The sequence below is a fragment of the Sphaerisporangium sp. NPDC051017 genome (genome assembly GCF_040683095.1).
GTDB lineage: Bacteria > Actinomycetota > Actinomycetes > Streptosporangiales > Streptosporangiaceae > Sphaerisporangium.
In genome coordinates this window covers 1-57,671 of record NZ_JBFBCI010000036.1, presented here as the reverse complement: position 1 = coordinate 57,671, position 57,671 = coordinate 1, and the positions used below count along the sequence as shown (strand labels likewise).

Annotated in this window: 46 protein-coding genes (1 of these 46 running past the window's edge); 23 read left to right on the top strand and 23 right to left on the bottom strand. The window is 72.8% G+C overall.

The window, feature by feature from the left end; translation table 11 throughout:
• Together AB0M95_RS25735 and AB0M95_RS25730 are read left to right on the top strand one after the other, a co-directional pair.
• Positions 1–161, top strand: partial view of a cytochrome c oxidase assembly protein gene (locus AB0M95_RS25735; protein ID WP_363769400.1) — the 3' end only. It extends 1,837 nt beyond the left edge of the window; only the last 161 of its 1,998 coding nucleotides appear in the window; its start codon lies beyond the left edge, outside the window; it ends in the stop codon at positions 159–161.
• Between the two features lie 310 nt (positions 162–471).
• Complete coding sequence (locus AB0M95_RS25730; RefSeq protein ID WP_363769397.1) at positions 472–849, top strand: ATP-binding protein; 378 nt, start codon at positions 472–474, stop codon at positions 847–849.
• A 37-nt stretch (positions 850–886) separates the two neighbouring features.
• Here AB0M95_RS25730 and AB0M95_RS25725 read toward each other — a convergent pair whose 3' ends face one another.
• Both AB0M95_RS25725 and AB0M95_RS25720 read right to left on the bottom strand, forming a co-directional pair.
• Positions 887–3,739, bottom strand: coding sequence for a hypothetical protein (locus AB0M95_RS25725; RefSeq protein WP_363769395.1), 2,853 nt, complete (start codon positions 3,737–3,739; stop codon positions 887–889).
• A gap of 287 nt (positions 3,740–4,026) precedes the next feature.
• Positions 4,027–4,569, bottom strand: a complete 543-nt coding sequence (locus AB0M95_RS25720) for a GNAT family N-acetyltransferase (protein WP_363769470.1) — start codon at positions 4,567–4,569, stop codon at positions 4,027–4,029.
• A gap of 434 nt (positions 4,570–5,003) precedes the next feature.
• On the opposite strand from AB0M95_RS25720, the gene AB0M95_RS25715 reads away from it, so the two are divergent.
• Together AB0M95_RS25715 and AB0M95_RS25710 are read left to right on the top strand one after the other, a co-directional pair.
• Complete coding sequence (locus AB0M95_RS25715) at positions 5,004–6,005, top strand: LuxR C-terminal-related transcriptional regulator (protein WP_363769392.1); 1,002 nt, start codon at positions 5,004–5,006, stop codon at positions 6,003–6,005.
• A gap of 275 nt (positions 6,006–6,280) precedes the next feature.
• Positions 6,281–6,814 carry a hypothetical protein gene (locus tag AB0M95_RS25710; protein ID WP_363769389.1) on the top strand — a complete coding sequence of 178 codons (534 nt, stop codon included), beginning with the start codon at positions 6,281–6,283 and terminating at the stop codon, positions 6,812–6,814.
• A gap of 87 nt (positions 6,815–6,901) precedes the next feature.
• Here AB0M95_RS25710 and map read toward each other — a convergent pair whose 3' ends face one another.
• Positions 6,902–7,750: a type I methionyl aminopeptidase gene (gene map, locus AB0M95_RS25705; protein ID WP_363769386.1), complete on the bottom strand. Its 849-nt coding sequence runs from the start codon at positions 7,748–7,750 to the stop codon at positions 6,902–6,904.
• A gap of 100 nt (positions 7,751–7,850) precedes the next feature.
• Between map and AB0M95_RS25700 the strand changes: the two genes are divergently transcribed.
• Positions 7,851–8,033 carry a hypothetical protein gene (locus AB0M95_RS25700; RefSeq protein WP_358513144.1) on the top strand — a complete coding sequence of 61 codons (183 nt, stop codon included), beginning with the start codon at positions 7,851–7,853 and terminating at the stop codon, positions 8,031–8,033.
• 21 nt (positions 8,034–8,054) lie between these two features.
• Here the strand turns inward: AB0M95_RS25700 and AB0M95_RS25695 are convergent, their stop codons facing one another.
• Both AB0M95_RS25695 and AB0M95_RS25690 read right to left on the bottom strand, forming a co-directional pair.
• Positions 8,055–8,345: a hypothetical protein gene (locus AB0M95_RS25695; RefSeq protein WP_358513146.1), complete on the bottom strand. Its 291-nt coding sequence runs from the start codon at positions 8,343–8,345 to the stop codon at positions 8,055–8,057.
• A gap of 423 nt (positions 8,346–8,768) precedes the next feature.
• Positions 8,769–9,353 (bottom strand): hypothetical protein, encoded by a 585-nt coding sequence (locus tag AB0M95_RS25690; protein WP_363769382.1) that lies wholly within the window; start codon positions 9,351–9,353, stop codon positions 8,769–8,771.
• A 99-nt stretch (positions 9,354–9,452) separates the two neighbouring features.
• On the opposite strand from AB0M95_RS25690, the gene npdG reads away from it, so the two are divergent.
• Together npdG and AB0M95_RS25680 are read left to right on the top strand one after the other, a co-directional pair.
• Positions 9,453–10,124, top strand: coding sequence for an NADPH-dependent F420 reductase (gene npdG, locus AB0M95_RS25685; protein ID WP_363769379.1), 672 nt, complete (start codon positions 9,453–9,455; stop codon positions 10,122–10,124).
• A 101-nt stretch (positions 10,125–10,225) separates the two neighbouring features.
• Complete coding sequence (locus tag AB0M95_RS25680; RefSeq protein WP_363769376.1) at positions 10,226–11,410, top strand: aminotransferase class I/II-fold pyridoxal phosphate-dependent enzyme; 1,185 nt, start codon at positions 10,226–10,228, stop codon at positions 11,408–11,410.
• A gap of 47 nt (positions 11,411–11,457) precedes the next feature.
• On the opposite strand, the gene panB is transcribed toward AB0M95_RS25680, so the two are convergent.
• Entirely contained in the window at positions 11,458–12,309 is an 852-nt protein-coding gene (gene panB / locus AB0M95_RS25675) for a 3-methyl-2-oxobutanoate hydroxymethyltransferase (RefSeq protein ID WP_363769467.1), read from the bottom strand.
• Between the two features lie 340 nt (positions 12,310–12,649).
• Between panB and AB0M95_RS25670 the strand changes: the two genes are divergently transcribed.
• The gene (locus AB0M95_RS25670) at positions 12,650–14,209 is read left to right on the top strand and encodes a DHA2 family efflux MFS transporter permease subunit (RefSeq protein WP_363769373.1); all 1,560 of its coding nucleotides are present in this window, start codon (positions 12,650–12,652) and stop codon (positions 14,207–14,209) included.
• A gap of 7 nt (positions 14,210–14,216) precedes the next feature.
• On the top strand, positions 14,217–14,822 hold the full coding sequence (locus AB0M95_RS25665) for a TetR/AcrR family transcriptional regulator (RefSeq protein WP_363769370.1): 606 nt from the start codon (positions 14,217–14,219) through the stop codon (positions 14,820–14,822).
• Between the two features lie 64 nt (positions 14,823–14,886).
• Here the strand turns inward: AB0M95_RS25665 and AB0M95_RS25660 are convergent, their stop codons facing one another.
• From AB0M95_RS25660 to AB0M95_RS25635, 6 genes are all read right to left on the bottom strand, one after another.
• Positions 14,887–16,677: an NAD+ synthase gene (locus AB0M95_RS25660; RefSeq protein ID WP_363769367.1), complete on the bottom strand. Its 1,791-nt coding sequence runs from the start codon at positions 16,675–16,677 to the stop codon at positions 14,887–14,889.
• A 44-nt stretch (positions 16,678–16,721) separates the two neighbouring features.
• Positions 16,722–17,018 carry a hypothetical protein gene (locus AB0M95_RS25655; RefSeq protein ID WP_363769364.1) on the bottom strand — a complete coding sequence of 99 codons (297 nt, stop codon included), beginning with the start codon at positions 17,016–17,018 and terminating at the stop codon, positions 16,722–16,724.
• A 140-nt stretch (positions 17,019–17,158) separates the two neighbouring features.
• A complete protein-coding gene (locus AB0M95_RS25650; protein WP_363769361.1) occupies positions 17,159–18,628 on the bottom strand; it encodes a BTAD domain-containing putative transcriptional regulator in 1,470 nt (489 codons plus the stop codon).
• Between the two features lie 185 nt (positions 18,629–18,813).
• A complete protein-coding gene (locus AB0M95_RS25645) occupies positions 18,814–20,781 on the bottom strand; it encodes a sensor histidine kinase (RefSeq protein ID WP_363769358.1) in 1,968 nt (655 codons plus the stop codon).
• A gap of 203 nt (positions 20,782–20,984) precedes the next feature.
• A complete protein-coding gene (locus tag AB0M95_RS25640; RefSeq protein WP_363769355.1) occupies positions 20,985–21,353 on the bottom strand; it encodes a hypothetical protein in 369 nt (122 codons plus the stop codon).
• 84 nt (positions 21,354–21,437) lie between these two features.
• Positions 21,438–22,802 carry an expansin EXLX1 family cellulose-binding protein gene (locus AB0M95_RS25635; protein WP_363769352.1) on the bottom strand — a complete coding sequence of 455 codons (1,365 nt, stop codon included), beginning with the start codon at positions 22,800–22,802 and terminating at the stop codon, positions 21,438–21,440.
• Positions 22,803–23,113: 311 nt separating this feature from the next.
• On the opposite strand from AB0M95_RS25635, the gene glnA reads away from it, so the two are divergent.
• The 3 genes from glnA to AB0M95_RS25620 all read left to right on the top strand — a co-directional run bounded on the left by glnA (position 23,114) and on the right by AB0M95_RS25620 (position 28,195).
• Complete coding sequence (gene glnA / locus AB0M95_RS25630; protein WP_358513171.1) at positions 23,114–24,475, top strand: type I glutamate--ammonia ligase; 1,362 nt, start codon at positions 23,114–23,116, stop codon at positions 24,473–24,475.
• A gap of 605 nt (positions 24,476–25,080) precedes the next feature.
• Positions 25,081–26,823, top strand: a complete 1,743-nt coding sequence (locus tag AB0M95_RS25625) for an IPT/TIG domain-containing protein (protein WP_363769349.1) — start codon at positions 25,081–25,083, stop codon at positions 26,821–26,823.
• A 634-nt stretch (positions 26,824–27,457) separates the two neighbouring features.
• Positions 27,458–28,195, top strand: coding sequence for a hypothetical protein (locus tag AB0M95_RS25620; protein WP_363769346.1), 738 nt, complete (start codon positions 27,458–27,460; stop codon positions 28,193–28,195).
• A gap of 36 nt (positions 28,196–28,231) precedes the next feature.
• Here the strand turns inward: AB0M95_RS25620 and AB0M95_RS25615 are convergent, their stop codons facing one another.
• From AB0M95_RS25615 to grpE, 6 genes are all read right to left on the bottom strand, one after another.
• Complete coding sequence (locus AB0M95_RS25615; RefSeq protein WP_363769344.1) at positions 28,232–30,058, bottom strand: hypothetical protein; 1,827 nt, start codon at positions 30,056–30,058, stop codon at positions 28,232–28,234.
• On the bottom strand, positions 30,058–32,583 hold the full coding sequence (locus AB0M95_RS25610) for a hypothetical protein (RefSeq protein ID WP_363769342.1): 2,526 nt from the start codon (positions 32,581–32,583) through the stop codon (positions 30,058–30,060). The genes AB0M95_RS25615 and AB0M95_RS25610 overlap by 1 nt, the downstream gene beginning before the upstream one ends.
• 123 nt (positions 32,584–32,706) lie before the next feature.
• Positions 32,707–33,879 (bottom strand): hypothetical protein, encoded by a 1,173-nt coding sequence (locus AB0M95_RS25605; RefSeq protein WP_358513181.1) that lies wholly within the window; start codon positions 33,877–33,879, stop codon positions 32,707–32,709.
• Positions 33,880–33,883: 4 nt separating this feature from the next.
• On the bottom strand, positions 33,884–36,490 hold the full coding sequence (locus AB0M95_RS25600) for a hypothetical protein (RefSeq protein ID WP_363769339.1): 2,607 nt from the start codon (positions 36,488–36,490) through the stop codon (positions 33,884–33,886).
• A gap of 10 nt (positions 36,491–36,500) precedes the next feature.
• Positions 36,501–38,084, bottom strand: coding sequence for an Hsp70 family protein (locus AB0M95_RS25595; RefSeq protein WP_363769337.1), 1,584 nt, complete (start codon positions 38,082–38,084; stop codon positions 36,501–36,503).
• A gap of 3 nt (positions 38,085–38,087) precedes the next feature.
• Positions 38,088–39,005 carry a nucleotide exchange factor GrpE gene (gene grpE, locus AB0M95_RS25590; RefSeq protein WP_363769335.1) on the bottom strand — a complete coding sequence of 306 codons (918 nt, stop codon included), beginning with the start codon at positions 39,003–39,005 and terminating at the stop codon, positions 38,088–38,090.
• Positions 39,006–39,434: 429 nt separating this feature from the next.
• Between grpE and AB0M95_RS25585 the strand changes: the two genes are divergently transcribed.
• From AB0M95_RS25585 to AB0M95_RS25550, 8 genes are all read left to right on the top strand, one after another.
• Complete coding sequence (locus AB0M95_RS25585) at positions 39,435–40,187, top strand: type 1 glutamine amidotransferase (protein ID WP_363769333.1); 753 nt, start codon at positions 39,435–39,437, stop codon at positions 40,185–40,187.
• Between the two features lie 64 nt (positions 40,188–40,251).
• Positions 40,252–43,248: a bifunctional [glutamine synthetase] adenylyltransferase/[glutamine synthetase]-adenylyl-L-tyrosine phosphorylase gene (locus tag AB0M95_RS25580; RefSeq protein ID WP_363769330.1), complete on the top strand. Its 2,997-nt coding sequence runs from the start codon at positions 40,252–40,254 to the stop codon at positions 43,246–43,248.
• 66 nt (positions 43,249–43,314) lie between these two features.
• Complete coding sequence (locus tag AB0M95_RS25575; protein ID WP_363769327.1) at positions 43,315–43,812, top strand: NUDIX domain-containing protein; 498 nt, start codon at positions 43,315–43,317, stop codon at positions 43,810–43,812.
• A 63-nt stretch (positions 43,813–43,875) separates the two neighbouring features.
• Entirely contained in the window at positions 43,876–44,340 is a 465-nt protein-coding gene (locus tag AB0M95_RS25570; RefSeq protein WP_363769324.1) for a helix-turn-helix domain-containing protein, read from the top strand.
• A gap of 185 nt (positions 44,341–44,525) precedes the next feature.
• Positions 44,526–46,310, top strand: coding sequence for a BTAD domain-containing putative transcriptional regulator (locus AB0M95_RS25565; protein WP_363769321.1), 1,785 nt, complete (start codon positions 44,526–44,528; stop codon positions 46,308–46,310).
• Between the two features lie 212 nt (positions 46,311–46,522).
• On the top strand, positions 46,523–47,095 hold the full coding sequence (locus tag AB0M95_RS25560; RefSeq protein WP_363769318.1) for a hypothetical protein: 573 nt from the start codon (positions 46,523–46,525) through the stop codon (positions 47,093–47,095).
• A gap of 507 nt (positions 47,096–47,602) precedes the next feature.
• Positions 47,603–48,634: a hypothetical protein gene (locus tag AB0M95_RS25555; RefSeq protein WP_363769315.1), complete on the top strand. Its 1,032-nt coding sequence runs from the start codon at positions 47,603–47,605 to the stop codon at positions 48,632–48,634.
• Between the two features lie 168 nt (positions 48,635–48,802).
• Positions 48,803–49,855 (top strand): polysaccharide deacetylase family protein, encoded by a 1,053-nt coding sequence (locus AB0M95_RS25550; protein WP_363769312.1) that lies wholly within the window; start codon positions 48,803–48,805, stop codon positions 49,853–49,855.
• Between the two features lie 200 nt (positions 49,856–50,055).
• Here AB0M95_RS25550 and AB0M95_RS25545 read toward each other — a convergent pair whose 3' ends face one another.
• The 4 genes from AB0M95_RS25545 to AB0M95_RS25530 form a co-directional block, all read right to left on the bottom strand.
• Positions 50,056–52,323 (bottom strand): heavy metal translocating P-type ATPase, encoded by a 2,268-nt coding sequence (locus AB0M95_RS25545; protein ID WP_363769309.1) that lies wholly within the window; start codon positions 52,321–52,323, stop codon positions 50,056–50,058.
• Between the two features lie 21 nt (positions 52,324–52,344).
• Complete coding sequence (locus AB0M95_RS25540; protein ID WP_363769306.1) at positions 52,345–53,370, bottom strand: hypothetical protein; 1,026 nt, start codon at positions 53,368–53,370, stop codon at positions 52,345–52,347.
• Complete coding sequence (locus tag AB0M95_RS25535; RefSeq protein ID WP_363769303.1) at positions 53,367–53,579, bottom strand: heavy-metal-associated domain-containing protein; 213 nt, start codon at positions 53,577–53,579, stop codon at positions 53,367–53,369. The genes AB0M95_RS25540 and AB0M95_RS25535 overlap by 4 nt, the downstream gene beginning before the upstream one ends.
• Positions 53,580–53,782: 203 nt before the next feature.
• Entirely contained in the window at positions 53,783–53,965 is a 183-nt protein-coding gene (locus AB0M95_RS25530; protein WP_358513215.1) for a hypothetical protein, read from the bottom strand.
• A gap of 201 nt (positions 53,966–54,166) precedes the next feature.
• On the opposite strand from AB0M95_RS25530, the gene AB0M95_RS25525 reads away from it, so the two are divergent.
• The 3 genes from AB0M95_RS25525 (at position 54,167) to AB0M95_RS25515 (ending at position 56,333) form a co-directional block, all read left to right on the top strand.
• The gene (locus AB0M95_RS25525; RefSeq protein WP_358513217.1) at positions 54,167–54,337 is read left to right on the top strand and encodes a hypothetical protein; all 171 of its coding nucleotides are present in this window, start codon (positions 54,167–54,169) and stop codon (positions 54,335–54,337) included.
• Between the two features lie 299 nt (positions 54,338–54,636).
• The gene (locus tag AB0M95_RS25520) at positions 54,637–55,884 is read left to right on the top strand and encodes a glycosyltransferase (RefSeq protein WP_363769299.1); all 1,248 of its coding nucleotides are present in this window, start codon (positions 54,637–54,639) and stop codon (positions 55,882–55,884) included.
• Between the two features lie 269 nt (positions 55,885–56,153).
• On the top strand, positions 56,154–56,333 hold the full coding sequence (locus tag AB0M95_RS25515) for a hypothetical protein (protein WP_363769296.1): 180 nt from the start codon (positions 56,154–56,156) through the stop codon (positions 56,331–56,333).
• A gap of 418 nt (positions 56,334–56,751) precedes the next feature.
• On the opposite strand, the gene AB0M95_RS25510 is transcribed toward AB0M95_RS25515, so the two are convergent.
• Entirely contained in the window at positions 56,752–57,420 is a 669-nt protein-coding gene (locus AB0M95_RS25510) for a Uma2 family endonuclease (RefSeq protein ID WP_363769293.1), read from the bottom strand.
• Positions 57,421–57,671: the final 251 nt, after the last annotated feature.

The following is a 57,671-nucleotide window of genomic DNA, read 5'->3' as shown; positions in this document are numbered from 1 at the left end:
CCTTCCAGTGGTACCGCGCCGACGACCGCTCGGCCAGGCGCGCCGACCGCCGCGCCGACGCGCGCGCGCGGAAGGTCGGCGGCAGCGGCGACGTCGCGCTGGACGCCTACAACGACTACCTGGCCAGGCTCAGCAAGATGGACGAGAGCCGCCAGGACTAACGCCCCTCCGCGCTACATTTCCGGCCGTATCACCGTGAATGCGGTCATCCCCGCGGTTGCCCGGCGCGTTACGGCCTACCTGCGGGTAGCGTGGCAGCGAGGGTTTCGGGCATAGAGACAGTGGGTGGGCTTCGGCCGGACGCCTCGCCCGGGGATGTCCCGTCTCGATCTCACTCAGGTACATCCGCTCTTCAAGTACGCGTCGGTAGCGTCGCCCGCCGCAGGCGGACAGGGCAGCGCGGTGGGGACCGTGATCACGTTCGCCGGAGCGGTGCGCCAGAAGGGTGGGGCTTTGTACGAAGAGTTGCGCATGCGCGGAAAGCGAAGTCTGGCGCGGGCGATCGAGGACTACTTGACGGAGTGGTCGGAACGCACCGGCATCACCGTCGAGGTCTGGGCGATGCCCAAGGGCCGCGTCACGGGCCCGGTGGCCGACGCCGTCTACGCCGTCGTGACCGAGGCCCTGACCAACGTCGAGCGGCACAGCGGCGCGCACACCGTCTCCATCGCCCTGACCGTCAGCCGGAACGGGCTCAGGCTCACCGTCAGCGACAACGGCATCGGCTTCCACCCGGGGCGCACGGGCCGCGGCATGGACATGATGAAGCTGCGCTTCAGCCAGGTGGGGGGCGTGCTGACGATCAACAGTGTCGTCGGCGAGGGCACGACCGTCAGCGGCCGGATCTGATCCCGGACGCGGGGCCGCGCCCAGGGCGAGCCCTCCTTCACGGCTCCAGGCAGCCGGGGTTGGACACCTGCTTCGCGTACAGCTTGCCGCACTGGCGCACCACGACCTGGCGGCCGTCGGGGTCGATGGCGACCAGCAGGATCGGGCGGTCCTTGGCGTGCCGGCGGTCGGGGGCGCCGTGCAGCTTGACCAGCCCGCTGTCCCCGTCGATCTCATCGAGGTTCTCCAGCGCGAGCAGCACCCCGCCCCGGTCGACCCTCCCCGGCCCGCCGTCCTCGGCGGAGGGGGCGCCCTGCCCGGAGTACGCCTCCTGGGCGGCCCGCATGAGCGCCACCGCCGCGTCCTGCGCCTGCACGGCGTACTCGGGCGAGGGGCGCCGCGTCCTGTCCAGCTTCGCCATGCCGAGATCCTGGATCAGGCCGTCGAGCCGCTTGTAGAAGTCCGTCCCGTAGTTCGGAGGGAAGACGGCCCGCTCGTCCTTCTTCGTGCTCGGCGGCGCCAGCGCGACGTACATGACCCGCACGCGGTCGTTGCCGCCCAGTTCGGGCGCGTGGTCGTTGACGTACTGCGTGACGTCGTCGTTGGCCAGGATCGTGAGCTGGTGGCACTGCGACTTGGCGATGGCGTCGACGAAGGCCCCGAACTGCGCCGTCCGGCCCGCGTAGTAGACGAGGTCCGGCTGCGCCACGCCCTGGCACACCTCGGTGATCCCCTTCTCCAGGTCGGCGGCCCTGGCGTACCGGACCGGCGTGGCGCCCTTCCCGAACGCGGCGATGAACTTGTCGCCGAGGTCCTTGCCGAGCAGGTCGCTGGGCGTCGCGTCGATGAAGACCTTCGCCGTCCTCGCCGGGGGCGCCTTCCGCTCGGGCACCCCCGAGCGGGCCCACCCGGCGGCCACGGAGGCCAGCCGAATGTTGGGCGGCGCCAGCGGGAAGAACGACGGGACGTACCTGCCCTCCGCCTGACGCATGCCGAGATCGTCGAAGGTGGCGGTGGTGCTGATCACGGGCAGCGCCTGCCTGCCCAGCTCCTGGATCGCCGCGTGGACCTGCTTCCTGCTCTCGCCGAGCCCGATCACGCCGATGACCGTGGGGTCGTCGCGGACGCGGCGCAGGATCTCCCGGGCGACGTCCTCGGCGTACCGGAAGTCGGCGCCCGCGTTCGCCGGCAGCACCCGCATCTGGAGCAGGCTGCCGTCGGCGTTGTTCTCGATCAGCCGCCCCTGGGCCAGCGCGATGCCGGCCAGCTCGCCGTTGATGTCGGTCAGCGGGTCGTAGGCCCCGGCCTGCGACTGCCCCGAGGTGGTGAGCTTGCCGAGGTAGACCACGGTGGCGTACGGGTGGCCGGAGGCCAGGATCGCGTGGTTCTGCCGGTCGATGAGCCCGAGCACGGGCGCGAGGTGGGGCGCGAAGACGAAGCCGCCGTCGTCCACCCCCACGCACTCGCCCGAGGGCGCGCGCCAGATGCCCGGGCCGCAGGTGGCCGTCGCGGTCGCGAGGACGCGCACCAGCGACACGGTGACCAGTGCCGCCACCACCAGCCACGGGATCGCCGGATGCGCGAGCAGGGGCCTCGGCCGCCCCTCCGGCGGGACCGAGTTGGCCTTGGCCATGGCCTGCTCGTCCTCCGCCTCCAGGTCGATCCGCAGGACGCGGTGCGACCCGAGGGCGCGGTCGCGGGCCAGCTCGGCCTCCCACTGCGCCCACAGCTCCTCGGCGCGGTCGGGCCGCCCGGCCAGGACGCTCACGCGGCGGGCGGGGACCGAGGGGGGCGCGCCCGCCGCGTCGCCGGGGCCGGTGACGACGACCAGCAGCGGGTCCGCCAGGCGCGTGGCCGCGCGGACCTCCTCGACGCGCGCCACCAGGCGGCCGTCGCCGCCGATCACCAGCATCACCGGGTAGGACGTGCGCGCCCAGGCGACCCGCCGCCAGACCTTCCACAGCCGCCGCTCGTAGCCCTGGCGCAGGTCCTCGAGGAACGCGTTGACCAGCAGGCGCTCGATCTCGTCGTTCGCCTGCGCGGACTCCCTCGGCCGGCGCGCATCGGCCGGCGCGGCGTCGTCGCGGGCGGACAGCAGGCGCACGGCGAAGCCGGTCAGGTCGCGCGGCTGGTTGCGCCGGTTGTCGGGCATGAGGTACGGCTGCCGCAGGAACCACATGTACCGTCGGCGACCGGCCCAGTTGCGCGACAGCAGCAGGACGTGGAAGGAGCCGATGACCGGGCCGGCGAGGATCGCGCACAGCCCGAACAGGGTGGTGAGCTGGTCGGCCCACCCGGCGCTGAGGATCGCCGTGGCGGCGGCCCACGCGGGCAGCGGCCCCTCGGCGTAGGCCCGGACGTTCTTCCAGAAACCCCTGCGCTCCTGCTCGGTGCCCGCGCCGATCTGCCGGCGCCGCTGGTTCATCGCCCGCCTGACGCCGTCGCGCAGCTCGTGGCCCTCTTCGGTGACGTGCAGGCCGAGCAGCCACTGGACCTGCGCGAACAACGGGAAGCGCAGGTGCGCCTCCCCGCGCGAGGCGTGCTCGGCGAGGTTCTTCGCGGCCTCGGAGAGCGCCGCCGCCAGCGCCGAGTACGGGGGCGCGGGCGCGGGCGGGCCCTCGGCGGGTTCCTGGGGCGGGCTGAGGACGGCGCAGGGCGTGCCGGCGCACCGCTCTTCGAGGGTGTCGGCGATCGCCGAGGTCGCCTCCCACGGACCGGTCACCTGGAGAACGGGCAGGGGGATGTCGCCGCTGCGCCGGGTGGGGCGCACGCGGATCCGGTCGAAGACGCGCAGGAGTTCCTGGAGGCCCTCGCGCCGTGACTGGGACGTGTGGGCGGGGTCCGCCTGCGCGGGGCGGGCGGTCACGGGGGAGCGCGGTCCTTCCGGGACGGAGAGGGGGGCTGAGGTCACGGATCTCCTCGATGGTCCCCTGAAAGGATCGGGATTCTCGGGGTGTCGGAAAATGGCCGTGAACGGCTTCTTACGCTCCCCAGCATAAGTCGCGCGGGCGTCCGGCGCGTGGCCGATCGGCGGATCATCCGGGTTCGAAGCGGCCGGGAATCGGACTTCTCTGAAGAAGGGAGTGGCCGGATAGGCGTTGCGGCTTATCCGGCCCGGGTGTGTGTCGTGTTAAATCAGCGTAAATCCTGAAATCACCAAAAGTACGGGTTATTGGTGGCTGAAAAGTGTGTACGCCGTCAAAGGTCCCGGCGCATGCACACCCGCGGCCACCGGTCGAGCCCGCGCGCGGCCTCGTCGCGGCGCAGCGCCCGCAGGCCCGGGGTGAGCTCGGCGTCGTCCAGGGACCAGAAGCCGCAGCGCTCGTAGTAGGGGGCGTTCCACGGGACCCGGGCGAAGGTGATCAGCGTGAGCGCGGGCAGGCCCGCGTCCTTGGCGTGGGCGCCGGCGTGGTCGATGAGCGCCCGCCCGAGGCCGCGGCGCGCCGCGGCCGGGTGCACCGAGACCTGTGCCAGGTGGAGGTTGCCGTCGACCTGCTTCGCGATGAGGTAGGCGACCGGACGGCCGGCGTCGTCGGCCGTCACCCACGCCCGCCCGGCCCGCTGGTACCCGGCGAGCACGTCCAGGGACAGCGGCTCGTCGTCGGCCACCGACGGCATGCCGATCTCGCGGAAGAGTCGCCCGGCGGCGCGTTCGACGTCCTGCAGGAGGGGAAGCTCGTCCGCGGTGGCCATGCGAATGCTCATCGGATCATTGTGGCGGGCGCGGCGGCGTCCGAACAGCCGCCCGCGTGCGGGCCCGATGCCCGCCGGCCGCCCGGTGCGGGGGACGCGCGCCCGTGCGGGGAGCGTTCACCTCCAGGCCACCCGTGCCGTGGGGCGTCCTTCGGACGCCGAAGTCATAAACGCGCGCGGTCTTGACTCCTCCTATGATTTCGCGAGTAAGCGCGTGCGGAGCGTAGCGTTTCGAGTCCGGAGCGAAATGGCGCGTTCTAATCGATGCCGGAACCGCATACTTCGAGGTCGGAGGCTCGCTATGGCATGGGCGCGCAGGTCTGTCCGGCCATGCCGAACTTGTTAGATCTCTTAATGGCAACCAAATTCAGTGAAATGCTGACATGGCAGGTGCCAGTCAGGAAAGCTCATCCCGGCGCCGGATCTTCGCCGGGCGCCGGGCTTTGCCGTCGCCGAGGTCAGTCATGGGAGGACGAGTGTCCGTGCCTCGTTCGCGTTCCGGGTTCTCGCCGGAGGTCGCCGCGGCCCTCAGCCAGGCGGACCGCGGACTCCGCGCGCGCATGGGCGACCACTACGCCCTGTTCGACTACTGGCGCTTCGCCATGAACACGATCTGTGCCGTGGACGCCTTCTACGTCGGTTTCTACCGCGAGGACCGGAAGATCGTCTACCCGTACACCTTCGACGACGCGCTGCAGCGCAAGCGCTACGTCCCGCCGGAGGTCTACGGCTACGGGCCGAACGGGCAGGCCGCGTGGATCCTGCGGCACCGGCGCGCGTACACCTTCGCCGGTGACGACGGCCGGCTGCTGCACCACGGCATCGCGTTCGGCGACGAGCGGCGGGCCTCGGCGGACGCGATCACGGTGCCCATCTTCGAGCGGCGCGACGCCGGGCAGACGATCATCGGGCTGGCGTCGGTGCAGTCGTACAGGCGCGAGAGCTACACCGCCGAGCACGTGCGCGCGTTCGAGTGGACGGCCAGGTCGGTGGCGACCGTGCTGGCGCGCGAGCGGGAGGACGCCCGTGCCCGCGAGGAGCTCGCCGCCCCCGGGTCGGGCTCGGAGACCGATCCGCCCACGCTCATGGAGGTCGTCCAGGACGTCTCGGCCATCCTCGCCGCCCTGCACGCCGGCATCTGCGAGCTGGAGGAGGCGGTGGCGATGGCGGACTCTCCGCTGCTCCCGCAGGTCAGGCGGCTCAGGCGGCAGTGCGAGCAGTCTCAGACCGAGACGATGGACATCATCGCCCGGCCCTCGCTGCACGCGGAGGACCTCCTCAACTCGCTGTCCTCCAAGGAGCGCGAGGTCGCGTTCCTGATCGCCAGGGGCGGCATGACGAACAAGGAGATCGCCGCCCGGGTTTTCGTCACGGAATCGACGATCAAAGGGCATGTCTCGCGCATATTGCGGAAACTCGGCGTCGAACAGCGGTCGGGCATCGCGGCGAAGCTCGGCGATTTCGTGGACGAGCTCCACCGATAAAAGCTGGACGCGGCCCTGGGCCGCCCGGCCCGGTGTTCCGTACGCGGGTTTCCTCACTCGGCGTTCACGGCCGTTCACGCGGCGGGCATCGGCAGTACTAAGTACTGAGGGCCGCCCGGAGAAAACCCGCCGCGGACGGTGACATCGATGATGATCGGTGGGGATATGGTCTTTATGTCTAATGGGAGGATTTGTCCGAGCCTGACGGTTTTCTCGGCACCCCGTCACGCGGTGTGCGGCGAGCCGGCCGGCCCGGACACGGGCAAGGAGCCGGCATGGAGTGGTTGACCATCGCCATCCTCCTGATCACGCTCATCTTCGGAGTTCTCGTCTCCTGGCTGAACCGCCAGGGGATCGCGGCGCGCCAGAGCGTCGCCGGCGCGTTCCCGCTGACTCCGGACCGGGCGATGAGGATCACGATGGAGGCGGGTCTCACGCCACGGGAACGGCTGCTGGGGGCGGCCGTGCCCGTGCTCTGCACAGGAAAGGGGATGAAACTCGCGTTCACCTGCCGGGCGGGGGTGATGAGCTTCGAGATCAGCGGGCTGGGGGAGCTCGCCGGCACCCGGGTGCTCGCGTACGCGGAGCACCTCGCGGTGATCCGGCTTCCGGAGCTCGGGAGCCCCGGCGCGCCCGCGACGAACGCGGTGTACCTGAGGGGGACCCTGGCCAGGAACCCGGCCAAGCTGCTCCGCCGGCGCGAGCGCGTCTTCCGCGCGCTCGACCGGGCGGCGCGGCGGCAGGACCGGCCCGCGGACGGCGAGCGCGTCCGGAGATGCGCCCGCGCGGTCCGCACGGGACGCGCCTAGTCCCGCCTAGGGACCCGGCGGCCCGGCGGCGCAGCGCCCGAAAACCCACCCCGGCCCGCCGGCGGGGACACGCGGGCGGCGCGCGGGTCAGGGCAGGGTGAGGATCTCGCTGCCGGAGTCGGTCACGAGGATGGTGTGCTCGAACTGGGCGGTCCGCATGCGGTCCTTGGTGACGGCCGTCCAGCCGTCGGGCCACACGTCGTACTCGATCGTGCCGAGCGTCAGCATCGGCTCGATCGTGAACGTCATGCCCGGCACCAGCGTCACCGACAGGGACGGGTCGTCGTAGTGCGGCACGATCAGGCCGGAGTGGAACGAGGTCGAGATGCCGTGCCCGGTGAAGTCGCGCACGACGCCGTAGCCGAACCGCTTGGCGTAGGCGGAGATGACCCGGCCGACGATGTTGAGCCGGCGGCCGGGCGCCACGGCCTTGATCGCGCGCATCATGGCCTCGCGGGTGCGCTCGACCAGCAGCCGCGACTCCTCGTCCACCTCGCCGACGAGGTAGGTGGCGTCGGTGTCGCCGTGCACGCCGCCGATGTAGGCGGTGATGTCGATGTTGACGATGTCGCCGTCCCGCAGGACGGTGTCGTCGGGGATGCCGTGGCAGATGACCTCGTTGATCGAGGTGCACAGCGACTTAGGGTACCCGCGGTAGCCCAGCGTGGAGGGGTAGGCGTCGTGGTCGCAGAGGAACTCGTGCCCGATGCGGTCGAGCTCGTCGGTGGTCACGCCGGGGGCGACGTGCCGGCCGACCTCCTCCAGGGCCTGGGCGGCGATGCGCCCGGCGACGCGCATGCGCTCGATCGTCTCGGGCGTCTGGACGTCGGTCTCGCCCCTGCGGGGCTCCTTGCGGCCGACATACTCCGGGCGTTCGATGTGGGCGGGAACCTTGCGGGTGGGCGAGAGCCGCCCGGGCCGGAGCAATGTCGTCATGGGGCAAGTCTAGTTCGGTGCCGATAGGGCAGGATCTGACTGGACGGCGAGCGCCGCGGGCGTCCGGGACCCTGCCCGAACCCGCGGGTGAGGAGGGCACATGAGCGGTGAGCAGTGGTGGTTCTGTCTCAAGCACATGCAGGTCGAGCCGGACAAGGGCTGCCCGGACAAGCACCGCCTGGGGCCGTACGCCGGCCGCGAGGAGGCGGCCGGGGCGCTGGAGACGGCCGCCGCCCGCAACCGGGACTGGCACGAGGGCGACAAGGACTGGGACGACAACTGACGCGTCCTCCGGCTCTCCCCCTCAGCCCGGTGGGCCGCCGGAGGTCTGCCGCCGTTTCCAGGGCCGGGCCACGGCGATCCGCGTGAGGGCCAGGACGCCGACCCCGCACCAGATCAGGTTCAGCACGGCCGACGGCCAGGCGAAGTGGTAGGCGGAGTTGACCATGAGGGCGGCGGCGCCCCCGAGGTTGATGAGCTGGTAGGCCAGGCCGGTGCCGGACATCTTCGCCATGGACAGCATGGCGTAGGAGTACAGCAGCGAGGCGGCGCCGAGGATGCCGAAACCGTCGATGAGGATGGGCAGCAAGGACACCGTGTCAGTCCCCGGTGAGACGTGCGGCCGCCCGCGGCGCGCGATGGACGCCGCCACGACCGCGGTTCGGGACTCTGGAGTACAACGAACTCACCCCAATCAATGCGATCAATGCGATCAATGCGGGACGCGGGTCCACGCGAGGGGTCCGACGGGCGGCACCGCGACGGCGCGGGGCATGGGCGGTGACAGGACGTACGGTGGCCGGCGGAAGCGGGACGGGGGGCTTTCCAGGCGGGTCGGCGGGACGACAGGCCGTCCGGGCGTCTTCGGCCCTTACCGGTGGTGCCGCGACGCCGTGACCGGCTCGTTTCCCAAGGCTACGCCTCGCGGGGACCGGCGGCGGGGGGCCGGCGGGGCAGGGATGCGACGCGGGCGGAACGCCTTGCCATCGCGATGAAAGGATTTGCCTCCGATTTCCCCTTAGTCGGGGACGCGGGGGCCCGTGACGCGGTCGGCCAGCCGGGCGAGCCGGTCCATGAGCCGGCCGCGCTGCCGGGGCGTCTCGCCGGCCGCCATGCTCACCATGTGCTGGGCCGCGTCGAACGTGAACAGCCCGTCCTGCGCGGGCACGGCCAGGGCGTCGTGGGCCAGTCCTTCCAGCTCGGGGTCGCCGCCGTCGAGGGCGAGGATGGTCGCGCCCGTGCGCCGGGCGTCGTTCACGCGTTCGAGCAGCGGCACGGGCGCCTTCCGCTCGGCGACCACGAACAGCGTCTCGCCGCGTCTCGCCGCCTCGATGCGCTCGATGCCCACGGCGAGGTGGGGAGGGGCGCCCGGGGGCGGCGACCAGCGGACGAGCGTGGGGGCGAGCTGGGCGAGCCCGGAGACGCGCGCCTCGTCGTCGAGGTGCGCCGCCAGGTGCCACGGCTCGTCGTCCGGGGTGCCGACGACGAGCAGCCCGCCGGGCGAGCGCGTGGCGCGCAGCGGGAGCGCGAACTCGCGGGTGCGTTCCACCCAGCCGGTCGTGGCGAGCACCTCGCGCAGGAAGGTCACCGACGCAGCGTCCATGGCCTCCATGGTGCATCACGGCCCCCGGCGCCGTCCCGGTAAGAAACACCTGGCATGATCGGGAGAATTGCGACCGCTGTCGAGGGGACGATCTGGATCATGAGCGATGAGCTGCGGGACGTGGGCGGGCTGTCGATCGGCATTCTCGGCGGCACGGGGGACCAGGGCAAGGGCCTCGCGCGCCGGTTCGCGGCGGCGGGCCACCAGGTTCTGATCGGGTCGCGCAGCGCCTCCCGGGCGCAGGAGGCGGCCGCGAGCCTCGGCGAGGGTCTGCCCGCGCGCGGGGACGAGAACGCCGCGGTGGCCGCCGAGGCCGATGTCGTGATCGTCGCGGTGCCCTGGGACGGGCACAAGGCCCTGCTGGAGTCGCTGCGCTCCGAGCTGGCGGGCAAGATCGTCGTCGACTGCGTGAACCCCCTGGGCTTCGACAAGCAGGGCGCGTTCGCGCTGGACGTCGAGGAGGGCAGCGCGGCCCAGCAGGCGGCGGCCGTCCTGCCGGACAGCCGCGTCGTGGCGGCGTTCCACCACGTCTCCGCGGTGCTGCTGCTCGACCCCGAGGTCGCCGAGATCGACCTGGACGTGCTGGTGCTCGGCGACGACCGCGAGGCCACCGACACCGTGCAGGCGCTGGCGGCCCGCATCCCGGGCGTGCGCGGGATCTACGGCGGGAGGCTGCGCAACGCCCACCAGATCGAGGCGTTCACCGCGAACCTGATCTCGATCAACCGCCGTTACAAGGCCCATGCCGGGATCCGCGTCACCGATGTGTGAGCCTGTGTGAGCCGCCTGCGCGGGGGCCGGGAGCGCGGCCGTTCGCCCGTCCGGTGAGATGAATCTGACAAAACGGGTATTTTCCCGCCATTCTTGACGTCATGAGCGATCTGCACCCGGATACCCGTGCCGTCCACGTGCCGCAGCCGCCGCTGAACGGCAGCGTCCCCATCGCGACCCCCCTCTACCAGACCTCCGGATTCGCCTTCGAGGACCCCGCCGTCTTCGCCGACGGGATGGGCCGCCCCGACGGCGCCTTCGTCTACGGACGGCTGTCCAACCCGACCGTCCGCGCGCTGGAGGACGCGGTCGCCGGTCTGGAGGGCGGCGTGGCCGCCGTCGCCGCCGGGTCGGGCATGGGCGCGATCAACTGCGTCCTGTTCGGGCTGCTCTCTCCCGGCGACCACCTGATCGCCCAGAAGCCGCTGTACGGCGGGACGGCCACGGTCATCGCGGACCTCGCCCGCCGGTTCGGGGTCGCGGTGACCTACGTGCCGGAGGACGACCCCGCGGCGGTGCGCGAGGCCGTGCGCCCCGAGACGCGGCTGCTGTACCTGGAGACGATCGCCAACCCGATGACCCAGGTCGCCGACCTGCCCGGCATGTGCGCCGCCGCGCGCGAGGCGGGCCTGATCTCCGTGGTGGACAACACCTTCGCCTCGCCGGTGCTGTGCCGCCCGCTGGAGCACGGCGCCGACGTCGTCGTCCACTCGGTGACCAAGTACCTCAGCGGGCACAGCGACGTCCTCGGCGGGGTCGCGGTCTTCGCCGACGAGGCGCTGCACCGCAAGGTCTGGACGTTCTCCACCGAACTCGGCGCCACGCTCGACCCGTTCGCCGCCTGGCTGACGCTGCGCGGCATCCAGACTCTGCCCCTGCGCATGGCCCGCCACTGCGAGAACACCCGCGTGCTCGCCACCCGCCTGGCCGAGCACCCCGCCGTCGCGGCCGTCCACTGGCCGGGACTGCCCGGGCACCCCTCCCACCGGCTCGCCGCCAAGCTCCTGCCGGACTTCGGGGCCGTCTTCTCCTTCGACCTGACCGGTGGGCGCGCGGCGGGGGAGAGGTTCATGAGCTCGGTACGGCTGGCGCTGCTCGCTCCCTCGCTGGGCGGGGTCGAGACGCTGATCCTGCACCCGGCCACGACCTCCCACCGCTCGCAGACCGCCGAGGAACTCGCCGCGTCGGGGATCGGCGAAGGGACCGTGCGCGTGGCGGTCGGCATCGAGCACGCCGAGGATCTATGGTCCGACTTCACCCAGGCCCTCGACGTTCGGGGCGCCTAAGGGGCGCCCCGAACACGCCGTGCCGGAGGCGCGGCCATAGGCACAGCTCAGCGGTAGCTGTGCTCCGGGGCGGGGAAGGCGCCGGAGACGACCTCGTCGGCGAAGGCGCGGACCGCGTGGTCCATTTCGCCGGCCAGGTCGAAGTACTTCTTCACGAACTTCGCGGGATGTTGGGTGAGGCCCATGAGGTCCTGCCAGACCAGGACCTGAGCGTCGCAGGACGGCCCCGCGCCGATGCCGATCGTCGGGATGGACAGCGCGGCCGTGATCCGGGCGGCGAGGTCGGCGGGCACGCACTCGAGCACGACGGCGAACGCCCCGGCGTGCTCAAGGGCCTTGGCGTCGGCCATCAGCTCGTCGCCCGACTGGCCCCGGCCCTGCACGCGGTAGCCGCCGAACGCGTTCACCGACTGCGGGGTCAGCCCGAGGTGGCCCATGACCGGGATGCCGGCCGAGACCAGCAGGTCGATCTGCGGGAGCACGCGGCGCCCGCCCTCCAGCTTGACCGCGTGGGCGCCGGCCTCCTTCATGAACCGCGCGGCCGAGGTCAGCGCGTCCTTCGGGGAGGCCTGGTAGGAGCCGAACGGCAGGTCGGCCACGACCAGCGCGCGGGAGGAGCCGCGGACGACGGCGGCGGTGAGCGGGATCAGGTCGTCGACGGAGACCGGCAGCGTGGAGTCGTAGCCGTACACGACCATCGCTGCCGAGTCGCCTACCAGCATGACCGGAATGCCGGCCTCGTCGAACACCTTGGCGGTCATCGCGTCGTAGGCGGTGACCATCGGCCACTTCTCGCCGCGGTCCTTGGCGGCGGTGAGGTCGCGGACGGTCACCCTTCGCCCAGCTTGGCCGCCGTAGAGCGCGGTCGGCGAGCTGGTGTTTCTCGACGTAGAGGACATCATGGATACCTCCAGGTCTCGAGGCGCCCCTGTGGCGTCCCCGGACGGTCAGATCATCGCACGGCTGACCGTTATGACAACACCCCGGATGCCCTCTGCTCATCCCTCCACGCACCCCGGCCGGCGCTTTACCGGGCGGACGCCGCCACGACCGTCCTGCCGGACGCCGCCACGACCGCCCTGAGGTGCGGCGACGCCGGAGATCTCGCCCCGATGGGCTCGCGCGGGCAGGAGATCATAACGAAACGGGACGGTTGCGTATCGAATCATTGCGCGCTACGGTAACGGTGCGAAACGCACTCGTATCGAAATTTCGCTCTTACTCGTACTTGGGGGGTTCGTGGACAAGACGACAGGTCACCCACGCCGATGGCAGGTCCTCGGTGTGATGGTGTTCAGCCTGCTCGCCGTCGTTCTCGACAACACGATTCTCAACGTGGCCCTGAAGGTCATCTCCGATCCCGAGGCTGGGCTCGGGGCGTCGCAGAGCCAGCTCGAATGGGCCATCAACTCCTACACGCTCGTCTTCGCCGGCCTGCTGTTCACCTTCGGCGTGCTCGGCGACCGGTTCGGGCGCAAGCGCATGCTGCAGATCGGCATGGTGCTGTTCGGCCTGGCGTCCCTGGCCAGCGCCTACGCGCAGGACCCCGGGCAGCTCATCGCCGCGCGGGCCGCCATGGGCCTCGGCGGCGCGGCCGTCATGCCCGCCACCCTCGCGATCATCTCCAACGTCTTCGCGCCGCAGGAGCGCGGCAAGGCCATCGGCATCTGGTCCGGAGGGGTGGGCCTCGCGGTCGCCATCGGCCCCATCACCGGCGGCATCCTGCTCGAGCACTTCTGGTGGGGCTCGGTCTTCCTGGTGAACGTGCCCATCGTCCTCATCAGCTCCGTGCTGATCGCGGTGCTGGTGCCCGAGTCGCGCAACCCCGACAAGGCCCGGCTCGACCCCTTCGGCGTGCTGCTGTCCATCGTCGGCCTGGTCGGCGTCGTCTACGGCATCATCAAGATCGGCGAACGCGGCACGGTCACCGACCCGCAGGTCCTGGTGCCCACGCTCGTCGGCCTGGCCGTGCTCGCGGGGTTCGTCCTGCACGAGCGCAGGGCGGCCCACCCGGCCTTCGACGTACGCTACTTCGCCATCCCGCGGTTCTCCACGGCCGTCGCCAGCGTAGGCCTGGTGTTCTTCGCCATGATGGGCGTGATGTTCTTCATGGCGTTCTACCTGCAGATCGTCAAGGGGTACTCGCCGCTCGCCGCGGGCGCGCTCGTGCTGCCGTTCGCGGCGGCCCAGCTCATCTTCTCGCCGCTCAGTGCCCAGATGGTCCGCCGCTTCGGCGGCAAGGTGCTCGCCACCGCCAGCATGCTGCTGGTCGCGGCGTCCCTCGCGAGCTACACGATCCTCCAGGTGGACACGCCGATCTGGGTGTTCGAGATCATCGGCTTCGTCCAGGGCGCGGCGCTCGCCAACATCGGCCCGCCGGCCACCGAGGCCGTGATGTCCTCGGTGCCCCGCGAGAAGGCGGGCGTCGGCTCGGCCATGACCAACACCATCCGGCAGGTCGGCGGCGCGCTCGGCGTGGCGCTGCTCGGCTCGGTGCTGTCCGCGACCTACCGCGACAACGTGGCCGGCGCGCTCACGGTCCTCCCGGAGGGCCTGCGGCACGCAGCGGGCGAGTCGATCACGGCCACCATGGGCGTCGCTCAGTCCCTCGGCGCCCAGGGTGCCGCGATCGTCGCCCCCGCCAAGCAGGCGTTCGTGGACGGCATGCACGTGACCGCCCTCTGCGCCGCCGTGATCGCGCTGGTCGGCGCGGCCGTGGTGGCGAGGTGGCTCCCTGGGAAGGAAACGGTCGTGCCGCCGGTGGCGGCACCGGAAAGCACGGAACCGGCAGTAGTGTGAACGGACCATGGTGACTGAGCGCATGGGGGTGGCCCGCGCGCCGGGCCGCCCTCGCAGCGAGAGGGCGGAGCGCGCGATCGTCGACGCGACGATCGACATGCTGGCGGAGGGTACGAGCGTGGCCGAGCTCTCCATCGAAGCCATCGCCACGCGGGCGGGTGTGGGCAAGACCACCATCTACCGGCGCTGGTCCAACAAGGAGGACCTGGTCGTCGACGCGCTGGCCACGCTCAAGCCTCCCATGCCCGAGCCGCTCGGCAGATCCGCCCGCGAGGACATCGTCCGGCACCTCGGCGCGATGCAGCAGGAGACGCACGATCGGCGCCTGCGCTGCATCATGACCATCGCGCTGAGCGAGTCCGACCGCTACCCGCACCTGGCCCAGCGCTTCCGCGAGATCGCGATCAAGCCCCGGCGCGAGGCGCTGCGGTCGATCATCCGGCGGGGCGTCGACACGGGCGAGTTCCGCGCCGACACCGACGTCGAGATGGCGATGGCCGCGCTCAGCGGCGCGATGCTGGTCTTCACCAAATGGCATGACCCCAAGGAGGAGCTTCCCGCCGACCTTGCCGAGCGCATCACCGACCAGGTGCTGGCGGGCCTGCAAGCGTGAGCTGTGCCTATGCCGCGCCTCCGGCGCGGCGGTTCGGCACGCCTCTTCAGGCGCCCTGAACGGGTCAGGTGGCGGGGGTCTCGCGCCAGCGGTTGGTGATGGGCAGCCTCCGGTCGCGCCCGAAGTTCTTCGGGGTGATCTTCGGGCCGGGCGGGTACTGCCGCCGCTTGTACTCGGCGAGGTCCACCAGCCGGATCACCCGGGCCACCAGCTCCGGGTCGTGTCCCGCCGTGACCAGGTCGTTCTTGCCCATGTCGTGCTCGACGTAGTCGGCCAGCAGCCGGTCCAGGACGTCGTACGGCGGGAGCGAGTCGGTGTCGCGCTGGCCGGGGCGCAGCTCGGCGCTCGGCTCCTTGGTGATGGAGTTCTCCGGGATGGGCGGGACGGCGAACGGGTGCAGCAGGTCGCCCTCGCGCCCCGCCTGGGCGTTGCGCCACCGGGACAGGTCCCACACCGTCGTCTTCAGCACATCCTTGATCGGCGCGAACCCGCCCGCCGAGTCGCCGTACAGCGTGGAGTAGCCGGTGGCCAGCTCGCTCTTGTTGCCCGTGGTCAGCACCAGGTGGCCGTGCTCGTTGGACAGGCCCATCAGCAGCATGCCGCGCACCCGCGCCTGAAGGTTCTCAGCGGCCAGGCCGTGCAGGTCGACCTCCTTCTCGAACGCGTCCACGATGCCCTCGATGGGCACCAGCCGCGCGTGCGAGCCCTGTCGTTCGACCAGGTCGCGGGCGTCGCCCACCGAGTGGTCGGAGGAGTGGCGGGACGGCATGAGCACGACGTGCACGCGGTCGGGGCCCACGGCGTCGGCGGCGATGGTGGCGGTCAGCGCCGAGTCGATGCCGCCGGACAGGCCGAGGATCACCGAGCGGAAGCCGTTCTTGGTGAAGTAGTCGCGCGTGCCGAGCACGAGCGCCGAGTACACCTCTTCCAGGTCGTCCAGGCGTGGGGCCACCACGGGCGGCTCCGGGGTGTAGGTGGGGAGGGGCTCGGCGGAGAGCTCCAGCCGCTCGACAGTGATCGTCGTGCCGTCCTGGGCGTCGACCGGGAAGGTCCCGGGACGCGCGGCGGGGTCGGCCGCGGGCAGTTCCAGGTCGGTGACCAGCAGCTCCTCCCGGAACTGGCCCGCGCGGGCGATGAGCTCGCCGTCGGCGCCGACCACGATCGAGTCGCCGTCGAAGATCAGCTCGTCCTGGCCGCCGACCTGGTTGGCGTAGGCGAGCGCGCACCCGGCCTCGCGCGCCCGGTTCGCGCACAGCTCCAGCCGCACATCGTCCTTCTCGCGCTCGTACGGCGAGGCGTTCGGCACGACCAGCAGGCCCGCACCTGCCTGCGCGACGGCCGCGACCGGGCCGCCGTCCTGCCACAGGTCCTCGCAGACGGCGATCGCGACGTCCACGCCGTGCAGGCGGAAGATCGGCAGCCGGTCGCCGCGCACGAAGTAGCGGTACTCGTCGAAGACGCCGTAGTTGGGCAGGTGGTGCTTGGCCGTGCGGGTGACGACGCGGCCGCGGTGCAGCAGGGCGGCGGCGTCCAGCGGCGCGCCCTTCGGCTGCCCGGCCCGGGGCGCGAGGCCGGAACGGTCGACGTAGCCGGCCACCACGGGCACCTCGCCGAGCCCCTCCTCGGCCAGCCGCGCGGCGACGGCCTCCAGTGTCGCGATCGAGGCGTCCACGAAGGATGTGCGGAGCACCAGGTCCTCGACCGGATAGCCGGTCAGGAACATCTCGGTGAAGACCACCAGGTGCGCGCCGCGGTCGGCGGCGCGGCGCGTCCACGCGACGAGCGCGTCGGCGTTGGCGGAAAGGTCGCCCACCACCGGGTTGGTCTGGGCGAGGGCTATACGCAGTTGAGGCACGATCTCCACCTTACGTGTGGCGCCGGCCCGGCCCTCGGGGCGGTTCAGCTCTGAGGGCGCAGGCCGTCCATCATGATCGTGAGCAGCAGTTCGCCGCTCTCTTCCGAGCGCTCCGTCGCCACCGCGACGGCGTGGGCGATGCGCAGCAGCTCCAGGCCGGTGAGGCCGTCCCGCCCGACCCCCGCCTCCTGGGCCCGGGCGAGCAGCGCGCCGGCGGCGGCGCGCATATGGAAGTGGCAGGCGGCGTACGGCTCGGAGTCGGCCTCCATCGTCGACTTCAGCGCCTCCACCAGCCCGCGCTTGGACCGTCGGTCGGGCTCCGCGCGGGCGCGCGATACCACGACTGTAACCGACCGCCAACCGAAGACAGCCTCGCAGCGTTGGAGCCCCAGGATGTATCAAATCCATCCTCTAATGGGGTGGTGTGGGTAGGGTTCGACACGATCACGGATCCGCCGCGAGCCGCCGTTCACGGGCGCGGTCAGCGGGCCGTGCCCGGGCTGATCAGGCCGGACTCGTAGGCCAGGACGACGAGCTGGGCGCGGTCGAGCAGGGCCAGGCGGTCCAGGAGCGAGGCGATCGCCGCCCCGACGGAGTCCTCGGGGACGGACAGCGTCGTGGCGATCTCCTGGTTGGTCTGTCCCCGGGCCACCAGCTTGATCACGTCGAGGTCGGCGTCGGTCAGGCCCTTCAGGGCGGGGGGCACGTCCGGGTCGCCGCGGCCGGCGAAGGCCGCGATGAGCCGGGTCGTCAGGGCGGGGTCGATCAGCGCGTCGCCGTCCGCCGCCGCGCGGAGCGCGGCCAGCAGCTGCTCGGGCGGGGAGGTCTTGAGGACGAACCCGCTGACCCCGGCGCGCAGGGCCGCGTACAGGTTGTCGTCCGTCCCGAAGGTGGTCATCATGACGACCTTCGGCGGGGCGGCGTCGGCCAGGACCCGGCGCGCCGCGGCCAGGCCGTCCAGGCGCGGCATGGAGATGTCCATCAGCACCAGGTCGGGCCGGGTGCGCCGGATCAGCGCGATGGCCTGCTCGCCGTCCTGGGCCTCGCCCACCAGCTCCACGCCCGGCTCGTTCTCCATGATCACCCGGAGCCCGGCACGGACGAGGGCCTGGTCGTCGGCGACGACCACCCGCAGCGCAGACGCCTCCCGCGCGGCCACCCCGGCGGGCGCCGCGTCGGGGGCGTCCGGGGCAGGGCCGTCCAGGTGCGCGGCGTGGGCGAGGATGTCACGTTCCAGCCGATGTAGCGTCGGGCCGAGGTCCAGGCCCAGCTCCTCGCGCAGCAGCGTGCGCGCCCGGCGCAGCGCCCCGAGGGCGTCGCCCTGCCGTCCCGCCCGGTACAGGGCCAGGGCGAGCAGCCGCCACGCCTCCTCCCGCAGCGGATGGGCCGAGGCGTGGGACTCCAGGTCCGGGATCGTCGCCGACGCCATGCCGAGCCGCAGCGCCGCCTCGGCGCGCTGCTCGACCGCCATCAGCCGCAGCTCGTCCAGCCGCATCGCCTCGGCGGCGGCCCACGAGAGGTCGGCGAACTCGGCCAGCGCCGGGCCGCGCCACAGCCCGAGCGCCCGTTCCATGCGGTCCCACACCGCGGCGGCGTCCCCGGTCTCGCCGGCGCGGACGAGGCTCTCGAACAGCCAGGTGTCGACGGTGTCGGAGCCGGCGCGCAGCGCGTACCCGGGCGGGGCGGAGACCAGGATCTCGGCCTCCTCGCGAGGAGCGCGCCCGGGCTCCAGCGCGCGGCGCAGCCGGGAGACGTACCCCTGGATCGTCGACAGCGCCTGGGCGGGGGGATCGCCCGGCCACAGCTCGTCGATGAGCACGCTCATCGGGACGGCTCTGCCGCGCGCCACGAGCAGCCGCGCGAGGACGGCCTGCTGGCGAAGCCCGCCGAGGTCCAGCGGGGAATCGCCAGCAACTACCTGAAAAGGACCCAAAGCATGGAATTTCAACATCGCAGCGCACAGCGTAGGGCCTGAACGGTCCATCCGGGCGCCGATACGGCCGGTCGATGCGCGGTCGTGAGCCTCGGCGTGGCATTCGGCGTGGTATCCGGGGCCTGCTCAGGGATTCGCCACCAAATCCGGACGAATTCGCAACACAAGCGAGAAGGAACCGAACGCCCCCACCCTGCCGCCGGTCAGAGGGGGAGGATGGCCTCGACGGTCGTGCCGCCGGTCGCGCCGGGCACGGTGACGCACGTGCCGCCGAGCTCGGCCGCGCGCTCGCGCATCGAGTGCAGGCCGACCCCGGCGCGCGGGCGTTCGGGCAGCCCGGCGCCGTCGTCGGAGACGCGCACCCGCAGCGCGTCGGGCGCGCGGTCCAGGGCGATGGAGGCGCTCGTGGCGCGGGCGTGCCTGCGCACGTTGGTGAGGGCCTCCTGGACGATGCGGTAGGCGGCCACCTCGACCGCCGCGGGCAGCGTCGTGAGGTCCCCGCTCACCTCCACGGTCACCGGCGGCGGTCCCTCGACGGCCAGGGTCCGGACGGCGCCCGCCAGCCCCAGGTCGTCCAGCGCGGGCGGGCGCAGGCCGTACACGAGCTGCCGGATGTCGCCCGACACCGCGTCCATGCCGGTGCGCAGGTCGCGCAGGAGCGTGTCGGCGGAGTCGGGGGACTTCTTGAGGCTGCTGCGGGCCAGGTTGATCGTCATCGCCATGCTGGAGAGCGTCTGCCCGAGCCCGTCGTGCAGGTCGCGGCGCAGCCTGCGGCGCTCCTCCTCGCGGGCGGTCAGGATCTGGTGGCGCGAGCGTTGCAGGTCGGCCGCCATGCGGACGGCGTGGGCGACGTCGGCGGCGTACGGCGCGAGGGTGCTGATCACCCGCTCGTCGTGCGCGGCGGCGAAGCGGCGCGGGCCCGGGCGGCCGAGCAGCAGGCGGCCGACGGTCTCGCCGTGCCACACCAGCGGGATCTGCCGGGGCTCGCTGCCCACGTGCCCGCTCTCGACGTACCCCGGCCTGCCGTCCACGACCTCGACCGCCGCGCCCTCGATGGCGAGGCCGTCCTGCAGGACGGTCACGACCGACGACAGCGCCTTGGCGGGGTCGGCCCTGCGCACCTCCTGGGTGAGCCGCTCGGCCAGCAGGCGCGGGTCGCCGACGTGGCCGTACAGCGCGCGGTCCACCAGCCGCTGCAGGAGCCGCCGCAGCGGCTGGAAGAACGCGCCCGCGACCAGCGCGGCGGGCAGCCCGGCGACCTGGTTCTCGCGGGAGGCGACGAGACCGGCCGGCGCGCCGGCGCCGAAGTACACGCCGCTGATGACGGCGAGCAGGCCGCCGCCGACGAAGGCGCGGCTGATGATCGTGTCGATGCCGTACAGGCGGTAGCGCATCACCGAGAACGCCATGGCGATCGGCACGAGCCCCGCCCAGATCACCGCGATCAGCCAGAACCGCTCGCCGATCAGCAGGAACGTCACATAACCGGTGAAGGCCAGCAGCGGCCAGGCGATCTGCCGCCGCGTCAGCGGGTCCGAGGGCAGGAAGCGGGCGACCAGTGAGACCAGCGACAGCACCACCGCGGCGTAGATGCCCGCCCAGGTGATGGTGCTGATCAGGTGGGTGTAGGGCCGCAGCGCCTCGATCGCTAGCGGGTTCGGCACCGCGGCCGGCCACGGGTTGTGGTCGAGGGCGGGCCGGACGATCAGCCGTAGCGCCTCGGCGGACGTGGAGAGGGCGCCGAGGACCGCGACCGCCCACCAGCGGCGGGAGGGCGGCCGGCCGTCGGGGGAGAGCAGCGGCACCAGGACGGCCAGGGAGAGGCCCGAGACCAGCCAGCCGAGGATGGAGACGTAGCGCAGGTACCCGGCGGCGCCGAGCGCGCCGTCGGCCGCGGCGCGGAACATCAGCGCGCCGCTGATCTGGCCGGCCGCCGCGCCGAACCCGCCGCCGCACATCAGCCACGCGACGTTCAGGCGCGGCCGGTGGTACACGAGGAACGCGCCGACGGGCGGGAACATCAGCCCGGCCGCCGTGTCGGGGGTCGCGAAGACGTCGATGTGCCATCCGGGCGGGAGGGCCGCGTAGACGAGCAGGGAGGTGACCACCATGACCGGGGAGGCGACCGCCGTGACGACGGCCACCGCGCGCGTCGTCGTGATCCTGACCATCCCGATCCCCTTCCCTCAACGTCCCCCACGGTGGAGGGTGTGCGCACTCCCGCCGGAACAGGAGGCATCCGGGAAAGTATGGGACGTCACATAACGCCCGATCAACGACGGCTTGATGCTGAAAAAGCACCGTTCGAGCCGACTGACTGACTTTACCGAAATAGGCCGCGGCCATCAGAGGACCGGCGCCCGTGAAGGCGAGGTCAGGACGCGGACCGCCGGCGTATCGCGGGTGAGATCACGAACTGACCCACGGCGGCGAGCACGCCGACCGCCCCCACGGTGATCCACAGTACCGAGTGCCCGAGCGCCAGAAGGCGCGTTCCGGCCGGCGGCGCGAGCAGCCCACCCACCGACCACGCGAAACCGAACATCCCGCTGTAGCGCCCGCGCAGGTGGGGTGGAGCCAGGGCCGCCACGACCGCGCCTCCCATGCCCGCGGTGACCACCTCGCCGAGCGTCCAGACGGCGACGGCCCCCGCGTACCCCGCCGTCGTGGAGACGAACGCCATCAGCGCGAACCCCGCCCCCACCACCGCCATGCCGGCCGCGAGCGTCCTTCCGGGGTCCACGTCACCCGTGCCCTCAGTAGCTCACTCACCAGCGGCTGCCACCAGCTACCGAGTCTGCTCGATCAGCCGACCCGGTAGCTCCCATTAGCAGAAGAACGGGGCGGTGGACGGCAGGGCGGCGAGGGGCGCCGGGCCGGAGAGCCCGGGGGTGTCCCGGCGCGACCCCGCCCGGTCGCCGGGGGCGTCCCCGGAGCTCTGCTGCCATCCGCCGCCGTACCCCCAGCCTCGCGCGTTCCCGTCCCCGGACCAGCGGCCCGCTCCGTGCTCGTCTGGGGAGCGGGGGTGCGACGGCCCGCCGTTCGCCTTCGCCCCGGCCTCCGGCGCCCTCGCAGGGCCTGCCCCCGCCGACTGACGGGCGGCGGGTGACGGCGGACGCGCGGGCTCGCCGTCCCTCACGCCTCCGGGGGTGACGGTCGACGGCGGTGGCCCGGACGGCACGGCGGGCGCGACCTGCGGCCCGGACGGCCTGGATGGCGCGGGCGGCCTGGATGGCGCGGGCGGCGCGGCGGGCGGCCCGGAGGGCCCGGCGGGCCGTCCGGACGGCCCGGGCGCGTCCGGACCGGGGACCGGCGCGGGGCCGGGCACCTCCCTGCCCGTGGCCGTGCGGGCGGGCGGCGCGGGCGACGCCTGCGCCGGGGCGTACAGGCGGCGCGTCGTGCGCTGGAGGCCGGGCTCGTCCAGGCGGATGCCGCTCGCCGTGAGCCGCTGCCCGTACACGTCCGTGATCCGCACGACGAACGGGCCCGGCCCGGCGCCGTCCTCGGCCACCCAGTAGTTGCCGGAATCGCGGGACAGGCGCCGCCAACGCCCGTCCGTCAGGACCTCGAGGCGCAGCAGCGGGTTGCCGTGGTCGACGGCCTGGATCGCCAGCCTGCCGGCCGAGGAGCCGGGCCTGACGCGGAACGCCACCGGCAGCGTCATCGCGGGGTTGCGCACGGTGTGGTAGCCGACCGGCACCACGCGGCGGCCGGGGTAGGCGATGCGCGTGAACGCCGGGCGGCTCAGGTCCACCTCGCCCGGGGCGCACCCCAGGCACTCGCCCACCACCTGGACGCGCACGACGCCGCGCGGCCCGGTGACGTCGAGGTACGCCCCGCACGCGCTCGCGCCCGCGTACTCCTCCGCCGACACCGCCACGACCAGGTCGTCGCGGACCGCGCCCCGCAGCGAGCACTCCCCGCCGCCCGTCCTGCCGGACGCCGCCGCGCCGCCCCCGCCCGCGGGGCCCGCGAGCGAGGCCGCGCAGGCCGCGTTCCTGCCGGTCTGGGCGCCGAGCGCGACCAGGGCGAGCGCCGCCGTCGCCGACACGGCCCACGCCAGCCGCCGCACCACGGCCGGGGGCCCTCCGGCGTCATCGTCCGGCCGCCGGCCGAGCCGGAAGCCCGGCCGCGAGCCCGGGCGCGCACGCCGGGCGGACGGGCGCCGGATCTGCCGTCGATCCGCGTTCATGGCGAACTCCTCGCACTGAGGTCATCCTTGACGAATACGGGATGAGATCATGCTGTCACATTACGTGACGGCAGTACGAGTCCGTGATACACCCGCCGATGGCCCGTCCGCCTCCTGGTCGCGCCGTTCGTGTCAAAACCGGAAACCGGGTTCCGGTCCGCGAGATGCGGCCTCACAGCGGACCCGCGTAACGTGTGCGAAACACCAAGCGGGCAGACTGGTAGATGACCAGACATGTCTTCCGCCGACTCAGAGACTGGTTCAGCGCGACGACGATGGTGTCCGATCACCGTCCGGCAGAAGGGGATGCCTTGGACCGCCAGCAGGAGTTCGTGCTCCGCACGCTCGAAGAACGCGACATCCGGTTCATCCGGCTGTGGTTCACCGACGTCCTGGGGTTCCTCAAATCGGTGGCGATAGCCCCCGCCGAGCTCGAAGGCGCGTTCGCCGAGGGCATCGGCTTCGACGGCTCGGCCATCGAGGGCTTCGCCCGCGTCTACGAGTCCGACATGCTCGCCAAGCCGGACCCTTCGACGTTCCAGATCCTGCCCTGGCGCAGCGAGACGCCTGGCGCCGCCCGCATGTTCTGCGACATCCTCATGCCGGACGGCTCGCCTTCGCACGCCGACCCGCGCTGGGTGCTCAAGCGCACCCTCGCCAAGGCCGCCGACATGGGGTTCACGTTCTACACCCACCCCGAGGTCGAGTTCTTCCTGCTGAAGGAGCGGCCGGAGGAGGGCCGCGGGCCCGTCCCGATCGACTCCGGCGGCTACTTCGACCACACCCCGCACAGCTCCGGCCACGACTTCCGCCGCAACGCGATCATGATGCTGGAGGCCATGGGCATCTCGGTGGAGTTCAGCCACCACGAGGGCGCCCCCGGCCAGCAGGAGATCGACCTGCGGTACGCCGACGCGCTGACCACCGCCGACAACATCATGACCTTCCGGCTGGTGATGAAGGAGGTCGCGCTGGAGCAGGGCATCTGGGCGTCCTTCATGCCGAAGCCCTTCACCGAGTACCCCGGCTCGGGCATGCACACCCACATGTCCCTGTTCGAGGGCGACCATAACGCCTTTTACGAGCCCGGCGCCGACTACCAGCTCTCCAAGATCGGCCGGTCGTTCATCGGTGGTCTGCTTCGCCACGCCGCCGAGATCACCGCCGTGTGCAACCAGTGGGTGAACTCCTACAAGCGGCTGTGGGGCGGCTCCGAGGCGATCGCCGGGCTCGGCGGCGAGGCGCCCAGCTACATAAGCTGGGGTCACAACAACCGGTCCGCGCTCGTCCGCGTCCCCATGTACAAGCCGCACAAGGGCAACTCCGCGCGGGTGGAGTTCCGGTCGCTCGACTCCGCCTGCAACCCCTACCTCGCCTTCGCGGTGGTGCTCGCCGCCGGCCTGAAGGGCATCGAGGGCGGGTACGAGATTCCGCCCGGCGCCGAGGACGACGTCTGGGCGCTTACCGCCTCCGAGCGGCGCGCGCTCGGCATCGAGCCGCTGCCGCAGAGCCTGGACGAGGCGATCTCCGCGATGGAGCGCAGCGAACTGGTCGCCGAGACCCTCGGCGAGCACGTCTTCGACTTCTTCCTGCGCAACAAGCGCGCCGAGTGGCACGAGTACCGCCGCCAGGTCACCGAGTTCGAACTCGGCCGCTACCTGCCAGTGCTGTAATCCCAGCTCAGAGGCGGGTTCTCGTTGATTGAAGGGTGAGGGCCGACGGTGCGCAACCGTTGGCCCTCACCCTTTCATCGGTCCTGGGCCGTCTGTGGGCCGTCAGACCTGTGATCCATGGCCTCATACACCCTGTCTACGGCTCGCCGGGTGCGTCCCTCGCTGCTCGGCATGAGGTGCGTGTACGACCCGGGCGTGCACACCGCGACGTTCGTTGACGTGCTGCGGGTGGGATAGGCCCGCTCTTGGCGGCTGTTGCTGCCGACCCGAATTCCGGGCTTGCGAAGACAGCCCTCCCCGTTCACCTTTGCCCTGATAGGCGGCCTTTATCGCAGGAAAGGCGGGAGCGCCAGAGGTGTGGGGGTGAGTGATGGTTCGCCAGTGAGGATAGTGGTTAATACACGCCGGGTGGCTGTCGCGCCCACATGATCGATGAGAGTTTTCGCTGTGACGTGGGGCGTGTGAACGGTTCCTCTCGGTGATGAAAGTCGGGATTCGGGGACACCGGGCGGGCGCGCGCCGCCGCGTCTTGGCGCCCGGCTGTACGGCCCGGTCCGACGGGGACCGGGCGGCCGAGGCGGCGAAGCCGAAGGGGAATCCTTCCTATGTCCTCGACCACAAGTACCTTCTCGCGCGGGCCGCGCCCGCGGGGCCGTCTGCGCGGGCTGGCCCTGCGGGGCACGCTGGCCGTGGCCCTGGCCGCCGGCGGCCTGGCCGCGGTCGCCCCGGCGGCCCAGGCCGCCACGACGGTGACGTTCTCCTATACCGGTGGCGCGCAGACGTTCACCGTGCCGGACGGTGTGACCTCGATCGTGGTGGACGCGTTCGGCGCCCAGGGCCAGGCCGGGCCCGGCCAAGTCCCGGGTGGCGCGGGCGGCCGGGGCGGAGAGGCCAAGGCCACCCTGGCCGTCACCCCCGGGCAGGAGCTCCAGATCAACGTCGGAGGGACCGGCGGCTACGGCGGCGGAGGCGCCGGCGGCAAGGGCGGGAACGTGTTCGGGTATCTCGACGGCGGCGCGGGCGGCGGCGCCTCAGACGTGCGCACCGGCCCCGGCTACGGCCTGGACGACCGGGTGCTAGTGGCCGGCGGCGGCGGCGGAGGCGGCAACTTCGACCGCGGCTACGCGGGCGGCGGCGGGGACGGAGGCGGTGCCGCCGGTGCCTCCGGCGGCAGCTCGAGCCTCGGGGCCAACCCGGGCGGCGGAGCGACATCCTCGGCCGGTGGGAGCGGCGGCGCCGGCAGCTACGGAGCGGACGCCGGAGCCGACGGCACGGCCGGTACGGGCGGCGCGGGCGGCGCGGAGGTGCCCGGTGGGACCTCCGGCGCCGGCGGAGGCGGCGGCGGAGGCGGCTGGTACGGCGGCGGTGGGGGCGGCGGAGGCGAATGGGCCGGCCCCCCCACCTACGCCAGGGCCTCCGCGGGCGGTGGCGGAGGCAGCGGCTACGGCCCCGCCGGGACCACCTTCCAGACCGGCGTCCGATCGGGCAACGGCGTCGTCATCATCACCTACTACCAGGTCCCCGCCATCACCGGCATCAGCCCCGCCAGCGGGCCCACCACCGGCGGCACCACGGTGACGATCACGGGCGCCGACCTCACCGGCGCCACCGCCGTCGTCTTCGGCGATACCGCGGCCTCGTTCACCGTCGACTCCGACACCCAGATCACCGCCACCAGCCCCGCCACCACCGCCGCCGGAGCGGTCGACGTGAAGGTCACCACCCCCGGCGGAACCACCGCCACCACCAACGATGACAAGTTCACCTACGTCAACCCCGCACCCACCATCACCGCCGTCAACCCGGCCACCGGCCCCGCCGGCGGCGGCACGAGCGTGACCATCACCGGCACCAACCTGACCGGCGCCACCGCCGTAGCCTTCGGCGGCACCGCCGCGACCTCGTTCACGGTGAACTCCGCCACCAGCATCACCGCGACCAGCCCCGCCGCCACCGCCGCCGGAGCGGTCGACGTGAAGGTCACCACCCCGGACGGGACCAGCGCCACCAGCAGCGCCGGCACCTTCACCTACACCAAGGACACCACCAAGCTCCAAGCCCAGCCGCTGCTGCTCTCCCTCACCGGCGGCGCGCTCAACATCAACCTGCATCCCTCGGCGACCCTCACCGACACCACCACCGGCCGGCCCGTCGCCGGCCAGACCGTCACCTTCAAGGTCGGCACCCACACCGTCTGCTCCGCCACCACCGACAGCAGCGGCGTCGCCTCCTGCTACGGCCTGTGCCCGCTGACCACGATCCTGCTCAACCTGTCCTACACCGCGACCTTCGCCGGTACCCCGGCCCTCGAAGCCGCCACCGGCACCGCCGGACTCATCCAGCTCTGACCCCGACCACCGCCGAAGGCCCGTCCTTTTCCGGGGCGGGCCTTCGGCGTGCGTATGGACCGGCCGTCCGGGGGGCTCGTCGGGGTTCGCTCGGCCAGGCGCGTGAATATTGGTATAAACCATTGGCCTAAACCAATTGGGCCCCCGGGCGGTAGGTGAATGGAGAGGGGTGCCCGGCATTTCCGTGCGGGCCCACCTCGACCGGCTCGAACCGGCTCGAACCGCCTCGACCGGCGGGCGGGTCCTGGGAGCGGGGCCGGCCGGATCGTCCGCCGGGTGGTGGGGTTGTCGTGGATTGCGGTCATGTTCGCGCAGGGGAATGGGGTCGCGGGCGAGCCGGTTGCCACTGTCGTAGCGTCCGCGGCCGGTCTCCCGGGAGCCATCCGGGTGGGCGGCGCGGGGTGGCTCGGCGCCGGGTGGTGTTATTCGCCGCCTGTCACGCCGCCGTTACCCCGGGCTAACGGTTCCGTCATCGGTTCCTGGTTCGATGATGCCGCGGGTGAGGTGGATTAAAATGGCCACGACTTGTCGGGCCATTTACGGCACTAGCGGTTTATGCGCCCATGAGGGCATTGGTGGTATTGACAATATGGATTGCGCTCCGGGTTCTGGAGAGCAGTAGGGGGTGCCCAGCATGACGACTTCTGCCGGTTTGGAGACCGGGCTCACCGTATCGGCCCGCTTCCGAGGCCCTGAGGGTACCGCCAACGGCGGCTGGATCGCGGGAACGCTCGCGGGCACCCTCGCCGGCACGCTGGAGGGCCCGCACGCGGTCGAGGTGACGCTGCGACGGCCGATTCCCCTGGCGACGGAGCTCGCCGTCTCTCACGTCGCCAACTCGGCGTCGTTGTCCCATGACGGCCGGCTGCTGGCCGAGGCGATCCCCGTCGCCGAGGACGTCACGCCTCCTCCGTTCGTCCCCTTCACCGACGCCGCCAGGTCCGAGGCCGGCTTCGCCGGCTTCACGGGGGCGCACCCCGTGCCCGGGTGCTTCGTGTGCGGCCTGCGCGACCCCGGTGACGGCCTGCGCATCTTCCCCGGCCCCGTCGAGGGCTCGGACGTGGTCGCGGCCGGGTGGCGCGTCCCCGTGACCGTCACCGACGGCGAGGGGGTCGTCCCCGACCCGGTCGTGTGGGCCGCGCTGGACTGCCCCTCCGGGTGGGCGCACGCGGGCAACGGCGGGCCCGGCCTGCTGGGCCGCATCACCGCCCAGGTCTTCCGCCGCGTGTACCCGAACGGGACGTACTCCGTCGTGGCCCGCGCCACCGGCCGCGACGGCCGCAAGCTGTTCGGCGAGAGCGCGGTCTACGAGCTGGACGGCGCGCTGGTCGCCGCGGCCAAGGCCACCTGGATCATCCCGTCCCTGACGTGACCCGCTCGGCCCGCGCCCGCCCGGGCCCTGGCGGTGTCAGTAGATGGTCACCTGGCTGAGCAGGGCCCACACGCGCATGACGAGCAGCGTCAGCGTGGCCGCGCACAGGAACAGCGACGCGGCGAAGAGGGACCAGCGGAATAGCCGGTAGCTCAGCGGCGCCAGCCCCGACGCCCGCCTGCCGGGAGACCACGGCCGCCGCAGGTCCGTCATGGTGAGCTCGCCCTCGCCTGACGGATCCGCGTCCGCCGGTTCCATCGCCGCCGGATCCGCGTCCGCCGTTCCCGGCAGGCCCGCGTCCGCCGCCCGTGGCGCGGCGCCGTTGACGGTGGCGAGGCGCTCGGGGACCGGCAGGCCGGTCAGCCAGGCGACCAGGCGGCCGATCGCGGCCGTGTCCGCGGGCAGGCCGGACGCCAGGTAGCGCACCTCGGCCGCCGTCCGCGCCAGCTCCCTGACCATGTTGCCGAGCCCGACCCCGTCGAACCACCCGGGCAGCTCGGCGGCGTCGCGCCCGACGGCGGTGCGGCGCAGCAGGTCGGCCTTGGTCACGACGACGGCGACCCGCTTCTGCCGTCCGCCGTCCGCCCGCGCGGCCAGCTCGTTGCGCACCCGCTGGAAGGTGTCGGACGGGTCCTCGGGCGACAGGACGACCCCGGCGTCCTTGAGCGTCTTGCGCTCCGCGTCCGACAGGCTCCGCTGCACTTCGGGGAGGGCGAACGGGTCCACCACGATGAGCATCGCCTCGCCGTGGGTGAGATAGCTCATCGCCTCCACCTGCGCGGCCCCGGTGAACCCCTCGCCGGACGGGTCGAACAGGTACAGGATGCGGTTGCCGCTGCGCGGCTTGGCGCCGGGCAGCGTGATGTCCACCATGGTCGCCGACGGCGCCTGCGTGGTCGTCTTGGACACCTTGCCGAGCCGCAGCTCCCGCCGGAGCCGCGAGAAGGCCACCTCGTCCCCCCGCACCACGAACCCCGCCCGCCCCCGCGCCTCCTTCACCACACCGTTGAGGGCGTTGACGGCCAGCACCATGAACGTCGTCTTGCCCGCGTCGGGGCCGCCGACGAACGGCAGCGGCTCGATCCGCGCCCGGCCGATCCGGTGCGGCAGCGCGCGGTCGCATTCGGGGCAGTACGACTGGAGCCGGAAGCGGCCGAGCACGATGGCCGTCGGCAGCCGGGTGCCGCACCGGCACACGTGCCGGAACGCGCCGTCGAGGTTCGGCACCAGATGCCGGTGCCGCTCGCCGCAGGTCGGGCACGCGTACTCGGGCAGCGCGAACCTGGCGTAGCACTGCGGGTGCGGGCAGGTCTGCAGGATGCGGCGGGCCAGCATGAACACACCCTCGACGCCTCGCACGAGCAGCGCGGACGCCGCCCACAGCAGCAGCCCGGCCCCGCAGACCAGGGCGTACGCGCCGACCACCGCCGTGGCGGCCGCCGCCAGCGGGATCAGCGCGACGCCGGTGCCCACGATGGCCGCGAGCCACACGGGCAGCAGGAAGAAGCCCTGCACGTTGCTCATGAGCCACCGCGTGAGCGTGCCGATGACCGTCCTGACGGTGCCCCAGAGGGCCGGGACGGTGAAGGCGGCGATCCGCCACCAGTCGAGGCCCGCCTGGCCGAACAGGTAGTGGCGGAAAACGGGGTCGCGCCGCTCGCCGGCCGTGGCGGGGAGCGCGGGGGAGATCCCGCCCGCCGTCGCCGGGAGCAGCACCCGGCCGGCGCGCAGGTAGTAGTGGCCCGCGCCGACGAGCGTGGCGCCGGCGACGGTGAGCGCGCACACGACGGGGAACACGTAGAGGAACCCGAAGTACATGCACGCGAGCCACAACGCGATGAGGAAGATCACTACAAGTGGCATCAGCGGTCCTCGCGTTTCCACGGGAGGCCGCGCCGGGCTCGGGTCGCGTCCTTCAGATCCTTCAGGCCGGCCGCGAGGTCCGGGTCCCGCTTGAAGCGCGACTCGGCCGACCCCGACATCGACCAGCCGCCGAGGCGGGTGCGCGCCCAGGAGTCCAGCTCGGGGACGGGCGCGTCCGCCATGTGGAGCCGTACGGCGACCTCCAGCAGCGCGAACTCCTCGTCGCGCGACCCGCGGGCCGCGAGCCACGCGCGCGCCAGCCCGCGCCGCGCCGCGTCCGGGAGCAGGGTGAGGACCTCGGTGCGGAACCTCGGGTCCCGTTCGGCCAGGGCGCGCGCGGCCACGGCCCGGGCCGCCGCGGGCAGGTCCTCGTGGGTCTCGCGGGCGAGCTCCTCCAGCCGCTGGAGTACGGCCGCCGCGTCCGCGGGCCTCGCAGCCTCGGACGCCCCGGCGGCCAGCAGCACCATCTCGGCGTCCTTGGCCGGGTACCCGGGGACGGCCTGCCGCACCTGGCCGGCCAGCCGCACGACCTCGGGGTCGTCCAGCCCCGCGGCGAGGAACGTACGCGCGGGCAGGTCGCTCAGCGCCGACGAGTCGCTCAGCGCCGCCCCGATCCGCTCGACGAGCGCCGCACACTCCGCGGGCCCCGGCGCGTCCTTCCAGACCTCGGCCACCCCGGCGTCCCACCCGGCCGTCCCCAGGTCTGGGAGATCCGCTTCCTCTGAACCCCCGCCGCCCCTCTCTTCTGCGACCGACATTTCGCTTATTTCAGCAGAAGGCGGGTTCCTGGGGGCAGCGGTCGCGTGGGGAGCGAGGCGGAGGAGCCGCTCGGTGGCCTCGACGCGCGACAGGAGGCCGCGGCGGACCAGGGAAAGGATCACCGCCGTGCCCGTGCGCGGCGCGTGCGTCAGGTCGCGGCGCCATAGTCGGTCGCAGACGGAGTCCGCGAGCATCCGCCGGTGGACCTCGTCGGGCGACGCCTCCAGCCCGGCCACAACGCCCGACAACACGGTCTCGCGCAGGTCGGCCGGAAGGCGTTCCAGCAGGCGGGCCAGGTCGCCCCGCCCGTCACGGGCCAGCGCGCCCGCCGCGCGTTCGAGCCCGGCCGGGTCGACGGGCGCCCCCACGGCGTACGCGGTCCGCGCCGCGTGGGCCAGTTCGTCCAGGTCGCGGGCACCGGCGAGCGCGCGGGCGGCGTCGTCGGCGAGCGCCGCGCGCGTCCCTGGCCGCGAGGCGGGTGGCGGGGCGGGCAGGCCAGGGTCGGCCAGGGCCAGGACGGCGCAGCGCAACGCGCACAGCTCGGCGGTCTCCTCAGGGGCGTGGGCCCGGACGGCCGCGGCGAGCTCGTAGTCCATGCGACCGGCGGCGCGCGCGAGGTCGTCCCACAGCCAGTCGGGGAGGTCCTTGGACAGGGCGCGGGCGATGGCCGACTGCTCGGCGGCGGTCACACTCGTGTCGCCGCGGCAGAACGCCAGCAGCGCCGCGCTCGTGTCCGGCTCGAAGGCCCCCCACCCCGCCGCGCCGTCCCCGTCACGGCCCCCGGCAGCGCCGTTCCCGCCCGGCTCGCCGAACGGGTCCACGCCGGGCGGGGAGCCCAGTTCGCCGATCGCGTCGATGCCGTCCAGGTCCATGCGGCGCCAGCAGTCCGTGACCGTACGGGCGAAACGGCCGGGGGCGCCCGTCGCCCCGGCGAGGGCCGTGGCGCCGGCCGAGGACGCGGCGGCGGGATCGTCCAGGCGGACGACGGCGGCCTCGACGTCGGCGGGCATCCAGACGTCGGGGGTCGTGCCCACGATGATGTGCGGCGCGCCGGCGGGGTCGGCGCTGTAGGTCACGAACGACAGGCGCGCCGCGACCGGCCACGGCAGCGAGTACGAGACGACCGCGATCCAGCGGACGATCTCCTCGACGTCCGCGCAGACCAGGATGACGCGGCCGTGCCCGCCGGCGAGGGCGCGCCGGACGTTCTCCAGCAGGCCCGCGAGCCGGGTGTACGCGGCGTCGCCACCGGAGGCCAGCCAGGCGCCGAGCGTGTCGGGGTCGATGCCCTCGCCCGGGGGCAGGTCGGCGAGCTCGGGCAGGGGAGTGCCCGGGGACGCGGGGACGTCCTGCCACAGGGGCGAGCGCCACAGTTCCACCGGCCGCAGGCCCGTCAGCTCCTCGGCGGTGGCGACGACCGCGTGGCCGAGGAAGTTGCCGTACCGGCCGGAGTAGTCGCGCCCGAGGTAGACGCAGCGGGTGACGACGCTCAGATCGCGCGGGCGTTCCCGGTCGCCGACGTGGCGATCCCCCGGCGGATCGTACGGGCTCTCGCGGACGGGGCCGTAGGACAGCGCGACGGGCATCCGCGCGATCTCCTCGGCGGAGGGGGCGAGCGGCGCGGTCGGCGGGGGCTTGTAGGCGAGATGGCGGGCCACCTTGCCGGTGACGCCGTGCGGGAGCCCCGGCGACTCCGCGACGAACTGGAAACCCGCGCGCCCGGCGGGCCCGGCCTCGGCCGACGTGTAGTGCAGCTGCCAGGCCACCTCGTCACACCCACCCGTCGTCGGAGGAACAGGATCTCGCCCCCACGCGCCGGACGCGAAGCACCGCGGCGGGCGGGAGAGGAGGTGACCCGGCGACCGCGGGCGGACACCGCACCAGGGAGGTCATCCGCGGACTCCGGTCAGCATGCCGAAGCGGTACAGCAGCCACAGCAGAGGGTCCTCGACGCGGTACGGGCGGACGCCGCCGGGGGCGACCGTGTCGTCGCCGGGGACGCCGCCGAGGGCGGAGAGCCCGAACAGCGCGAAGTCGTTGAAGTGCTGACGCAGGTAGCGGTCGACCATCCCGGCCTGCCACTCGTCCATGAGCGCCCGCACCTGCTCGTGCACGGCGTCGCGGTCGTCGAGGTCGAGCATGCCCGACGGGGTGCGGGCGCGGTGCAGCGCGGACTGCGCGTCCATGCTCTCCTGCAACGCGTCGATCTTGCTGAGCGCGACCGCCACCGGCACCTTCAGCCGTCCGGACCCGGCCCGGTCGCGCAGCAGCTCGGTCACCCGGCTGATCACGTTGATCGGGTCGCTGTCGGGGTCACCGGCGTTGACGCCGCCCTTGGCCTGGGCCGTGCCGCTCAGCGAGGCCTTGGCCCCGGGCAGCTCCAGCGGGTCGACCAGGAAGATGATCGCGTCGGCGGCGTTCAGGTAGCGCAGGTGGGTCTCGGTGGACTCGCGGCTGCGCAGGTCCTCGCCCGCGGTGTCGAAGAACACCAGCGTGAGCGACATGGTCTTGGTCCGCAGCCGGCCGGGAACCGTGCGGGTCAGCAGGTACACCAGCGGGTCGCGCGGCTCGGTGGCGGCCGGGCGCGTGGTGCTGAGCAGGCGCTGCTCGCCGTACAGGGGACGGGCGAAGTCCTGCTTGTAGCGGGCGATCGTGCGGTCGTCGCAGGCGACCAGCGAGGCGTCCAGCTCGGCGCCGATCCGGTTGGTCAGCTCGTGCAGCAGCACGGCGATGTACGTGCTCTTGCCCGACCCCTTGGCGCCGACCAGCGCGACGATCCTGCCCGGGTTCGCGCAGTACTCGGCGGGCAGCCGGCTGTGGCACTCCGGGCACACCCGCCACCCGGTGGAGCGGCGGCAGGTCGGGCAGTCGGCGCGGCGGCCGGGCCTGCGGACCGAGAACACGGGAGGCAGGTAGGCGGCGGCGGAGGAGCCGAGGTACTCGGCCAGCGTCTCGTCCAGCCGCGCCTCACAGCCGCCGCCGCGCCCGGCTCTACCCGCGCACCGGAACGCGATGCGGTCGCGGTCCAGCCGGGCGAAGCAGAACGGGCAGGTGATGACCACGCAGTCACTCCATCTTCAGCCGCCGCACCGGCGGGTCGATCAGGGCCACGCCGCCGCGCCCGCCGGCCGCCTCGGAGGCGTCCCCGGAGGCGTCCTCGGCGGCCGTCCCGCCGTCCCCCTCGGCGAAGCAGCGCAGCCAGTACGGTTTGGCCTGCCGGGGCGCGGGGACGGTGAGGCGCGCCGGGACCTCCAGGTCGGTCCAGTGGTCCAGGACGAGGCCGTCGTCGGCGGTCCTCGGCTGGATGTGGCCGGGCTTGAGCACCAGCGCGAGGCGGCGCAGCGTCACCGGCCGGTCCGCGGTGACCTCGACCACCACCGAGCGCTTCCAGCTCGGCCCCTTGTACGTCAGGTCGTAGCGGACCGGGATGTGGCCGGGCAGGGTGAGCCGCGCTGCCGGCCCACGCACGCGCCTGCCGTCCACGACGGACGTGGCCGCCACCTCGATGGCGACCGCCTCGCTCTCGGAGACCTCGTACCGCACCCCGCCGCGTGCCCGGTAGGCGGCCGAGGTGACGATCGCCGGGTGCCCGTTCCTGCGCACCTCGACCTCGGTGACGTCCTGAGGCCACTCGAAGCCGACGAGGACCGCGCCGCCGCGGCGCTGCGCGGTGAGGCCGGTCGGCGGGGCGAGGTTGATGTGGTCGACGTGGCCGCCGATCGTCACCAGCTCGCCCGCCACGGTGACCGCGACCAGCACCTCCCGCCCGGCTCCCGGCCGGATGGCCTGCCCGTCGCGGGTGGGGAACGCCGGGATCGCCCGTCCGGCCGCGCGCAGCTCGGCCAGGGACAGGGTGGTGCCCACGGGCCACGGCGGAGGCACGTCCAGGGCGACGAACTCGACCGCGCCCTCCGGCGGTTCCTCGTACCGCACGAGGAAGGTGCCGGGGGCCGCCGGGTCGGCGCGCAGCGTGAAGCCGGTGACCGGACGGGGACGTCCCTGCGGGGTGACCGCGCGCCGCACGCCCGGGGTGACCGCCTCGCCGTCCGGCGCGGGGTAGACGGCGGAGACCACGTAGGTGTAGCTCGTGCCGTTGACGACGTCGCGGTCGCGCAAGCCGGTGTCCCCGGCCGGGACCACCCGTCCGTCGCGGGTGACGCGTACGCGCGCCGCCTCGGCGGGCAGCGTCCAGGTGCCCGAGACCACGCCGTCGCCGCCGCTGAACCTGACCTCGCCCGGCTCTGGCCGCACGATCAGCGTCGCCGCCGCCGCGGGCATCGCCACGGCCTCCTCGCGGCGGGCCACGACCGAGTAGACGATCGGCACGTTCACCGGCGGCCGCTCGTCACGCACCGAGGGACGGTCCGTGGTGGTCAGCGGCGTGCCGTTCCTGAGGACGTCGTAGACGACGCGCCCGGCGCGCGACGGCGAGGGCTGCCATACCAGCCCGACGCCCTCGCCCTGGACGCTCGCGCGCACGGCCCGCGCCGGGTGGGGGGCCAGCCGCACCAGCAGCTCGCTCGCGCCCGGCAGGTCGGGCACCCGCTGGAGGGCGTCGCGCAGCGCGATCCACGCGTCGTCGGGGTCCAGCGCGGCGCGGGCGCGGTCCCTGAGCCGGACGGCGCTCGCCAGCCGGGCCCTGACCTCGGTGGCGAGCTCGGCGGCCTCGCCGGTGAGCGCTCCCGCGTCCAGGGCCTCGGCGAAGTCGGCCGCCGCGTGGATCTCCCCGGCGTCGACCAGCTCGCGTAGCCGCGCCGCGGGCCCGCTCGCCGCGCCGCCGGCGCCGCCCTCGGCGCGCACCGCGAAGATCAGCCTGCGCGCGTCGCCGGCGGCCAGGTCCAGCTCGGTGGTGGCATGCCGCAGCAGCGAGTCGTCGTACGGGTGCTCGCGCACGCGCTCCCGCAGGCGGGCCACGATGTCGTACCGGATCAGCAGCCCCGGGTCCGGCGAGTTGCGCAGCGCCGCGATCACCGTGTCGGCGCCGACCGTCCACGGCCCGCGGATGCGCGCGGCCCAGTGCCGCTCGGCCTCCTCGAGCGCGTCCTCCAGGCTCGGCGCGCCGGGGACCGCGAAACCGTCCAGCACCCGCATGTCCGCGCACCGGTCGCCGTACAGGAACCGGCCCAGATGGCTCAGCCCCAGCGTGTCCAGCGCCTCGCGGGCCCTGCCGTAGCCGGAGTAGGGGGGAGCCCCCGGCAGCGCGTCCGGCTCACGGACCTCGATCGAGCGCCGCGCCGCCAGCCGCACGGCCTCCTCCTGGCCGACGCCGCTGGAGCGGGCGATGGTGGCCAGCAGCTCGGGGGTGAGCATGCGCAGCGGGCCCGCGGCGTCGTCCAGCCGGGACCCGGTGTCGGCGAGCCTGCGCTCGGCCCTGCGCTCGGACTCGCCGAGGGCGTCGCGCAGCGGCCGCAGGTCGTCCTCGGCGGCCGCGGTGAAGATCGGCGCGAACCGCGCGTGGTCGGCCTCCAGCCGGTCGGCCAGCCGCTTGTACTTCAGCATGCCGCGCGCCCGCCGCCAGCACTGGCGCACCTGCTTGACGGTGGCCGTCACGTCGGCCGAGGTCATCGCCTCGTGTAGCTGGTAGCGGATCCGCAGGTCCTCGGGCGGGAGCCCGCCCGCCTCGCGCGCGGGCTCCAGCACCTCGCGGGTGTACCGCCGCTCGTCGAAGGCCATAGCCGCCCGGCTAGCTGACCTGGACGCGGGAAAGGGCGGCCCGTGACTCGGCGACGTCCTCCTCGGACATGCCGCCGATCTGGATGCGCAGCTCCAGCTCCTCGCCGGTCTCGCGCTCCCGGGCGGTCACCTGGAGCAGCCCGGAGGCGTCCAGGGCGAAGGTGACCTGGATCGGCAGGCCCGCGGGCTTCCCCGGCGGGATCCTCAGGACACCCTCGGCGATCAGGCCGTTGTCCTCCGGCTCCTCCGACTCGACCGCGCCGGCCTGCTCCATCACCTCGACGTCCACGCCGGTCTGGTTGTCGTCGATGGTGTAGAAGTCCTGCGTGACGGCGGCGGGCAGCGGGTCGTTGGCGTGCACGAGATGGGCCACGCCGCGGCGCCGGGTCTCCTTGTCGGTGACGATGATGCCGAAGGCGCGGGAGGCGACCGTCTTGATGGTGCGGCCCGCGATCCGCTCCTGCTGGTCGGCGGACAGGCCCGCGCGCGCCGCCATGTCCTCGGCCTGGTCGCGCCGCCCGGCGACCAGCAGCCGCCGGTAGGTCTCCTCGAAGGCGTACAGCGCCGCGCCCTTGGCGACGGCGAGGTCCGGGTCCTGCAGGCGCGGGACGAGCTGGAACTCCTTCTGCAGCGTCTCGGCGACCGTCGGCATCTTGGTGGAGCCGCCGACCAGCACCAGGTGGTCGTAGGAGCGCACGCCCTTGGCCGCGGCCGTGTCGATCGTCCTGCGGGTGATCTCGATGGTGCGGTCGAGCAGGTCGCGGGTGAGGTCGACCAGCTCCTCGCGGGTCACCTCGACGGTGGCCACCCTGCCGTCGTGGACGACCCGCACGACGTGCTGGGTGCGCGTGGACAGCGTCTTCTTCAGGTCCTCGGCGTCCCGGCGCAGCTGCTGCTCGGACTGCTTGTCGAGCAGAGGGTCCCCGGCGTCGGGGTGCTCGGCCTGGAAGCGCCCGGCCAGGTGCTCGACGAGCCGGTCGTCCCAGTCGGCGCCGCCGAGCTCGTGGTCGCCGTCGGTGCAGACGACCTCGATGTCGCCGCCCTTGAGGGTGATCACCGTGGTGTCGAACGTGCCGCCGCCGAGGTCGTACACCAGGATCGTGTGGTCCTCGTCGGGGTTGAGCACGCCGTAGGTGATCGCCGCCGCGATGGGCTCGGACAGGATGTCGATGACGTTGAGCCCGGCGATGTGCCCGGCCTTCCTGGTCGCGTCGCGTTCGGCCGCGCCGAAGTAGGCGGGGACGGTGATGACGACGTCCTCGACGGTCTCGCCGGTGGCGGTCCTGGCGTCGTCGGCCAGCTTGCGCAGGATGAACGCCGAGATCTCCTCGGGCGTGTACGGGCGGTCGTGCCGGACACGCGGGACGTCCTGGCCCATGTCGCGCTTGATGCGGCTGACCACGAGGTCGGGTTCGAGGACGGCGCTGTCCTTGGCCGTGGCGCCCACCACGACGTTGTCGGGGGACTCGAAGAACACGACCGACGGGGTGGTGTCGGTGCCCTCCAGGTTGCGCAGCACGGTCGGACGTCCGACGTCGTCGACGTAGGCGATGCAGGAGTACGTCGTGCCCAGGTCGATCCCGTAAACAGCCATCGCCTACTCGCTCTCCCTTTCCGTACGGCTTCGCGGGTCCGGTTTCGTGCCGGGTCCGGTGGGTTCCTCGCCGGGGTCCGTGCCGCGCCGCTCTTCGCCGTTCGTGCTGTCGGTGCTGTCGGTGCTGTCGTCCGTGCCGCCGTCGCGGTCCTCGCCGCGCGTCGTCTCCTCTTTCCCGTCTGTGCCGTCCGGATCGCCATTCTCCCGGCTTTCCGGACCTCCGCGATCACCGGGGCCGTCCGAGTCGCCCTTACCGTCGGCGCTGTCCTGAACGTCCGGTTTCGCGGCCTCCGTCTCGCCCTCGGCGGCGGCCCTGCCGACGATCACGGACGCCTTGCGCAGCACGCGGTCGCCCGCCACGAAGCCGTCGGCGAGGACCTCCACGACCGTGCCGTCCGCGCCGGCGTCCACCGGGCTCGTGCCCGAGGGGCGGTGCAGGGCCGCGTCGTAGGGGTCGCCGGGACGGACGCTCACCCGCTCGGCGCCGGTGCGGCCGAGCACCTCGGCGACCTCGTCCGCCATCGCCGCGAGCAGCGGGCCGGCCAGCTCGGGGGAGGGCGGGTCGTCGGAGCGCCACCGGGCCGCCACGCGGGTCACCGTGTCGTGCAGCCGGTAGAGGGCGGTCCTCACCGGGGTCAGCACCTCCTGGACGATGCCGTGCCGGAGTTGCTGGTTCTCGGCGTGCAGCCGGTCGATGACCTGCTCCCTGTGGGCCGCCCGCTCGTGCTCGCGCCGCATCGTCTCGGTGAGCGCGGCGACCTGCCGGGTGAGCTCCTCGATCTGCCGCGCCACTTCCTTGCCCTCCGCGCCCTCCGCGTCCCCGCCCTTCTCTGCGGTGCCGGGGCCGGTGGGGTGATCGTCGCCTGACGTGGGAGAAGACGCCTTCTTGGACGGCACGCGCGGCTCTGGGGGAGACGCCATCTAACTCCTTGCAGAGGAAATACAGGAATTGCTGACGGCAGTTACTCTAGCCATCAATGCCGCCCCCTGGTAGGCATTCGCGTGTCCGCCAATGAGTCGTTTGTCGTGGTTGTCGGCACGCTGTCGAACGCCCTTCCGAGTCCTCCGGGCCGGTACGTATATCGGCTGCCGGCCGCCCCGGACCCGGTCTTTCGGCGAAGATCCGGAATCTCGGCGGCCCCATGCAACACAAATTCCCCGTTTACCGGGGAATAGCTCACGAAACACGCGGCAATGCCAAAAGCACGCCTTCGCCCCTCTGGCCCGTCCCTCGCCCGTAGCCCCCGGCAGACCTCCGGTGCGACGACAGGCGGCCGGGGGAAGGGCCGTCCGGCGGCTTCCGCGCGCCGTCCTCTGCCGCAAGTCAATTGGGACACCCATAATCGAGTCATGACATATCGGGTATTGATCATCGAGCACGAGGCCGAGGCCGGCCCGGGCTTCTTCGGGGAATGGCTCGCCGCCGCCGGGACGCGCCCCGAGGTCGTGCGGCCGTACCTCGGCGAGAAGGTGCCCGCCGAGGTGTCCGCGCACGGCCTGATGGTGCTCGGCGGCGCCGCGTCCGCATGGGACGACGACGGCCATCCCTGGCTGCCCGCCACCCGCGCCCTGATCAGGCACGCGGTCGCATCCTCCCTGCCCACCCTGGGCATCTGCCTCGGCGCCCAGCTCATGACCCTGGCCTGCGGCGGGCGCGTCGAGCGCGGGGCCGCGGGCCTGGAGGCCGGCCTGCGCCCGGTCACGCCCCTCCCCGCCGCCGCCGACGACCCGCTCCTGGCCGGCCTGCCCACCGCCCCGAGGGCCGTCCAGTACCACCAGGACGCGATGACCGTGCTCCCCGCCGGCGCCGTCCCCCTGGCCACGGGCGACCCCTACCCCAACCAGGCGTACCGCCTCGGCGAGCGCGCGTGGGCCGTGCAGTTCCACCCCGAGGCGTCCCCCGCGATCTTCCACTCGTGGACGGCCCCCAACGTCGCCGAACTGGCCGGCGCCGGGTACGACCGGGCGCGCCTGGACGCCGAGGTGGCCGCCGCGGACGCCGAACTGCGCGCCACCTGGCGCCCGCTCGCCGAGGCGTTCGCCGCCGTCGTGGCGCGCACACCCCAGTCCCCGCCGCGCCACACCCCTGTCTTTTCTCCGTGACCACGCGATTACGTTGCGGAACCACTAACGACGGACCGGTGAGCGACCGGCTACGTTGGGCTGTGTGAACGCCGAGTCACGCATACAGACGACCGCCGGGCGTCTGGCCCGCCTGGGCTTCGCGGACGGCGCACGGGCCGAGCGGCTGCTGGACGGGCTCGGCCCGGAGGCCGTCGGCGACCTCGACCTGCTCGCCGCCCTCGTCGGCACGGCGGACCCCGACCTCGCGCTCACCTCGCTCAACCGGCTGGCCGAGCGCGACCCGAGCGTGCTCGGCGCCATGCGGGCCGACACGGGCCTGCGGGCCCGGCTCGTCGGCGTCCTCGGCCTGTCGGCGGCCCTCGGCGAGCACGTCGTGCGCCACCCCGGCCACTGGAAGCTGCTCGAAGGTGAGCCGGCCGTGCAGCGCATGCCCGCGCGCGAGATGCGCGCCGAGCTCCTGGAGGCCGTCGGCGCCGACCCCGGCGAGCCCGAGCCGGTGGCCCCCGTCGGCGCCGACCCCGTGCCCGCCATGTCCGCGCTGCGCGTCGCCTACCGCGGCAGGCTGCTGCAACTCGCCGCGCGCGACGCCACGGGCGCGGTGTCCCTGGCGCAGGTCACCGCCGAGCTGTCCGACCTCGCCGGCGCCGCCCTGGAGGCCGCGCTCGCCATCGCCAGGGCCGACGTCCCCGAGGCCGCCGACGCGCGGCTCGCGGTGATCGGCATGGGCAAGTGCGGCGCCCGCGAGCTCAACTACATCAGCGACGTCGACGTCGTCTTCGTCGCCGAGCCCCGCGAGGGCGTGGACGAGACCAAGGCCCTCCAGGCGGCCACGCGGCTCGCCCAGGGCATGATGCGCGCCTGCTCCACCAGCACCCCCGAGGGCTCGCTGTGGGAGGTCGACGCCGCCCTGCGCCCCGAGGGCAAGGCCGGGCCCCTCGTCCGCACCCTGGCCAGCCACCTGACCTACTACCGCAGGTGGGCCAAGACCTGGGAGTTCCAGGCCCTGCTCAAGGCCCGCCCCGTCGCCGGCGATCTCGGCCTCGGCGAGGAGTACGTCGCCGGGGTCAACGAGATGGTCTGGCAGGCCGCCACCCGCGACCACTTCGTCGAGGACGTCCAGGCGATGCGCCGCAAGGTCGAGGCCAACGTCCGCGCCAGCGAGGCCGACCGGCAGATCAAGCTCGGCCCCGGCGGGCTGCGCGACATCGAGTTCGCCGTCCAGCTCCTCCAGCTCGTGCACGGCCGCTCCGACGGGCTGCTGCGCCGCCGCGCCACGCTGCCCGCGCTGAACGCCCTCTCCCGGGGCGGCTACGTCGGCAGGGACGACGCCAAGGCCCTCGCCGAGGCGTACACCTTCCTGCGCCAGGTCGAGCACCTGCTGCAACTGCACCGCCTGCGCCGCACGCACGTCGTCCCCCAGAACGTGACCGACCTGCGGCGCATCGGGCGCGGCCTCGGCATGACCGCCGACCCGGTCGGGGAGTTCACCACCCGCTGGAAGCGGCACGCCATGGAGGCCAGGCGGCTGCACGAGAAGCTGTTCTACCGGCCCCTGCTGCACGCCGTCGCCCGGCTCCCCGGAGACGAGGCCCGGCTGTCGGCCGCCGCCGCGTCCGCGCGCCTGTCCGCCCTCGGGTACACCGACCCTGACGGCGCGCTGCGGCACATCGCCGCGCTCACCAGCGGCGTCTCACGCAGGGCCGCGATCCAGCGCACGCTGCTGCCCGTCATGCTCGGCTGGTTCGCCGACGCCCCCGACCCCGACGCAGGCCTGCTCGGGTTCCGCCAGGTCAGCGAGAGGCTCGGCGCGACCCCCTGGTACCTGCGGCTGCTGCGCGACGAGACCGCCGCCGCCGAGCGCATGGCCCGGCTGCTCGGCACCAGCCGGTACGCCACCGGGCTGTTGCTGCACGCCCCGGACGCGGTGGCCATGCTCGGCTCGGAGGCCGAGCTGGCGGCGCGTCCCAAGGAGGCGCTGGCCGGTGAGCTGGGCGCGTGCGTGCAGCGCCACGCCGAGGACGCCGAGAAGGCCGTCGACGCCGTCCGCGCGCTGCGCAGGCGCGAGTTGCTGCGCACGGCCGTCGCCGGGCTGGTCGGCCGCATCGACATCGAAGAGGTCGGCCAGGCGCTTTCGGAGCTCAACGACGTCACCATCCAAGCGGCCCTGGACGCGGCGATCCACAAGGTCTCGGGGGAGCGCGGCGGCCCGATGCCCACCCGCTTCACCGTCATCGCCATGGGACGCCTCGGCGGGTACGAGTGCTCCTACGGCAGCGACGCCGACGTCATGTTCGTGCACGCGCCGGTCGAGGGCGCGGAGGACAAGGAGGCCGCCGACGCCGCGTACGCGGTGGCCAACGAGCTGCGCCGCCTGCTGGCACGGCCCGCCCCCGACCCGCCGCTGCTGATCGACCCCGACCTGCGCCCCGAGGGCCGACAGGGCCCGCTGGTGCGCTCCCTGTCGTCCTACGCGGAGTACTACCGGCGGTGGTCCTCGCCGTGGGAGTCGCAGGCCCTGCTGCGCGCCCGGTACTCCGCCGGGGACGCCGAGCTGGGCGCCGCCTTCATGGACCTCATCGCGCCGCTGCGCTACCCGCCCGGCGGCATCGGCGAGGCCGCCCTGCGCGAGATCCGGCGGCTGAAGGCCCGCATGGAGGCCGAGCGGCTGCCGAGGGGCGCCGACCCGCTGATGCACACCAAGCTCGGCAGGGGCGGGCTGGCCGACGTCGAGTGGCCGGCGCAGCTCATCCAGCTCGGCCACGCCTACGCGGTGCCCGGGCTGCGCACCACACACACGCTTGAGGCGCTGCGCGCCGCCGTCGGGGCCGGGCTGCTGTCCGCCTCCGACGAGGAGGTCCTGGCCGAGGCGTGGCGGTTCGCCTCGCAGGTCCGCGACGCCATCATGCTCGTGCGCGGCCGCGCCGGCGACAGCATCCCCGCCGACGTGCGCGAGCGCATGCTCATCGCCAGGGCGCTCGGATACCCGCCGGACGGATCGGAGGACTTCGTCGAGGACTACCGCAGGACCACCCGCCGCGCCAGGCTCGTCTCCGAGCGCGTCTTCTACGGCGTCGCCTGACCTCCGCGCCTTGACCGACTCGGTACCTTTGTGGGGTCGAGTCGGCGAAGCGGCAGGAGACGGTTCGTGCCCATTTCGGAGTACCTCGCGGGTCTGCGCAGCCAGGTGGGGACCGCCCTGCTGCTCCTGCCCTCGGTCAACGCCTTCATCTTCGACGAGCAGGGTCGCCTGCTCCTCGGGCGGCACAGCGAGCAGGACGACGTGTGGTCCGCGCCCGGCGGCACCGTCGAACCCGACGAGGCGCCCCTGGACGCGGCGGTCCGCGAGACCAGGGAGGAGGTCGGCCTCGACGTCACCGTCCGCGGCCTCATCGGCGCCTACGGAGGGCCCCGGTTCCGCACGACCTACCCCAACGGCGACCAGGTGGCGCACGTCATCACGATCTACGGCTGCACGGCCGAGGGCGGCACCGCCGTGCCCGACGGCGTCGAGATCTCCGAGATCCGCTGGGTCACCGAGGCGGAGGCCGCGACACTGGCCTCGCCATCCTGGCTGCCGGTGGTGCTGCCCGACTGCTTCGCCTGGTGGCGGGCCTCCCGCGAGACCTGGACCCCGGTCGCCTGACCCGCCCGCGGGCGGGCGACGGCCGGTGTGCCCGCTGCTTGATATGGTCCTCTCGGAGTAGCCATGGCCGACAAACGATACAGACGTCCTCTGGCGGAGCAACTCGACCACCTGTTTCGCACGGTGCGCCAGCCCGACGGCACCACCTACAGCTACGAACAGGCGGCCCGAGAGATCGCGCGGCGCGGCACTCCGGTCTCCCACACCACGCTGTGGAAGCTGCGCACCGGCAGGACCGACGACCTGTCGGTGAGCCATCTGGTGGCCATCGCCGGCTTCTTCGGCGTCGAACCGGCCTACTTCTTCGACGACGCCTACGCCGAGCAGGCCAACGTGCGGCTCGAACTGCTGCCCGCCATGCGCGACGCCGGCGTCCGCAGGATCGCCATGCGCGCCGCCGGGCTGTCCCACTCCAGCATCGAGAACATCGCCGTCATGATCGCCCACCTGCGCACCCTCGAGGGCCTGCCCCCGGACTCTCCGGGGGCCGGAGCGCCCTCCGAGAAGTCCTCTGGCGAGGACACCTGAACCGCCTGGCGGAGCGAGGCCATGAACACCCGCCTATAGGGCGCTGCGAACCCGCCCTGCCGGAGGCGCGGCCGTGTTTCTCCGAATGAGGGCCACCTGCTCGCCACGCAACCAAGGGGGATCGCGCGCAGTGCTTCAGGAGCTTCCACGGCCATCGCGTACGAGACGACCGCGTTAGGGCAGCGATGTCACACGTCTTCCGCCTCCTCGGGCCGGTCGAGGCAGGGCCCTCGGGCAGAACCGTCAATCTGGGCGGACGCATGCGCCGCACGCTGCTGCTGTCGCTGCTGCTCAACATCAACCGGCCGGTCACCCTCGACTGGCTGTCGGAGGCGCTGTGGGAGGGCGAGCCCCCGCTGTCCGCCACCGCCAACCTGAGGACCTACGCCGGCGGGCTGCGCCGCGTCCTGACCACGGAGATGAAGGGCGTCGGCATCGTCGCCTCCGACCGGGCGTACCAGCTCGTCGCGTCCCCGGGCAAGCTCGACCTGACGAGCTTCGAGAAGTTCACCACCCAGGCGCGCACGGCGCTGGCCGAGCGGCGGCACGACGTCGCGGTCCAGCGGTTCGACGACGCGATGGCCCTGTGGCGCGGCCCGGCCGGCGACGGCCTCCCGTACGGCAAACCGCTCGCCGCTCGCCTCGCCGTCCTGCAGGAGCAGCGCCTCGCCGCCCTGGAGGACCGCGCGGAGGCGCGGCTCGCGCTCGGCCGGCACTCCGAGGTCGTCGCCGACCTGCGGCTGCTGGTCGGCGAGCAGCCGCTGCGCGAGCGGGCCTGGGCGCTGCTCATGCGCGCCCTCTACGGCTCGGGCGACGCGGCCGGGGCGCTCGGCGCGTACGCCGAGGCTCGCGACCACCTGGCGGTCCAGCTCGGCCTGGAACCGGGGGAGGAGCTGCGGCGCGTCCACCGGGCCGTCCTGCACCGCGACCCCGCGCTCGCGCCCGCCGCGCGCCACCAGGCCCGGCTCGCCCCCGCCGCCTCCCCGGCGCCCCGGCAGCTCCCGCGCCCCGGCCTGCTCGTCGGCCGCGACCGGGAGGCCGAGTTCCTGGAGGGCGCGCTCACCTCACGGGGAACGGTGCCGCCGGTCGCCGTCGTCAGCGGGCCCGTCGGCGTGGGCAAGTCGGCGCTCGCCCTGCGGGTGGCGCATGCGATGACCGGCCGCTTCCCCGACGGCCAGCTCTACGTCGACATGGCCGGCGCCTTCCACCAGGAGCGCGCGGTGACCGCGCCGCAGGCGGTGTCGTGGTTCCTGCGCGCGCTCGGCGACAGCGCCTCCGGGGACGAGCTGAGCCTCGGCGAGGCCAGCACGCGGCTGCGCTCGCTGACCTCGGGCCTGCGGGTGCTGTTCGTCGTCGACAACGTCATCGGGTCCTCGCAGGTCCGCCCGCTGCTGCCCTCGGGGCCCGGCTGCGCGGTGCTGGTCACCAGCAGGCGCGTCCTGCCGCTCGACCACGCCGAGCACCTCACGCTCGACGTCCTCGGCACCCAGGACGCCGTGGCCATGCTCGCCGGGCACGCGGGCCGGGACCGCGTGGACGCCGAGCCGGACGCCGCCGCGCGGATCGCCCGCCTCTGCGAGCACCTCCCGCTCGCCCTGCGCGCGGCGGGGGTGCTGCTGGCCGCCCGGCCCGACTGGTCGCTGGAGCGGATGGCGGGCCAGCTCCCCCGGGGCATCTGCGAGCTGCTGGACCACTGGGACGAGCAGCGCATCCGCGACCGGTTGTGGGCGAGCTACGAGCTGTACCGCCAGAACGACCCCGAGGCCGCGCGCCTGCTGTGGATGATCTCGCATCAGCCGGGCACCGAGGTGAGCGTCTCGCGGGCGGCGGAGCTGCTGTGCGCGCCGGGCCCGTGCGCCCAGCGGGCCCTCGACCGGCTCACCGACGAGCATCTGCTGCGGCGGCTGTCGCCCGACAGGTACGAGATGGTCGGCCTGCTGCGCATCCTCGCGCCCCGGGACTCGCCCTGACCGGGCGCTGCTCCCGGGTCTCCCGGCACTCGGGACGGTGGAGCCGGCGCGACAAAAGGTGATATTTCCTCCGTCTCACGGAGACGGCCTTGTGGGGGAGGCCGCCCGGGGGTCGCACATCCTGGTGTACCGGGCGTGTAGCGGCCTCATCTACGTTTCGTTGCGATGCGTTCCGCCAAGACCGAGTCGAGGGCCTTTCGATGATGGCTTATGTGGCAGCGGGGTTCGGGTCCCTCGCCGGTGTCGTGTTCGGGGTCGCCCTGATCGGCAAGGTGCGCAACGGGGCCGCGTTCTCCTCGTTCCTCGAGACCGTGCGCCGGGCGCCCGTCCTGCCGCCCGGCTGGGCGCGCCGGGCCGCGCTCGCGACCGTGGCCGCCGAGGCGACGCTGTCGGTGACGTCCCCGCTGGTCCTGCCCCGGATGCTCCTGGGGAAGACGCCCTACGTCCCCGGGCTTCCGGCGGTGTGGGTGCTGCTGGCCCTGCCGCTTCTCGTGGCCGGCGGCGCGGCGGCGCTGGCCCGCGTGAGGCGCCCCCGCCCGCGGTGGCCCGGCCGGCCGGCGTGCGCGGCGACCTGGCGCGTGCTGCGCAAGTTCGCGCTCGCGGCGATCGCCTCGGTCGGCGTGGTGAGCGGCATCGTGGCGCGGCCCGGCGATCCGGACCTGGCCGGCGGGGTGCTGGCGAGCCTGGCGGGCGCCGCGATCGCCTCGCTGTTCCTCCACTACGACGCCATCGCCGAGGTGTTCGGCCTGAACCGCGTCACGCGCTTCCCGGGCGACCCGAAGTGATCGGCACCGGTGGGCTCTGGGGGCGTTTTCGCTGGTCGATGGGTATTTCCGCGTGTATCTCGCATATGCCCGCGTGTATATCGGCCGGTTCTAGGGTTGTCCGTGACGGCCGATCGGCGAGAACGACGTCGATGGGACGCCTGCGTGATCCTTGAGGCAGGTGCATCACGGGTGCGGCACCTGCGGTGGCGGCCGACGTGGCAGGCCGTCGCCGATTCCGGGTGAACGGTCCTCCTCATGGGGAGGCGGGTCGAGGTCCGCCGCCGTCTCCGCGGTTTCGCGGGGTGGCGGCGGGCGGCCGTCGGACGGCGGGCGCGCGTCCAGGGGACCGGCGCGCGCCACGCTGCCGTCCGGAGCGGGCAGGGCCCGGTCTCGCGCGAGGCCGGCGCGCGGCGTGACCGGAAGCGGCCTTGACGGACCTCCATGGCAACCGATCGCCCGGCGGCGACGTCAGTTGAATGCGGCCCACCGTCGCGGAAGTGCGTGTCCACGTGTCCACAGTCGCGGGTGAAATCCTTGAACTCTGTCTACATCGACCTGGCCGTCGGCCTGGTGATCGCGTTCCTGCTGTTCTCGCTGCTGGTCAGCGGCATCAACGAGGGCCTGGTGCGGCTGCTCGGCATCCGCGGCAAGTTCCTGTGGGCCTACCTGCGCGACACCCTCGACGGGCCCCGCGGAAAGGGTTCGTGGCTTCCCGGCACGGTCGCCGAGGTCTTCGCCCGGCTGCCGTTCAGCAAGGACGCCCGGCCCGTCTTCAGCCCGCTGCCCGCGCCGGTCGAGAGCACGGCCACCACCTGGTCGGGCCGGCTGTACGAGCGGCTGCGTGAGATCGACCACCGCAAGGACGGCAGGACCAGCATCGCCTCGATCCCGCCCGCGCGGTTCGGCGTCGCCATCATGGAGATCGTCACCGGCGAGGGCGGGGTGACCTCCCTGCTGGAGAAGCTCAAGGCCGACGGCAGCCCGCTGTACGGCCCGCTCAAGGGCGTGTGGGACGCCGCGCACGGCGACCTCGACGCGTTCCGCAAGGGTGTCGAGGAATGGTTCGACGGCGAGATGCGGCGCCTGACCATGCTGTACCGCCGCTACGTCAAGTGGGTCATCGCCGCGCTCGGCCTGGCGATCACGCTGCTGTTCAGCATGGACTCGCTGGAGTACGGCCGGGCGATCCTGACCGACAACGCCGTCCGCGCCCAGGTCGCGTCCATGGCGGACGGCGGCACGAGCGCGTTCGCGGGCCTGCGGGAGAAGTGCCCCGAGCACCCCACCGATCCCTACGCCTGCATCACCGAGGTGCTGTCGGCGCCGGCGTTCGTGAAGATCGTCGGGAACGCCCCGGTGTCGGTGAACATCCCCGACGGCGGGAGCCCGCGGTGGTCGTGGAACGGCGGGGAGTGGCTGCGCCGCCTCGGCAGTCCCGGCCACTGGCCCGGCTTCCTCGTCACGTTCGTGGCCGTGCTGTTCGGCGGGCCGTTCTGGTGGGACATCTTCCGGCGCCTGACCGGCATCCGCGCGCGGGCGGGGGAGACCGACAAGTGACCAGCGAGTAGCCCGTACTCACCCGCCACATGCGGCGACAACCGGTGAATGCCGATATATGCGGAATAAAGTGTCACGCTTGGCGTTCGTGCGACTTCGCCACGTGTGCGATCCCCGGCCTCGCAGGGTAGGAGAGACGTATCTCATTGCTCGGGTGCTGGGGGGACCATGGGGCGCTTGGGGATACTCGGAACGACGGGCGCCGCGCTGGTGCCGCTGACCCTGGCCGCGCTCGCCGGATGCGCGGACCAGGAGGCCAAGGTGGTGGCGCAGCCGGCCAAGGCCGCCAAGCCGGTGGCCTCGCAGGAGGCGCGCAAGGCCGCCGCCGCGAAGGCCGCCAAGGTCAAGGCCAACGAACTCGGCCAGATACCGGTGCTCATGTACCACCGCATCGTCGCCAAGCCCGCCGGCACCGACGACCGCACCCCCGAGCAGTTCCGCACCGAACTCGAACGCCTGGCCAAGGACGGCTACGTCCCCATCACGGCCCGCGAGTACACCACCGGCCAGATCGGCATCCCTGCCGGACGCCACCCCGTCGTGCTGACCTTCGACGACTCCTCGCCCTCGCAACTCACCCTGGACGGCTCGGGGCAGCCCAAGCCCGACACCGCCGTCGGCATTCTCATGGACGTCGCGCGCAAGCACCCGGGCTTCCGGCCCGTCGCCACGTTCTACGTCATCAAGGACATGTTCGGCACGTTCGGGCCGGAGGCGCAGGCCCAGACGCTCGGCTGGCTGCGCGACAACCACTTCGACGTCGGCAACCACACCCGCGACCACCTCAACCTGCGCGGCAAGCCGCAGGACCAGGTCGTCGGCCAGGTCGCCGCGGGCCACAAGCTGATCACCTCGCTGATCAAGGACGCCCCGGCGACGCTCGCGCTGCCGTACGGCAACCAGCCGAGCACCAAGGACTGGGCGATCCGCGGCGACTCCGCCGACGTGCACTACCGGTACACCGGCGTCTTCCTCGCGGGCTACACCCCGGCCGCCTCGCCGTTCAGCAAGGACTTCGACCCGCTCGGCATCCCGCGCATCCGCGCCATGGACAAGGTGGGCGACTGCGCCCGCTTCTGCTCGACGGCGTGGCTGGACTGGCTGAACGCGCATCCGGAGGACCGCTACACCTCCGACGGCGACATCCGCACGGTCGCGTACCCGAAGTTCAAGGCGCCGTACGTCGCCCAGCGCTTCACCAAGTACACGCTGCCGTACTGACCACCACTCTCGCTCCCGGCACCACGCCCGGCGCCCCTCTGCGCGTGCCCGCTTCGCCCTTGCGACGGTCGGTGGACCGCGGACACCACGTCGTGTATCGGTAACGTCTCCGACCAGAACATGACGGTCACCTCGCCCTGCTGAACGGGCCGCCCGGACCGCCGGCCTCGTGGCGGAAGGGGCGGCGCCGTCGCGGGGGCCTAGCGGAAGCGGCGCAGGCGCAGGCTGTTGGCGACCACGAAGGCGCTGCTGAGGGCCATCGTGGCGCCGGCGAGCATCGGGTTGAGCAGGCCGAGGGCGGCCAGAGGCAGGGCGGCCACGTTGTAGGCGAAGGCCCAGAACAGGTTGGACCTGATCGTCGCCAGCGTGCGGCGCGACAGCCGAATCGCGTCCGCCGCCACCCGCAGGTCCCCCCGGACCAGCGTGAGGTCGGAGGCCTCGATGGCGGCGTCGGTGCCGGTTCCCATCGCCAGGCCCAGGTCGGCCCGGGCCAGCGCGGCGGCGTCGTTGACCCCGTCGCCCACCATCGCCACGACCCTGCCCTCCGCCTGGAGCCGCTCGACCACCTCCACCTTGCCGGCGGGCAGGACCTCGGCGACGACCTCGGTGATTCCGACCTCGGCCGCGACGGACTCGGCCACCGCGCGGGCGTCGCCGGTCAGCAGGACCGGGGTCAGGCCGAGGGCGCGCAGCCGCCGGACGGCCTCCGCGCTGGTGGGCTTGACGGTGTCGGAGACCACCAGGACCGCGCGTGCCTCGCCGTCCCAGCCGACCACCACCGCCGTACGGCCGGAGGCGTGCGCGTCCCGCAGCGCCTCCTCCAGGCCTGAGGGGAGGTGGTGCGCCGACTCGGCCAGCAGGCGCGGGCGGCCGACGAGCACCGCGTGCCCGTCCACGACGCCCCGCACGCCGAGGCCCTCGACGTTGGCGAAGTCCTCGGGCACGGGCAGCTCCCCGGCCCGCTCGCGCGCCCCCCGGACGACGGCCTGGGCGATCGGGTGCTCGGAGGCGTCCTCCAGCGCGCCCGCGAGCCGAAGCACCTCGGTCTCGTCCTGGCCGTCGGCGAGGTGGACGGCGATCAGCGTCATGCGGCCCTCGGTGACCGTGCCGGTCTTGTCCAGGACGACCGTGTCGACGCCTCGGGTGGACTCCAGCACCTCGGGGCCCTTGATCAGGATGCCGAGCTGCGCGCCCCTGCCGGTGCCGACCAGCAGCGCGGTCGGGGTGGCCAGGCCGAGGGCGCACGGGCAGGCGATGATGAGGACCGCGACGGCGGCGGTGAAGGCCGCCGCCGGTCCGCCGCCGGTGCCGAGCCAGAAGCCCAGCGTGCCCACGGCGAGCGCGATGACCACCGGTACGAACACGCCCGAGACCCGGTCGGCCAGCCGCTGGACCCGCGCCTTGCCGTTCTGCGCCTCCTCCACGAGGCGGGCCATCTGGGCGAGCCGCGTGCCGGCGCCGACCCGGGTGGCGCGGACGACGAGCCTGCCGCTCGCGTTCACGGTGGCGCCCGTCACCGCGTCGCCGGGCCGCACCTCCACGGGCACGGACTCGCCGGTCAGCATGGACGCGTCGACGGCCGACGCGCCCTCCTCGACCACGCCGTCGGTGGCGATCTTCTCGCCCGGCCGGACCACGAACCGGTCGCCCACCGCCAGCCGGTCGCCGGGGACGCGCGTCTCGACGCCGTCGCGCAGCACCGCGACGTCCTTCGCCCCGAGCTCCAGCAGGGTGCGCAGCGCGGCGCCGGCGCGGCGCTTGGAGCGGGCCTCGAAGTACCGCCCGGCCAGGATGAACACGGTCACCCCGGCCGCGACCTCCAGGTAGATGTTGCCCGAGCCGTCCGTGCGCTCGATGGTGAACGCGAACGGGTGCGTCATGCCCGGCACGCCCGCGTCGCCGAGGAACAGCGCCCACACCGACCAGCCGAACGCGGCCAGGGTGCCGACCGAGATCAGTGTGTCCATCGTCGCGGCTCCGTGACGCAGGTTCGTCCAGGCCGCTCGGTGGAACGGCCACCCGGCGTAGACCACGACCGGCGCGGCCAGCACCAGCGACAGCCACTGCCAGTTGGTGAACTGCAGCGAAGGGACCATCGCCATCGCGATCACCGGTACGGCCGGCGCGACGGCCGTGACCAGGCGGTCGCGGAGCGGCCGGAGCTCGTCGCGCGCCTCCGGCCCGCCCTCACCGGCCTCGGCCGCGGGCGGTTCGGGCAGCGTGGCGGTGTACCCGGCCTTCTCGACCTCGGCGATGAGCCGCTCGGCGTCCACGCCTTCGGGGAAGGTGACCTTGGCCTTCTCGGTCGCGTAGTTGACGGCTGCGCTCACGCCGTCGATCTTGTTGAGCCTACGTTCGATCCGGTTGGCGCAGGAGGCGCAGGTCATGCCGCCGATCGAGAGCTCGACCGCGTTGCGCCGGTCGCCGGCGACACGGGGGGCCCGGGACACGGGGGACGCGGGGGACATTTCCTTCTCCTTTTCTCTCAGTCAGTGGGCGTGGTCGCCGTGCCCGCCGGGCGTGGCCTCGGGGGCCGGGCCGGTGGCGTGGGCGGCGGTCAAAGTGAAGGCCGCGGTGCGGACCTCGCCGCCGTGCCGGAAGTCCAGAAACAGGCGGTAGTCGCCGGCACTCGGCACCTCGGCCTGGAAGGCGATCTCGGGGCCGGGCCGGGTGGAGCCGTCGCCGGGCGTGCCCTCGGGGTGGACGTGCAGGTACGCCAGGTCTCCGGCGCGCAGCGCGACCAGGTGACCGTAGGCGCCGAGGTACGGCTGCAGGTCGGTGACCGGACGCCCGTCCTTGGCGACGGTGAGCGCGAGCCCGCTCGCCCGGCCGGGGACCAGATCGCCGGCGAGGGCGACGGTGTACCCGCCGACGGTCGCCGTACGGCCGGTCCGCGGGAGCGGCTCCGGGGTGTAGGGGCCCCGGACGAGCAGGTCGGTCCCCAGGGTCAGCGCGTCGCCGCCGGTGGGGGCGAAGTCGGCGAGGACGCGGTAGGCGCCCGCCGCCGGGAGGGTGAGCCGGACCGACCAGACGCCGCCTTCCGTGAGGACGGGGTGGACATGCTGGAAGTGGCCGAGGTCGCGCGAGACGACGATGAGGTGCAGCTTCTTGTCGTGCCGGACCTCGTAGCCGGTGACCGGCCCGCCGCCGGGGCCCGTCACCGTGAACCGGTAGTCGGTGGGCGTGCCGGGCTCGACGGCCGTGGTCAGCGGGGTGAGCGTGTAGCCGTTCGCGGACACCTGCAACCCTCCGGGGGTATCACCCGCCGGCTGTGCGGCGCCTTCCGTCTGTGCCGGGCCCTGCGGCGAGCCGTGACCTGGGGCGGGGGAGGAGGCATGACCCGGGGCGGGGGCGGTGTGGCCTGGCGGGGTGGTGTGGCGGCCGTCCTGTGAGGTGGCATGGGCGTCGTTCGGAGGGGCTGCGACGGGCCCTGCGGCTCGGCCCGCGCCCAGGGCGCCGCCGAAGACGACGGCGAGCCCCAGCACGTAGGCGCCCAGCTTGGCGGCGGCGTTCACGACCCCTCCGCCAGGCGGTATCCGGCGGTCTCGACCGCGGCGGAGACCCGGGCGCGGTCCACGGGGCCGTCACCGGTGACGGTCAGCAGTCCGGTGGCCAGGTCCACCTCGACGCCGCCGACCCCGGCGACCTCGCCGACCTCCTCCTTCACCGAGCTCACGCAGTGGCCGCAGGTCATGCCCTCGACGGTGTAGGTGGTGGTGTTCATCTCGATCTCCTCAGAAGCGGTTCCGTGGACGGGTCGTCCACTGCCGGGCGAGTACCCCAGGGGGGTATCTCACTTGCATGGAACCGTAATATACCCCCAGGGGGTTGGTCAAAGGGAAAATATGCTCTCAGGCCCGGCGGCGGGCGCGTTGAAGATCGTGATGGTCGTGCGGCGGGGGACGGGCGGGGCCGTCGCCGGGCGCGTCAGTGCAGGTTGAGCGCCATGAGGATGAACAGGCCGATGAAGTGGGCCAGCACGACGAAGGCGATCAGGAAGATGAACACGAACTTGGCCGGGCCGTGCTCGAAATGCCGTCCCTCGCGCAGCGGCGGGAGCTGGGCGCGCCGCTCGGCGAGCCGTTCCTCGATGGGCTTGCGACCGAACACCGCGCCGTCCTTCGGGTCCTGAGGCTTCGAATTCCCCCTAAGGGTATAGGGCGATGCCGGAGGCCGTTCGGCGAGCCCTCTCGTAGGGTGGGTGGCGTACGGAAAGGGTGATCTCGGTGGACGGGGGCCCTTGACGCGACATATCGTGATTTGTGGACCTGGTACCACTGGCAGCCGATCCGCTCACAAGGAGTACCCATCATGTCGAGCAGTTCCGAGAACGCCGAGCACGTCACGGGGTCGAAGAAGCCCGAGAGCCTCCTCGTGGACCTGATCCGCGCCGTGAGCGGTCTCACCTCGGCCGTCTCAAAGGGGGTCATCGGCACTCCGATCAACCCAGGCCCGGCCGTCGACATCAAGAACCGCAAATGACCCCCTGGCCGCGCTGACGCCCTGGTGGGCTTCGCCGACCGTGCTCACGGCCGCGCCTCCGGCGCGGCGCGTTCGGGGCGCACTTTGAGTTCTTGAGTGATGCCAAGGCCGCTGCCTACGGCCTCCCCAGGCGGGAGGGGGCTGCCTACTGGGGCGGCGAAGCAATAAAAAGGGCAAGGGGGACATCCGCTCCTTGCCACTACCAACGTATAGCGCATGGGGGGGCTTGCCACAAGGCCCCGGGCGTACCCCACAATCACCCTTCGACACCGGAACGTACGGAGATCGGGGGCTGCGGAATGCGCGTTGTGCTGGTGACCTACGGGTCACGCGGGGACGTCGAGCCGATGACGGGGCTGGCGGTGCGGCTACGGGAGCTCGGCGCCGAGGTGCGGGTGTGCGCGCCGCCGGACTTCGCGGAGCTGCTGGACGATGTCGACGTGCCGCTGAGTCCCGTCGGCTGGCCGATCCGCGCGCTGGCGACGGGGGCGATCCCCGGCAAGGCGAAGGCGGGCCTGTCCGACATCGCCGCCGAGCTGACCGCCATGGCCTACGAGGCGGTCGCCGGGGTGGCCGAGGGCTGCGCCGCGGTGGTGGCCACCGGCTCGTTCCCGGCCCTGGCCGGTACGCGGACGGCGGCCGAGAAGCTGGGCGTGCCCTATGTGTTCACGTCCTTCTCCCCGTGTTACCTGCCGTCGTCGCATCACCCGCCTCTCCGCCGGCCGGGCCAGGTGATCCCCCCTGAGGTGACCGGCAACCGGGAGCTGTGGGACCGGCACGCCGAGCATATGGAAGCCATGTTCGGCGACACGATCAACACCCACCGGGCCTCGATCGGCCTGCCGCCGGTGAGCGGCGTCCGCGACCACGTCTTCACCGGCCACCCGTTCCTGGCGGCCGACCCGGTCCTGGGCCCGTGGCAGGAGACGCCGGAGCTCGACGTGACGCAGACCGGCGCGTGGATCCGGCTGGACGAGCGCCCGCTTCCGGCCGACCTGGAGACGTTCCTGGCCGCCGGTGCGAAGCCGGTGTACGCGGGCTTCGGCAGCATGCCGATGCGGGGCGCGAACGCGCAGGAGGTCTCCCGGGCCGTCATCGAAGCGGTCCGGACGCAGGGTCGCCGCGTCCTGCTCGGGAGCGGCTGGGCTGACCTGGCCCTGATCGACGACCGGGACGACTGCTTCGTCGTCGGCGAGGTCAACCAGCAGGCGCTGTTCCGCCGGGTGGCCGCGGTCGTGCACCACGGCGGCGCGGGCACCACGACGACGGCGGCCCGTGCCGGGGCGCCGCAGGTGATCGTGCCCCAGGTCGCGGACCAGCCGTACTGGGCGGGGCGGGTAACCGAGCTGGGCATCGGCACGGGACACGACGGTCCGACGCCGACCGCCGAGTCCCTGTCGGCCGCACTCAAGATCGCCCTGGCCCCCGAGACCGGTGCCCGCGCGGCCGTCGTGGCCGAGACGGTCCGCACCGACGGGGCGGAGCAGGCCGCGAAGCTTCTGCTCGACATGATCGGCCGGAGCGGGTCCGCGCTGTCCGCGGGCTGATCCCCCGGAGGTTGCACAGGTAGGCACCCCGCCGGTCCGCGCGTGCCCGCGGCCTGGTCGGAGCCGCCGTCCCCGGCTCACCCCCGACCAAGGCCGCGCCCCGCCCAGCAGGCCCCGAACAGGGTCAGTCCTGAAGGCGGGGCCGGGGGGCGGCTGCGGACAACAGGGTCAGCGCGGCCCAGCAGGCGTACTCGCCCGCCCCGGTCGCCTCGCTGCTGCAGCCGCTCCGGCTGACCGGCGACCTCGCGCATGTCCGACGCAGGACCTACGTGTACGCGGCGGGATGGGAAGGCCCGTCCCCGTTCACCTCCGTCTACCGACGGCTGCGCGAGAACCCCGACTGGACCGTGCACGCACTGGCCGCCGGCCACAACCTCATGCGCGACGCGCCCCGGGATCTGGTCAAGATCCTTCTGGAGGCCGCGGAAGCCATCGGTCCAGCGAGATGAGATCACTCGGGTGACCCTCCCCGGGCGGTTCGCGAAGTTCTAAATGATCGGGGGGCACGTCCAACCGCGCGTCTTTTCGGCGATTTCGATGGACATGAATCCTCGATTCTGACGCGACGGAAATCGAAGCAGCGGCGATGCGCCGCTGGTGGTGCCGCAAGGAGCGCGTAGCACAGGGATCGTCCGTCGCGTGTGCCGCACATCAACCAACACGAGATGTCGCCGGACCGAACATAGAGAAGAGCCGCGAAGAGTTGCGAAGGGCGGGACGCCTTGACCGGTTCGCGGTTCATTCACTTAAGCGGACCGGGCATTTTCCGGTCCATTCATCGAACGTGCCGCACCATCGTGCCGACTTCCGAAGAAGTCAGATTCGCCCGCTTCGGCTCCGGCGATGAAGGCTTCCCATTCGCGTGGATCACGCCCCGCTATCCCACGGAGTCCATTTATCCGCTGGGATGTTGAAATTGAACAGGTCGGGGAGGTGGATCGTCTCGCCGAAGGGCCAGGTGGCGAGGGTGCGGTAGGTGCCGGCGCGGACATCGGGGTCGCGGTACAGAGTGGCCTTGGCGAGTCGGGGGTCGCGGTCGATCAGCAGGTAGTAGGGGATTCCCGTATAGGCGTAGCCGTTCCACTTGGTGGAGTTGAGGCGCTTCGGGCCGGGTTGGCGATCGTCGGCCGCGGTGGAGAAGGAGGTGACCTCCACGACCAGATCGATGTGATGGGGGAGAAGGTGCCTCACCTCGGCGTCTCGCAGCTGGTCTGCGAGGTCTTTGCGCAGGACCACGAGGTCAGGGATGTAACCGTCGCAGATGCGGACGAGGTTGAGGTCGGTGGTGTGCGCGCACTCCCATGGGAAGTCGGGATCGGCGAACTCCGCCTTGGCGGAGCTCTTCTGGATGTCGCCGACGATCAGGTTGTGGGACAGACTTGGGCCCGGCGACACGACGATCTCTCCTGCGATGACCTCGACCCTGGTGCCGTCCTTGGGAAGGTGCAGGTAGTCGGCGAGCTCATCGCGCACCCACATGGCGTACGGCGTGTCCGGCAGCAGATAGTGCCGGTGAGCCACCGCGGCAACGCTCATAACGCTTCGCACCTCCCTGGCGGCAGATCGTGACGTCGTAGACGCCGTGCACCACCAGCGTACCCAGATCGACTGATCCGGTAAGGATGCAAGCCTCGTAAGGCTAGAACCCTCCGCGCGGGTGTCATGAGCGGTGGCGGCGGCCGCGCCCGCCGCCCCCCCGAGGAGCAAGGTCGAGTCGTTTGGGGGCGCCGCCATAAAAAGGAAAAAGCTCGGGGTGGGGAAGAGTTTATATTTTATGGGGTATATAT

Bases quoted from the DNA above. Each gene is read 5' to 3' on its own strand.
- AB0M95_RS25525 (WP_358513217.1), top strand. From the start codon at position 54,167: ATGTCGAGCAGTTCCGAGAACGCCGAGCACGTCACGGGGTCGAAGAAG.
- AB0M95_RS25710 (WP_363769389.1), top strand. From the start codon at position 6,281: ATGGAGTGGTTGACCATCGCCATCCTCCTGATCACGCTCATCTTCGGA.
- grpE (WP_363769335.1), bottom strand. From the start codon at position 39,005: ATGGCGTCTCCCCCAGAGCCGCGCGTGCCGTCCAAGAAGGCGTCTTCT.
- AB0M95_RS25545 (WP_363769309.1), bottom strand. From the start codon at position 52,323: ATGTCCCCCGCGTCCCCCGTGTCCCGGGCCCCCCGTGTCGCCGGCGAC.
- AB0M95_RS25650 (WP_363769361.1), bottom strand. From the start codon at position 18,628: ATGTTGAAATTCCATGCTTTGGGTCCTTTTCAGGTAGTTGCTGGCGAT.
- npdG (WP_363769379.1), top strand. From the start codon at position 9,453: ATGAGCGATGAGCTGCGGGACGTGGGCGGGCTGTCGATCGGCATTCTC.
- AB0M95_RS25600 (WP_363769339.1), bottom strand. From the start codon at position 36,490: ATGGCCTTCGACGAGCGGCGGTACACCCGCGAGGTGCTGGAGCCCGCG.
- AB0M95_RS25615 (WP_363769344.1), bottom strand. From the start codon at position 30,058: ATGCCACTTGTAGTGATCTTCCTCATCGCGTTGTGGCTCGCGTGCATG.
- panB (WP_363769467.1), bottom strand. From the start codon at position 12,309: ATGTCCTCTACGTCGAGAAACACCAGCTCGCCGACCGCGCTCTACGGC.
- AB0M95_RS25520 (WP_363769299.1), top strand. From the start codon at position 54,637: ATGCGCGTTGTGCTGGTGACCTACGGGTCACGCGGGGACGTCGAGCCG.
- AB0M95_RS25645 (WP_363769358.1), bottom strand. From the start codon at position 20,781: ATGGTCAGGATCACGACGACGCGCGCGGTGGCCGTCGTCACGGCGGTC.
- AB0M95_RS25570 (WP_363769324.1), top strand. From the start codon at position 43,876: ATGGCCGACAAACGATACAGACGTCCTCTGGCGGAGCAACTCGACCAC.
- AB0M95_RS25585 (WP_363769333.1), top strand. From the start codon at position 39,435: ATGACATATCGGGTATTGATCATCGAGCACGAGGCCGAGGCCGGCCCG.
- AB0M95_RS25595 (WP_363769337.1), bottom strand. From the start codon at position 38,084: ATGGCTGTTTACGGGATCGACCTGGGCACGACGTACTCCTGCATCGCC.
- AB0M95_RS25625 (WP_363769349.1), top strand. From the start codon at position 25,081: ATGTCCTCGACCACAAGTACCTTCTCGCGCGGGCCGCGCCCGCGGGGC.
- AB0M95_RS25730 (WP_363769397.1), top strand. From the start codon at position 472: ATGCGCGGAAAGCGAAGTCTGGCGCGGGCGATCGAGGACTACTTGACG.
- AB0M95_RS25690 (WP_363769382.1), bottom strand. From the start codon at position 9,353: ATGGACGCTGCGTCGGTGACCTTCCTGCGCGAGGTGCTCGCCACGACC.
- AB0M95_RS25550 (WP_363769312.1), top strand. From the start codon at position 48,803: ATGGGGCGCTTGGGGATACTCGGAACGACGGGCGCCGCGCTGGTGCCG.
- AB0M95_RS25620 (WP_363769346.1), top strand. From the start codon at position 27,458: ATGACGACTTCTGCCGGTTTGGAGACCGGGCTCACCGTATCGGCCCGC.
- AB0M95_RS25510 (WP_363769293.1), bottom strand. From the start codon at position 57,420: ATGAGCGTTGCCGCGGTGGCTCACCGGCACTATCTGCTGCCGGACACG.
- AB0M95_RS25665 (WP_363769370.1), top strand. From the start codon at position 14,217: ATGGTGACTGAGCGCATGGGGGTGGCCCGCGCGCCGGGCCGCCCTCGC.
- AB0M95_RS25700 (WP_358513144.1), top strand. From the start codon at position 7,851: ATGAGCGGTGAGCAGTGGTGGTTCTGTCTCAAGCACATGCAGGTCGAG.
- AB0M95_RS25535 (WP_363769303.1), bottom strand. From the start codon at position 53,579: ATGAACACCACCACCTACACCGTCGAGGGCATGACCTGCGGCCACTGC.
- AB0M95_RS25680 (WP_363769376.1), top strand. From the start codon at position 10,226: ATGAGCGATCTGCACCCGGATACCCGTGCCGTCCACGTGCCGCAGCCG.
- AB0M95_RS25635 (WP_363769352.1), bottom strand. From the start codon at position 22,802: ATGAACGCGGATCGACGGCAGATCCGGCGCCCGTCCGCCCGGCGTGCG.
- AB0M95_RS25565 (WP_363769321.1), top strand. From the start codon at position 44,526: ATGTCACACGTCTTCCGCCTCCTCGGGCCGGTCGAGGCAGGGCCCTCG.
- map (WP_363769386.1), bottom strand. From the start codon at position 7,750: ATGACGACATTGCTCCGGCCCGGGCGGCTCTCGCCCACCCGCAAGGTT.